At 63.2% G+C, this 56,683-nt stretch carries 55 protein-coding genes, 2 tRNA genes and 1 pseudogene (2 of these 58 cut by a window edge); 40 read left to right on the top strand and 18 right to left on the bottom strand.

The window, feature by feature from the left end:
• The 10 genes and pseudogenes from IG197_RS05560 to IG197_RS36155 all read left to right on the top strand — a co-directional run.
• Positions 1-273, top strand: the 3' portion of a protein-coding gene (locus IG197_RS05560) for a ferritin-like domain-containing protein (protein WP_115732757.1). Its footprint begins 228 nt before the window's first position; the window shows 273 of its 501 coding nt (coding positions 229-501); the start codon falls outside the window, past its left edge; it ends in the stop codon at positions 271-273.
• Between the two features lie 78 nt (positions 274-351).
• Positions 352-525 carry a hypothetical protein gene (locus IG197_RS05565; protein ID WP_192317537.1) on the top strand — a complete coding sequence of 58 codons (174 nt, stop codon included), beginning with the start codon at positions 352-354 and terminating at the stop codon, positions 523-525.
• Positions 526-528: 3 nt separating this feature from the next.
• Positions 529-1,494, top strand: a complete 966-nt coding sequence (locus IG197_RS05570; protein WP_192317539.1) for an SDR family oxidoreductase — start codon at positions 529-531, stop codon at positions 1,492-1,494.
• Positions 1,495-1,548: 54 nt separating this feature from the next.
• Complete coding sequence (locus IG197_RS05575) at positions 1,549-1,854, top strand: hypothetical protein (protein WP_192317540.1); 306 nt, start codon at positions 1,549-1,551, stop codon at positions 1,852-1,854.
• Between the two features lie 101 nt (positions 1,855-1,955).
• A complete protein-coding gene (locus tag IG197_RS05580; RefSeq protein ID WP_192317542.1) occupies positions 1,956-2,456 on the top strand; it encodes a hypothetical protein in 501 nt (166 codons plus the stop codon).
• A 108-nt stretch (positions 2,457-2,564) separates the two neighbouring features.
• Positions 2,565-2,831 carry a hypothetical protein gene (locus tag IG197_RS05585; protein ID WP_192317544.1) on the top strand — a complete coding sequence of 89 codons (267 nt, stop codon included), beginning with the start codon at positions 2,565-2,567 and terminating at the stop codon, positions 2,829-2,831.
• Between the two features lie 278 nt (positions 2,832-3,109).
• Positions 3,110-3,406 (top strand): PRC-barrel domain-containing protein, encoded by a 297-nt coding sequence (locus IG197_RS05590; protein WP_192317546.1) that lies wholly within the window; start codon positions 3,110-3,112, stop codon positions 3,404-3,406.
• Positions 3,407-3,729: 323 nt separating this feature from the next.
• Entirely contained in the window at positions 3,730-4,158 is a 429-nt protein-coding gene (locus tag IG197_RS05595; RefSeq protein WP_192317548.1) for a hypothetical protein, read from the top strand.
• Positions 4,159-4,179: 21 nt separating this feature from the next.
• Positions 4,180-4,335: pseudogene (locus IG197_RS36790) on the top strand (DUF982 domain-containing protein); the annotation flags it as partial.
• 49 nt (positions 4,336-4,384) lie between these two features.
• A complete protein-coding gene (locus tag IG197_RS36155; protein ID WP_246765314.1) occupies positions 4,385-4,561 on the top strand; it encodes a hypothetical protein in 177 nt (58 codons plus the stop codon).
• 255 nt (positions 4,562-4,816) lie between these two features.
• Here IG197_RS36155 and IG197_RS05605 read toward each other — a convergent pair.
• Together IG197_RS05605 and IG197_RS05610 are read right to left on the bottom strand one after the other, a co-directional pair.
• Positions 4,817-4,893: transfer RNA gene (locus tag IG197_RS05605), tRNA-Arg, on the bottom strand.
• Positions 4,894-4,925: 32 nt separating this feature from the next.
• The gene (locus IG197_RS05610) at positions 4,926-5,231 is read right to left on the bottom strand and encodes an ETC complex I subunit (protein ID WP_067963894.1); all 306 of its coding nucleotides are present in this window, start codon (positions 5,229-5,231) and stop codon (positions 4,926-4,928) included.
• A 159-nt stretch (positions 5,232-5,390) separates the two neighbouring features.
• Here IG197_RS05610 and IG197_RS05615 point away from each other — a divergent pair.
• Positions 5,391-5,467 (top strand) — tRNA-Pro (locus IG197_RS05615).
• Between the two features lie 562 nt (positions 5,468-6,029).
• Here IG197_RS05615 and IG197_RS05620 read toward each other — a convergent pair.
• From IG197_RS05620 to IG197_RS05640, 5 genes are all read right to left on the bottom strand, one after another.
• A complete protein-coding gene (locus tag IG197_RS05620; protein ID WP_067963896.1) occupies positions 6,030-6,317 on the bottom strand; it encodes a GIY-YIG nuclease family protein in 288 nt (95 codons plus the stop codon).
• A gap of 327 nt (positions 6,318-6,644) precedes the next feature.
• Positions 6,645-7,370, bottom strand: coding sequence for a helix-turn-helix domain-containing protein (locus IG197_RS05625; RefSeq protein WP_192317552.1), 726 nt, complete (start codon positions 7,368-7,370; stop codon positions 6,645-6,647).
• Positions 7,371-7,966: 596 nt separating this feature from the next.
• Positions 7,967-8,617 carry an ANTAR domain-containing response regulator gene (locus IG197_RS05630; protein ID WP_083948635.1) on the bottom strand — a complete coding sequence of 217 codons (651 nt, stop codon included), beginning with the start codon at positions 8,615-8,617 and terminating at the stop codon, positions 7,967-7,969.
• Between the two features lie 136 nt (positions 8,618-8,753).
• Positions 8,754-9,911 (bottom strand): transporter substrate-binding domain-containing protein, encoded by a 1,158-nt coding sequence (locus IG197_RS05635; protein ID WP_192317554.1) that lies wholly within the window; start codon positions 9,909-9,911, stop codon positions 8,754-8,756.
• A gap of 144 nt (positions 9,912-10,055) precedes the next feature.
• Complete coding sequence (locus tag IG197_RS05640; RefSeq protein WP_192317556.1) at positions 10,056-10,232, bottom strand: hypothetical protein; 177 nt, start codon at positions 10,230-10,232, stop codon at positions 10,056-10,058.
• Between the two features lie 286 nt (positions 10,233-10,518).
• Here IG197_RS05640 and IG197_RS05645 point away from each other — a divergent pair, with 286 nt between their 5' ends.
• From IG197_RS05645 to IG197_RS05660, 4 genes are all read left to right on the top strand, one after another.
• On the top strand, positions 10,519-12,579 hold the full coding sequence (locus IG197_RS05645; RefSeq protein ID WP_192317558.1) for a hydantoinase/oxoprolinase family protein: 2,061 nt from the start codon (positions 10,519-10,521) through the stop codon (positions 12,577-12,579).
• A 47-nt stretch (positions 12,580-12,626) separates the two neighbouring features.
• The gene (locus IG197_RS05650; RefSeq protein ID WP_067963905.1) at positions 12,627-14,636 is read left to right on the top strand and encodes a hydantoinase B/oxoprolinase family protein; all 2,010 of its coding nucleotides are present in this window, start codon (positions 12,627-12,629) and stop codon (positions 14,634-14,636) included.
• A gap of 107 nt (positions 14,637-14,743) precedes the next feature.
• Entirely contained in the window at positions 14,744-16,081 is a 1,338-nt protein-coding gene (locus IG197_RS05655; RefSeq protein ID WP_067963906.1) for a cytosine permease, read from the top strand.
• A 592-nt stretch (positions 16,082-16,673) separates the two neighbouring features.
• Positions 16,674-16,961, top strand: coding sequence for a GIY-YIG nuclease family protein (locus tag IG197_RS05660; RefSeq protein WP_067963896.1), 288 nt, complete (start codon positions 16,674-16,676; stop codon positions 16,959-16,961).
• Between the two features lie 800 nt (positions 16,962-17,761).
• On the opposite strand, the gene IG197_RS05665 is transcribed toward IG197_RS05660, so the two are convergent.
• Positions 17,762-19,528, bottom strand: coding sequence for an ATP-binding protein (locus IG197_RS05665; RefSeq protein ID WP_192317560.1), 1,767 nt, complete (start codon positions 19,526-19,528; stop codon positions 17,762-17,764).
• Between the two features lie 132 nt (positions 19,529-19,660).
• Here IG197_RS05665 and IG197_RS05670 point away from each other — a divergent pair, with 132 nt between their 5' ends.
• The 12 genes from IG197_RS05670 (at position 19,661) to IG197_RS05725 (ending at position 33,906) form a co-directional block, all read left to right on the top strand.
• Positions 19,661-20,320: a response regulator transcription factor gene (locus IG197_RS05670; RefSeq protein WP_192317562.1), complete on the top strand. Its 660-nt coding sequence runs from the start codon at positions 19,661-19,663 to the stop codon at positions 20,318-20,320.
• A gap of 201 nt (positions 20,321-20,521) precedes the next feature.
• The gene (locus IG197_RS05675; protein WP_192317564.1) at positions 20,522-21,214 is read left to right on the top strand and encodes a LysE family translocator; all 693 of its coding nucleotides are present in this window, start codon (positions 20,522-20,524) and stop codon (positions 21,212-21,214) included.
• 1,170 nt (positions 21,215-22,384) lie between these two features.
• The gene (locus IG197_RS05680) at positions 22,385-23,491 is read left to right on the top strand and encodes a transporter substrate-binding protein (protein WP_192317566.1); all 1,107 of its coding nucleotides are present in this window, start codon (positions 22,385-22,387) and stop codon (positions 23,489-23,491) included.
• A 13-nt stretch (positions 23,492-23,504) separates the two neighbouring features.
• Complete coding sequence (locus tag IG197_RS05685; RefSeq protein ID WP_192317568.1) at positions 23,505-24,140, top strand: ANTAR domain-containing response regulator; 636 nt, start codon at positions 23,505-23,507, stop codon at positions 24,138-24,140.
• Complete coding sequence (locus IG197_RS05690; RefSeq protein ID WP_115732783.1) at positions 24,118-25,023, top strand: ABC transporter permease; 906 nt, start codon at positions 24,118-24,120, stop codon at positions 25,021-25,023. Before IG197_RS05685 ends, IG197_RS05690 begins: the two co-directional genes overlap by 23 nt.
• Positions 25,020-25,940: an ABC transporter permease gene (locus IG197_RS05695; protein WP_182575309.1), complete on the top strand. Its 921-nt coding sequence runs from the start codon at positions 25,020-25,022 to the stop codon at positions 25,938-25,940. Before IG197_RS05690 ends, IG197_RS05695 begins: the two co-directional genes overlap by 4 nt.
• A gap of 71 nt (positions 25,941-26,011) precedes the next feature.
• Entirely contained in the window at positions 26,012-27,655 is a 1,644-nt protein-coding gene (locus tag IG197_RS05700) for an ABC transporter substrate-binding protein (RefSeq protein ID WP_192317569.1), read from the top strand.
• Positions 27,645-28,589, top strand: coding sequence for an acetamidase/formamidase family protein (locus IG197_RS05705; protein WP_192317571.1), 945 nt, complete (start codon positions 27,645-27,647; stop codon positions 28,587-28,589). Before IG197_RS05700 ends, IG197_RS05705 begins: the two co-directional genes overlap by 11 nt.
• Positions 28,586-30,403 carry an ABC transporter ATP-binding protein gene (locus IG197_RS05710; protein ID WP_192317573.1) on the top strand — a complete coding sequence of 606 codons (1,818 nt, stop codon included), beginning with the start codon at positions 28,586-28,588 and terminating at the stop codon, positions 30,401-30,403. The genes IG197_RS05705 and IG197_RS05710 overlap by 4 nt, the downstream gene beginning before the upstream one ends.
• Before the next feature lie 324 nt (positions 30,404-30,727).
• Positions 30,728-31,828: a helix-turn-helix transcriptional regulator gene (locus IG197_RS05715; RefSeq protein WP_192317575.1), complete on the top strand. Its 1,101-nt coding sequence runs from the start codon at positions 30,728-30,730 to the stop codon at positions 31,826-31,828.
• Between the two features lie 684 nt (positions 31,829-32,512).
• Positions 32,513-32,797: a hypothetical protein gene (locus IG197_RS05720; protein ID WP_192317577.1), complete on the top strand. Its 285-nt coding sequence runs from the start codon at positions 32,513-32,515 to the stop codon at positions 32,795-32,797.
• Positions 32,798-33,528: 731 nt separating this feature from the next.
• Positions 33,529-33,906 carry a hypothetical protein gene (locus IG197_RS05725; protein ID WP_192317579.1) on the top strand — a complete coding sequence of 126 codons (378 nt, stop codon included), beginning with the start codon at positions 33,529-33,531 and terminating at the stop codon, positions 33,904-33,906.
• 47 nt (positions 33,907-33,953) lie between these two features.
• Here IG197_RS05725 and hdaA read toward each other — a convergent pair whose 3' ends face one another.
• The 3 genes from hdaA to IG197_RS05740 are packed head-to-tail and all read right to left on the bottom strand — an operon-like array spanning position 33,954 to position 36,476.
• The gene (hdaA, locus tag IG197_RS05730; RefSeq protein WP_192317582.1) at positions 33,954-34,661 is read right to left on the bottom strand and encodes a DnaA regulatory inactivator HdaA; all 708 of its coding nucleotides are present in this window, start codon (positions 34,659-34,661) and stop codon (positions 33,954-33,956) included.
• Entirely contained in the window at positions 34,658-35,947 is a 1,290-nt protein-coding gene (locus IG197_RS05735; protein ID WP_246765315.1) for an AI-2E family transporter, read from the bottom strand. The genes hdaA and IG197_RS05735 overlap by 4 nt, the downstream gene beginning before the upstream one ends.
• A complete protein-coding gene (locus IG197_RS05740; protein ID WP_192319589.1) occupies positions 35,919-36,476 on the bottom strand; it encodes a CDP-alcohol phosphatidyltransferase family protein in 558 nt (185 codons plus the stop codon). Before IG197_RS05740 ends, IG197_RS05735 begins: the two co-directional genes overlap by 29 nt.
• Before the next feature lie 228 nt (positions 36,477-36,704).
• Between IG197_RS05740 and purM the strand changes: the two genes are divergently transcribed.
• Genes purM through IG197_RS05755 form a run of 3 tightly spaced genes read left to right on the top strand, consistent with a single transcriptional unit; the run spans position 36,705 to position 39,023 of the window.
• A complete protein-coding gene (purM, locus tag IG197_RS05745; protein ID WP_192317584.1) occupies positions 36,705-37,769 on the top strand; it encodes a phosphoribosylformylglycinamidine cyclo-ligase in 1,065 nt (354 codons plus the stop codon).
• On the top strand, positions 37,766-38,470 hold the full coding sequence (purN, locus tag IG197_RS05750; protein WP_192317587.1) for a phosphoribosylglycinamide formyltransferase: 705 nt from the start codon (positions 37,766-37,768) through the stop codon (positions 38,468-38,470). The genes purM and purN overlap by 4 nt, the downstream gene beginning before the upstream one ends.
• Positions 38,471-38,495: 25 nt before the next feature.
• Positions 38,496-39,023, top strand: a complete 528-nt coding sequence (locus IG197_RS05755; protein ID WP_192317590.1) for a histidine phosphatase family protein — start codon at positions 38,496-38,498, stop codon at positions 39,021-39,023.
• 136 nt (positions 39,024-39,159) lie between these two features.
• Here IG197_RS05755 and IG197_RS05760 read toward each other — a convergent pair whose 3' ends face one another.
• Positions 39,160-40,011 carry a PhzF family phenazine biosynthesis protein gene (locus IG197_RS05760; protein ID WP_192319591.1) on the bottom strand — a complete coding sequence of 284 codons (852 nt, stop codon included), beginning with the start codon at positions 40,009-40,011 and terminating at the stop codon, positions 39,160-39,162.
• A 157-nt stretch (positions 40,012-40,168) separates the two neighbouring features.
• Positions 40,169-40,306: a transposase gene (gene tnpB / locus IG197_RS05765; protein WP_256441236.1), complete on the bottom strand. Its 138-nt coding sequence runs from the start codon at positions 40,304-40,306 to the stop codon at positions 40,169-40,171.
• 147 nt (positions 40,307-40,453) lie between these two features.
• Between tnpB and IG197_RS05770 the strand changes: the two genes are divergently transcribed.
• Together IG197_RS05770 and IG197_RS05775 are read left to right on the top strand one after the other, a co-directional pair.
• Entirely contained in the window at positions 40,454-40,909 is a 456-nt protein-coding gene (locus IG197_RS05770; RefSeq protein WP_246765316.1) for a MarR family winged helix-turn-helix transcriptional regulator, read from the top strand.
• Positions 40,910-40,969: 60 nt separating this feature from the next.
• Positions 40,970-41,374 carry a tautomerase family protein gene (locus tag IG197_RS05775; protein WP_192317594.1) on the top strand — a complete coding sequence of 135 codons (405 nt, stop codon included), beginning with the start codon at positions 40,970-40,972 and terminating at the stop codon, positions 41,372-41,374.
• A 146-nt stretch (positions 41,375-41,520) separates the two neighbouring features.
• Here IG197_RS05775 and IG197_RS36160 read toward each other — a convergent pair whose 3' ends face one another.
• On the bottom strand, positions 41,521-42,150 hold the full coding sequence (locus tag IG197_RS36160) for a hypothetical protein (RefSeq protein WP_246765317.1): 630 nt from the start codon (positions 42,148-42,150) through the stop codon (positions 41,521-41,523).
• Between the two features lie 105 nt (positions 42,151-42,255).
• Entirely contained in the window at positions 42,256-43,149 is an 894-nt protein-coding gene (locus IG197_RS05785) for a cation diffusion facilitator family transporter (protein ID WP_192317596.1), read from the bottom strand.
• A gap of 212 nt (positions 43,150-43,361) precedes the next feature.
• Between IG197_RS05785 and IG197_RS05790 the strand changes: the two genes are divergently transcribed.
• Positions 43,362-44,264 (top strand): serine protease, encoded by a 903-nt coding sequence (locus IG197_RS05790; protein ID WP_192317598.1) that lies wholly within the window; start codon positions 43,362-43,364, stop codon positions 44,262-44,264.
• Between the two features lie 110 nt (positions 44,265-44,374).
• Here IG197_RS05790 and IG197_RS05795 read toward each other — a convergent pair whose 3' ends face one another.
• Positions 44,375-45,391, bottom strand: coding sequence for a hypothetical protein (locus IG197_RS05795; protein WP_192317600.1), 1,017 nt, complete (start codon positions 45,389-45,391; stop codon positions 44,375-44,377).
• A 159-nt stretch (positions 45,392-45,550) separates the two neighbouring features.
• Complete coding sequence (locus tag IG197_RS05800) at positions 45,551-46,441, bottom strand: LysR substrate-binding domain-containing protein (RefSeq protein WP_192317602.1); 891 nt, start codon at positions 46,439-46,441, stop codon at positions 45,551-45,553.
• Positions 46,442-46,538: 97 nt separating this feature from the next.
• Here IG197_RS05800 and IG197_RS05805 point away from each other — a divergent pair, with 97 nt between their 5' ends.
• The 4 genes from IG197_RS05805 to IG197_RS05820 all read left to right on the top strand — a co-directional run bounded on the left by IG197_RS05805 (position 46,539) and on the right by IG197_RS05820 (position 53,689).
• Positions 46,539-47,264: a glutathione S-transferase family protein gene (locus IG197_RS05805; RefSeq protein WP_192317604.1), complete on the top strand. Its 726-nt coding sequence runs from the start codon at positions 46,539-46,541 to the stop codon at positions 47,262-47,264.
• Between the two features lie 260 nt (positions 47,265-47,524).
• A complete protein-coding gene (locus IG197_RS05810) occupies positions 47,525-47,863 on the top strand; it encodes a hypothetical protein (RefSeq protein WP_210346897.1) in 339 nt (112 codons plus the stop codon).
• A 591-nt stretch (positions 47,864-48,454) separates the two neighbouring features.
• Positions 48,455-52,174 (top strand): hypothetical protein, encoded by a 3,720-nt coding sequence (locus IG197_RS05815; protein ID WP_192317606.1) that lies wholly within the window; start codon positions 48,455-48,457, stop codon positions 52,172-52,174.
• 288 nt (positions 52,175-52,462) lie between these two features.
• Entirely contained in the window at positions 52,463-53,689 is a 1,227-nt protein-coding gene (locus IG197_RS05820) for an SH3 domain-containing protein (RefSeq protein ID WP_192317608.1), read from the top strand.
• A gap of 189 nt (positions 53,690-53,878) precedes the next feature.
• Here IG197_RS05820 and IG197_RS05825 read toward each other — a convergent pair whose 3' ends face one another.
• Positions 53,879-54,448: a TetR/AcrR family transcriptional regulator gene (locus IG197_RS05825; protein ID WP_192317610.1), complete on the bottom strand. Its 570-nt coding sequence runs from the start codon at positions 54,446-54,448 to the stop codon at positions 53,879-53,881.
• Positions 54,449-54,522: 74 nt separating this feature from the next.
• Here IG197_RS05825 and IG197_RS05830 point away from each other — a divergent pair, with 74 nt between their 5' ends.
• The 3 genes from IG197_RS05830 to IG197_RS05840 form a co-directional block, all read left to right on the top strand.
• Entirely contained in the window at positions 54,523-55,431 is a 909-nt protein-coding gene (locus IG197_RS05830; RefSeq protein ID WP_192317612.1) for an NAD(P)-dependent oxidoreductase, read from the top strand.
• 396 nt (positions 55,432-55,827) lie between these two features.
• Positions 55,828-56,151 carry a YciI family protein gene (locus IG197_RS05835; protein WP_192317613.1) on the top strand — a complete coding sequence of 108 codons (324 nt, stop codon included), beginning with the start codon at positions 55,828-55,830 and terminating at the stop codon, positions 56,149-56,151.
• Between the two features lie 323 nt (positions 56,152-56,474).
• Positions 56,475-56,683 carry the 5' portion of a LysR family transcriptional regulator gene (locus IG197_RS05840; RefSeq protein ID WP_246765318.1) on the top strand. Its footprint extends 748 nt past the window's final position, so 209 of the gene's 957 nt are visible here — the first part of the coding sequence; the start codon lies at positions 56,475-56,477; its stop codon lies off the right edge, out of view.

Here is a 56,683-nt window from a genome sequence, read left to right on the forward strand (position 1 = left end):
CCCGCTATCGACGGCATCCTCGAAGAGGGCGAGGAAATTCTCGCGGACTTCAAGGGTACGGCAGCAGGCGATGCCGGACTGATCTCGGCTGCCCAGGCCGTCGAGCATTATGAAATCACCCGCTACGGCACGCTGCGTCGCTGGGCTGAAATCATGAAGATGCCGGAAGCAGCGGAACTTTTCGCCGCCACCCTGGCCGAGGAAGAGACCACCGACAAGGATCTGACGGCCTTGGCCGACAGCAAGGCCAACCGTCAGGCCTTGGCCGCATGATCGACAGCCCCGCAGCTCTGCCGAACAAACCGCCAGCGCTGTGGGGCGCCCCCTCAACAGCCATTCGGAGGCGCCCCCATGAAACCGACCACCCCACCCCAGCCCAGCCTGCCCACTGATGACGAGCTCGTCATGCACCTGGTGGAAACCAGCGACCTGTCGCCGCTCCAGGCGGCGGAACTTGTCAGGCGCCATGGCCGCGACCGCCGCAAGCTCGATGAGCTGGCCAGGACATTCAAGGCGGAGAGTTGAGCCATGGGTGCCGCTCAGCCACGCGCCGCAGGCAGGCAACGCGCGATCCAGGCGAAGGTCGACAAGGACGACAGGCAGCAGCGCAAGGTCAAACCGCCCAAGGCGATGCAGGCCGGTGCCAGACGGTATCCGACCCCGCCCTTCCCGAAGCAGCATCTGCCGAAACCCGGCCACGAAACCTCGGTCGAGCCGGCGCCGCTGTATGACGCGCCCTATTATCTCGGCTCGCAGAAACTCGCCGGCAAGGTCGCGCTGATCACCGGCGGCGATTCAGGCATCGGCCGGGCGGTTGCGGTGCTGTTTGCGCGGGAGGGCGCCGACATCGCCATCAACTATCTCAGCGAAGACGTCGATGCGAAGCAGACAAAGCTCGCCGTCGAAGCGGAAGGCCGCAGCTGCATCCTGCTTCGCGGCGACGTCAGTTCGGCTGCCGCATGCCGCAAGGCGGTGGCGAGGACAGTCAAGCAATTCGGCAAGCTCGACATCCTCGTCAACAATGCCGCCTTCCAGGTGCATTCGGCCGATATCGCCGACCTCACCGAGGCGCATTTCGACACCACGCTCAAGGTCAATCTCTACGGCTATTTCCACATGGCCAAGGCAGCGCTCGAGCATATGGGGCCAGGCGCCGTCATCCTGAACACCGGCTCGGTGACCGGCATCAGGGGCAGCAAGGAGCTGGTCGACTATTCGATGACCAAGGGCGGCATCCATGCCTTCACCAGGGCGCTTGCCGCCAACCTTGTCGATCGCGGCATCCGCGTCAACGCGGTCGCACCGGGACCGGTTTGGACGCCGTTGAACCCGTCGGACAAGCAGGCTGAGGACGTCGCGCAGTTCGGCGCAAAGACTGCGATGAAGCGCCCGGCCCAGCCCGAGGAAATCGCCCCCGCCTATGTGTTCCTCGCCTCGTCGCACTGCTCCAGCTACATCACCGGCGAAATCCTGCCGATCATCGGCGGCTACTGAGAAAATGCCGGCCGGCCGAGGCCGGCACGACACGTGCATGCAAAGGTGAGCGCCATGTTGCCGCCCGAAATCGTCGACAACCCGGATCTTTCCACAGATGAGAAGATCGATCGTCTGCGCAACCTCGATGCCAATCTTCGCAGCCTGCATCGCGCGCTCTACCCCGGTGAAACGCCGTGGGACGACCTGGCCGAGATCGAGACCTGTATACGCAGCCTCGAGCAGAGGCTGCCATCCAACCCGGGAACCACGGCGGCTCTCGATCGTTGTCGCCACGGCGGGGACCAGATGCTCCGACAAGATGCCGTCCCAAGGGTGTCGCAGACCGCCGCGCCGCAAAGAGTTGATGCTTTCGGCTGACGGCATGGCCGATCGCCAGGCGCTTGCGGCATGATCCATGCAATGCCGGCCGGCCCGTCCCGACAGAGGGCTCGCCTCGCAACCTCGAGAGGGGGACTGAGATGACCAGGGCTTTGTTGGCAATACCGCTGGCGCTGATGTCGCTTTCGGCGGCCGTTGTTGCGGAGAAGGACTTTCTTCAAACGCTTTCCGGCAGATGGCAGGGCTCCGGCCAGGTCCGGCTGCGGCCTGATACGGCGCCGGTCCCGGTCGTCTGCACGCTGCGATCACGCAGCAAGGGCGCTTCACTCAATCTGGACGGCAATTGCCGGGCAAAGATCGTCTTCTCCAGGCGCATCGGCGTCGATCTGCGCGCCGAAGGGTCGCGTTATTCCGGCACCTATGTCGGTTCACGTCGCGGTGCGGCCAGCCTTGCCGGCAGACGCAGCGGCGATACTGTCACGCTGCAGATCAACTGGCCTGACCGCGGCTCAGGCGCGCGGGTCGCCACCATGCAGGTGGCGAGCAGGATTGCCGGCAAAATGCGCATCGTCACTGTCGAACGACACCCGCAGACCGGAAACCGGGTGGTGACGGCTGATATCGCCTTCAGCCGCAACTAGACGGGCCTCTTTTACAGACGCACATTTTTTGAGCCGGGCGGCGTCCTTCGCTGCGTGGGGAACCCTAGCTGAGCACGGCGGGTTGTTGACAGGAAACGGAGACCCACCATGGCCAAGACAGCAACGCGGCAAAGCCCAGCCGAACCCAGGCCGGCACTGCCCCCGGACAATCCGACGCCCAGGGTGAAACCGACGCCCCAGGACAAACCGACGCGCAACGACAAACCGGCGCCCAGGAACGAACCGACGCACAACCACAAACCGACACGAGACACGCGGGACGACCCGTCAGCCAATCCGGACGCCGACGAAAACCAGCCCGACACCGCGCCCCACAAGGACGTCGAAAAGCTTCAGCGCAATCTGAAGCGCTGATGCACCAAAAAGAAAGGCCTGCCGAGCGGCAGGCCATCAGGTTCTGGAAGATGCAGCCGGGAAAGGGACGAAACCGGCTGCCTGTGCAGTGTCTAAACCCGACAAAAGCGCCGAAGTTCCATCGTTGGATGAGCACCCAGCCGAGCCCTGCCCGGATCGAACCGCGAGCCGGCACCCGCAGCTGCCGCATCACGATCACAATTGCCGCCGCGCGGCGGGTTTGTCGGAACGGATCGCCGACTGGATGGTTTCGCCATTCCCCCCAGAGGAGATCAGTCATGGACCACAGCAATCACGTCCGCCTCACCGAGGCCGAACTCACGCCCGACCTGCTTGCCGACGCCACCATCTATGGCCCCGACGACGAGGACATCGGATCGGTGTCGCATGTCCACGGATCCGGCAGCACGGCCCAGGTGATCATCGATGTCGGCGGCTTCCTCGGCATCGGGGCAAAAGCGGTCGCGGTGCCCGTCAGCCAGCTCGATTTCATGCGCGACGAGGATGGCGAGGTCCACGCGGTGACATCGTGGACGAAGGACCAGTTGAAAGACATGCCGGAGCACCTCGACTGATCTGCATGTCGCGTCAGTGGCGCGGGATGGGCCCGCGCCACGGGGCAGGCGCGCACCTTCACGCGAAATGGCCATGATTGGCCGCCGGTGAAAGATGCGGCGCCCGGACATCTGATTCTGGCGCCCGCCTCTGCCGGCGCCTGCAGGTTGCGAACCGCGTGCGCTGCCTGTGAGCGCGCCGCCAAGCGAACGCTCACTTTTTGATGATGTCCCTACAGTAACGCTTGTTCACGATCCCGTGATGGCGGCCCCACAGATCGAAATAATGTGTTACACTTCGTGAATGCTCAATCTCGCAGCAATCAATGCGGAAGGAGCCCGAAATGAATCAGGCGAACAATGGCCGGAAGTCCTTGGATCAGAGGATTTCAGATTACAGACCAAGCAAGAAGAGTTTGGCTTGGTCAATTGTGATCAGCGCTATATTGACCATGATATTCGGTTTTACTGCTGGAGGCTGGGTTACCGGCGGATCCGCGAGGCTTATGGCGACGGTGGCGGCGCGGGATGCCGTGGCGGAACTGGCCTCTACGGAATGTGTGAACCGCTTTCTCGGTGGCACCGATGCGGCCCAAAGACTGACCGACCTGAAAGCTCTCAGTTCCTGGCAACGAGATGACTTTGTCAAAGACGGCGGCTGGAGCCAGTTCGGGTCGGAGGAAGTCGCAGGCGCTGCCGTGATGTGCGCTGACAAGCTCGCAGCCATGGACGGCGTGCCCGAAACGACGTCCTCGGCGGCGGTCGAAGGATAGCCCCGCGCCGGGAGTTTCAACATGGACAAGGAATTCAACCCACCGGTGGTGATAGCACGCGAGAACCGAGCCGGACGCAGGACGATAGCGTCCGCCTGGGAAGCGCTGGAGTGGTTGCGACTGCGAAGACCGGCTTGCACAGGCCCGCGATACCGTTCGGCCGTTCGCATATGTCGCGATGCTGCGATGACGTGGCCGCGTCTGCTGCAACAGGAAGGAGAGCTAAGTGGCTTTGTCGGTCAGCGCGATTTTTATCCTGCTCGCGGTTGCCCTGTTGCCTGTGCTCACAAACTTCCGAACGTCGTTGCCTGGCGGCGATGTCGCCGCGTTTGTCGTTTACCCGATCACCATCCTCGCATTGGCAGCCTTCGGAATAGCCGGCGCCGTCGCTGCGCTCTTTTAGGCGCAATCGACCCGCCAAGGGCACTTGGCGCCAGAATGACCTATTGTCGGAACATTGACGGTTGCTGATATGCGCCACCATCGACTGCGAGCGATTATCGGCAAGCTTCCGCCCCGAAACATGAGGGAGGATGCTTTGAAAAGCTCCACGGTGTCGGCCTTCGAATTCGACCTACCCTCAGCGCTCTCCATAAGATCGTAACAGGCGATCTGTCCAAGCGGCCGAGCCTGGCGCGACTTACGCCATTGAATTAAGTGGCGATCCCGACAGGATTCGAACCTGTGACCATCGGCTTAGAAGGCCGGTGCTCTATCCAGCTGAGCTACGGGACCGCTGGCCGGCGGGGCCGGCGTGATCGTGGACGTCAGTGCGTCCAGGGCGTCCTGCGGTCATAACGGAAATTGTCGGAGTAGGAAATCTGCCGGCGCTTGGCTTCCTTCGGCTCCTGCACGCGGAAGGCGATGCCTTCCTTCTCGGCGTAGGCGACAGCTTCTTCGCGGGTCTCGAAGGTCAGCCGGATCTGGCTCATCATGTCGCCGGAGCTGGTGTAGCCCATCAGCGGGTCGATCTTCTTCGGCTTCTCGGCGTCGAATTCGAGCACCCAGTGCCCGGTCTTGGCTTTGCCCGACTGCATGGCGGTCTTGGCAGGGCTGAAAATTCGCGCGGACATTAATTCCCTCATTCGTGAGTCCGCAGCGAGCGCGGACATCCAGATGCGCCCGTCATTTACTGCGCAATCGCCATTGCTGCAAGGCGAAAGCCGGTTTCCGCTTTTTTGCCCTTGCCATGTCGAGCGGAAGCCACTAGGCACGGCGTCGAAATGTGATTTCGGAGTGTAGCGCAGTCTGGTAGCGCATCTGGTTTGGGACCAGAGGGTCGGGAGTTCGAATCTCTCCACTCCGACCATTTTCTCCCCGCGACAGCTTTTTCCCAGGACATCGATCCGTCCGCCCATGGCATCTGGCGTGCGATGGCAACGGCCTTGCGCATCACGCCACGGCCATGCGCAGGCGAATCGCGCGTGTTGAAACGGCCAACATCGGCCAGCGCTCAGCCCGTCCCTGCCTTCCGGCATGACGCGACCGAAAGGAAACGCACCGTCAGCTCAAGCAATTGCTCGGGGCCGTGCGGTGCTGCGGGTGCAGAAAGAGCACTGGTTCTCAACCGCTTGAGCCCGGCGGCAAGGTCACGGCATGGATCCCAGGGTCTCCGCGACGGAGCTGCGCTCCTGCTCCGCCCTGGGATGACGAAGGGGTGGGCCTGAGGCCAATTGTCAGTGGCGGCGACAGATCTCCTAGCGATGCTCTGCGGTTGCCACGAGCTCTTGCCAAAAGCCAGCCTTGGAGCCTGCCCAAGCGCCAACCGTGGCGGTTGGCCGAAACCAATGTGCCTTCGTCATCCCAGGGCGAAGCAGGAGCGCAGCTCCGTCGCGGAGACCCTGGGATGACGAAATGGTGGGCTCCCGACATCACCACCCAAGCCCACGAAACAGCTCGTGCCATTCGGGATTGGTCTTCTCGATCAGCTCGACCTTCCACTGGCGTGGCCAGCGCTTGAGCGATTTCTCGCGCTGGATGGCGTCGCGGATGTCGAAGTGCTCCTCGTACCAGACGAGGCGATGCACGCCGTAACGCGCGGTGAAACGAGAGCCCTCGCTTGCCTTGTGTTCCGGCAGACGGCGCGCGAGATCGTTCGTCACGCCTATATAGATCGTGCCGCCCTTCTGGCTGGCGGTCATGTAGACATATCCGGTCATCGCGAGAGATTATTCGCGGCAAGGTTGCGCGCAAGGCCTGCCACATGGGCGCACGCCCCGCAGTTGAACCCCACCTGGCGACGGCCCACCCCTTCGTTATCCCAGGGCGAAGCAGGAGCGCAGCTCCGTCGCGGCGACCCTAGGATGACGAAGCGGAGAGGCCGCTCGCGGCAACCGGCCCTAAGCCCGCGACGACGCCCCCGCCCTTCGTCATCCTAGGGCGGAGCAGGAGCGCAGCTCCGTCGCGGAGACCCTGGGATCCATGCCGTGACCTTGTCGCTGGGCTCAAGCGGTCCAGAAAGCTCTCCTGCTTCAGCCCCAGGTTCCTCATCCTCGCGCCTCAGCCATGCCCAGGCGAATCGTGGGCAATGGAATGCGCCCGGCCCTCGCTCCCGTTCTGGCCGGCCGGCATGACGCGACCGAGACGTATCGGACCGGCAGCTTCAGCAGCTGATCGGGGCCGTGCGGGGCGGCTGCGTCGAAGAACAGGCTGTCATCAGGGGCCATGCGGTAAAGTTCCATGCCGTGGCGCCAGACCATCTCGCCCTCCAGCAGGTAAATGAATGTCGTGCCGGCATGCTGTCTCAAGGCGGGGCGGTCGGCGTCATCGGTCAGGGTGACCAGGCAGGGGTCGACCGAGACACCGGCGGCATCGGGGACGACATAGCCGAGCGGGCGATGACCGGGGCGCGTGCCGCAGCGCTCGGTTGGCAAACCGGCCTTCACGAACCTGGCGTCGCGCAGCTCCTCGGACGGTTTCAGCAAGACGCTCAGCGGCACGGCCAGGGCGCGCGACAGCTGGTGCAGCGTGGTCAGCGACGCCGAGATGATGCCGTTCTCGATCTTCGACATCATGCCGAGCGACAGGCCGGCGGCCCGCGCCAGCTCGATGATGGTCATGCCATGCCTGCGCCTGCAGGCCCTGACCTCGCGGCCGATCGCCATTTCGAGCCGGTTGCCGGCAGCGCCGCGCAGGGCGTGCGGGTCCTGGTTCAACGCCAGAGCCGCGTCGGCCATGTCGCCTCCGCCGAAGTCGAGGCCTGAAATAGTCATGCGCGCCACCTCCTGAAATGACCATGTCGCCGGTCTCGTCGGCCCCCTGTTGCCGGCATCCTTCACCGGCATCATTCGCCGGCATCTGTCGCCGGCGTCTGCCGCCCTATCGCAACGACCGCCGGTCGCGACGGCCCGACCCGAAATCCGCCCCCGTCAATTCCGGCACCCGTTTGCACGCCGGCGCGACGTCAATGGTCTGCGGACCTCGGCTGCGGCGCGAGGCGGCCCGCCTGGTTGCATCCAGAACGCAAAAAGCTCCCGGCGGGGTGACCCGCGGGAGCTTTTTTGCTCTGCCATCGGCCCGCATCGGTGCGGGCGCGATGGGGTGAAGCGTCAGGGATTTAGGCGGTCATGTCAATGGGAATCCGGGGGGCATCCCGGGGTGGATCTCTGGGACTCGGGGCGGACACGTCGAGGGGGCTCCGGCGCGCCGGCACTGCGTCGGGCCACGCGGGCTCGGGCCGAATGGCGAAACGCCTCAAGCGCGGCGCGACGGCGGCGCGCCGGCATTCGATGCGCCACAGGCCCGCACCGCCGGCATGTCAGGCCGACCCGGAGCGACCGCGGAGTGCATCGGCCCCGCTCCCGGATGCCTAGGCAACGGCCTCCTTCACCGGCAGCTTGAGCGCGTCGCTGGCGTTGATGATGGCGAGCGCGATCGCCTCGATGGTGGTGCGCTTGTTCATCGCCTGCTCGCGCAAGGTCTCGTAGGCGACCTGTTCCGACACCTTGTTGGTGGCCATCAGGATCTCCTTGGCCTTGTCGATGTCGCGATGCGCCTTGAGCTTGGCGGAGAGCCGCTCGACACGGATGCGCAGCCGCTCTTCGCGGCGGTGGTTGTTGACGCTCAGAAGGATGTTGGCGAGGATTCCAAAAGTCCTGAGCGGCAGGCCGATCACCGCCTGCGCCCTGAGCCGCAGCACCTTCTCGACGATGATCGGGTTCTCATAGTCGACGATGGCGATCAGCACCGCCGGCGGGTCGTCGGCGTTCCAGTTCCAGCTGATGCCGCCTTCGACGAGCGGGCGGATGAAGGCGAACACCACGTCGATATTGGCGGGAATCTCGGCCGGCGGCGGCCAGTTGGTCTGGACCTGGCAGCCGATGCGGTTGAGGTGCTGCCAAAGCTCCTCGCCCTCGCTGCTCTTGGGCTGCAGCAAAAGCACACGCAGCGAGCGTATGTCCTTGATCTGGATCGGCGCTGATCCGTCATGCGGCGCCACGTGGGGGCTACGTGATACCATTGGTCCTCATTACGGCAATGTCGTCGGCAACAACGCTTGCCCAGGGTGTCGTTTGCCCTGATGTCGGGCGGTTTCTTGTCCCCATGCCCCTCGGCACAGGGTCATATCGCTGAAGTCCAATGCCTCCCAGCACGGGTCATAAGGAATGCATGGCCAGGCGCTCCCCCCATTCCTCGGGATTGTAGCTGGCGAGATAGGGATCGGGGCGGATGGCCGTTGCCGATTTCGACAGGATCTCGAACTGGCCGTCCTCGCGCGCCCGCGCCACCCGCGGCCAGACATGGGTGTGGGCATTGTCGGGGTCGATGCGGATGCGCCCTTGCGGGGCGTCGAATTCCGAGCCGAGAATGGCCGGCCTGAGCGTCTCGACATCGTCGGTGCCTGTCTTGCGCAGCGCATTGGCCACGACATGGACCTGGAAATAGGCCGCCTCCCAGCACATGTTGGTCACCGCATCGCTGCCGAACCTCTTCTTGTAGCGCTCGACGCAGCGTTCGTTCGTCAGCCCGCCGACCGACTGGAAATAGCTGGCCGAGGTGATGTGGCCGGCGCCGACGTCGATGCCCATCGCCTGGATGTCGGACTCGCTGGTGGTGAGACTGGCGATCGGCATCGCCCTGGCATCGAGGCCGGCTTCGGCGAAGGCCTGGTAGAAATGGACGATGCTTTCGCCGACGAAATTGCAGAAGATCACGTCAGGCTGCTTGCGCTTGATATCCGCTACCAGCGGCTTGTAGGCCGCGCGCCTGGCGTCGAGCTTGAGATAGCCGCGGCCGGCCACCTCGCCGCCATGCTTCAGCAGCATCTCGTTCATGATGCGGTCGGACTCGCGCGGCCAGATATAGTCGGAGCCGACCATGTAGAAGCGCTGGCCGACATGGTTGAGCAGATGCTCGCCGAGCTGGACGCTGTTCTGGTTGGGGGCGGCACCGCAATAGATGGCGTTGCGCGAATATTCGAAGCCCTCATATTGCGCGGGATAACAGAGCAGCCCGTTGCGGTGCTCGACCGCCTTCAGCACCGCCTTGCGCGTGCTCGACATGTAGCAGCCGAAGATGATCCGGACGCCGTCCTCGACAAGCAGTTTGTTGGCCAGCCTGTTGTAGGCAACCGCATCGCAGCCCGGATCGTAATGGACGGCAACAAGCTCACGGCCGTCGATGCCGCCTGCTTCATTGACCTCGTGGATGGCAAACAGCGTCGCATTCAGCATGCTGCGTTCCATCACCGAAGTGACGCCGGTCTCAGAGAACAACACGCCGACCTTCATCGGCTCCTCGGTTCTTGTCGCCATCGATTGCCAACTCCGTCAGATTGTTCATCCGCGAACTCGACACAAAAAAAGCGCCCAGCGCGGGTTACCGCAGCAAGCGCCTTTGCTCGACTGATCGGGACATCGCTGTCCTTGCGTAAACTGTGCCTCAAGCGATCTGGCCCGTCAACTCGCTTGCGCCTCGGCAAACGATATCAGGCCACTGCCCTGTTCCGGCAAAGGCTGTCCGACGGTCGCAGGCGAGCCGGCAAACCGCCAGGCACGTTGTTTTGCCTGCTGTTGCGCCGATCGGACGAAATCCCGGTTGACAGAAATCGGGAAGTTGCGGATGATCATCGACATCAGGCCTGCGACGCTGCGGGCTGAGACCAGAGCAAAAAGGCTCCCGCGGTTCATCTCCGCCGGAGCCTTTTTGCGTTTTACCACCAGTGCGCTGCGCGCCCCGTCTCTTCGGCTGCGCAGACAGCAACGACGCTGACGATAGCCATTGCCGCTTCGAGCGACGTCAGTCGCTCGCACCCCGAATTCCCTGGGATTCCGCAAGGATTCCAGACGTGCGGAGCTTTGCCAAAACGGCCCCGCCCGGCGGAAGCACGACAACACAAATCAGCCTGAGGAGGAACTGGACGTGAACAAGGTAGAGACATTTGGCACTGCGGTGCGTGTGGCCTGCGACGTGGGCGGCACATTCACCGATGTGTGCATCCTGAACGAGGCTTCCGGCAAGATCCATGTCGCCAAGACGCCGACGACGCCGGACCCGATCGACGGCGTGCTCAAGGGCATCGAGGCGGGCGGCGTGGCGCTGCGCGACATCATCCTGTTCTCGCATGGCACGACGCTTGCCACCAATGCGCTGATCACCCGCCGCTTCCCGCCCGCCATCATGGTCACGACCAAGGGCTTTCGCGACGTCATCGAAATCCGCCGCGGCACGCGTGACGATCTCTGGGACACCTACAAGGAAATGGCCCCGCCCTATCTGCCGCGCCGCGACCGCCTGGTGGTGTCGGAGCGCATCGACTATTCGGGCAAGGTCATCGAAGGCGTCAATGAAGCCGAGGCGCGCGAGCTCGCCCGCGTCATCAAAAAACGCAACGTCAACAACGTCGCCATCTGCTTCGTCAATTCCTTCGTCAATCCCGCAAACGAGCAGCGCATGCGCGACATCCTGCTCGAGGAACTGCCGGGCGTGTCGATCTCGCTGTCGAGCGACATCATGCCCGAGATCTTCGAGCATGAACGCTTCAACACCACGGTTGCCAACACCGTGCTCGGACCGGTCGCCGGCCAGTATGGCGCCGAGCTCGAAAGCCGCATGCAGGACGGCGGTTATGCCGGCGACGTGCTTTTGCTGCATTCCGGCGGCGGCGTCATGACCGCCAAGGGCGCCACCAAATTTGCCGCACGGCTCGCGGCATCGGGCATCGCTGCGGGTGCCATTGCCAGCCGCTTCATCTCCGAGCTCGCCGGCTACAAGAACTCGATCAGCCTCGACATGGGCGGCACCAGCACCGACATCAGCCTGTGCTCCGACGGCCATCTCCACGTCACCAATGACTGGCATGTCGAATATGGCTATCCGATCCGCTTCCCCAGCATCGAGGTCCTGACCATCGGCGCCGGCGGCGGCTCGCTGGCCTGGCGCGACGCGGCCGGCGCGCTTCGCAACGGACCGCAATCGGCCGGCTCGACGCCGGGACCGGTGTGCTACAATCAGGGCGGCACCGAGCCGACCAACTGCGACGCCAATGTCTATCTCGGCCGCCTCGGCACCAAGCTCGCCGGCGGCAGGGTCGAACTCGACGTCAAGCTGGCCGAAAGCGCCATCAACCGGGTCATCGCCGAGCCGTTCGGCATGGATGCGGAACAGGCGGCACTGTCGATCCTGAAGGTCGCCAACGCCAACATGGCGGATGCGGTGCGGCTGGTGTCGCTGCGCAAGGGCTACGATCCGCGCGACTTCGCGCTGGTCGCCTTCGGCGGCGCCGGTGCCCTGCATGGCGTGGCACTGGCCCGCGACCTCTACATCCCCGTCGTTTTGATCCCGCCAAATCCCGGCGTCACCTCGGCCATGGGCTGCCTGCTCGTCGACATCACCCATGACATCACCCAGATGTACACCGACACTGTCAGCGACATCGACATGGCCGAGCTCAACAGCGCCTTCCGCCTGCTCGAGGAAGACGGCCACGACCGCCTGCTGAGCGAGGATATCTCGCCCGAGCAGATGCTGTTCCAGCGCTACATCGACATGCGGTATCTCGGCCAGTGGCGCTCGATGTCGATCCCGGTCAGCGCCGACATCGAAAACCTCGACGAGGCCGTCAGGCAGTTCCACGAGGAGCATGGCCGCGAGCACAATTATTCGAGGCCCGATGCCCCTGTTGAAGTGTGCCGCATCCAGGTCAAGGCCACCGGCGTCAACCGCAAGGCGGAGCTCGCCCGGCACGAACTGCGCACAGCACCCTTGCCCGCCCCCGTCGGCGAACGCCTGGTCCGCTTCGACGAAGCGCCGGAGCGCATCAAGACCCCGGTCTATGACCGCTCGACCCTGCATGCGGGTGCCGTCGTCGCCGGCCCCGCCATCATCGACCAGCTCGACTCGACCATCGTCGTGCCGCCCGGGATCAAGGCCGAGGTGGACGAGTACCTGATCATCAGGATGCACGTCCCGCAGCAGTCCTGAACGACCGAGCTTTAGCCCTCACGCAAATTCTGAATTGGAGATTGGAAATGGCACCTAGAAAAGATCGCCGCACGCTCGATCCGGTTACCTTCGAGGTCCTGAAGAACGCCTATGTCAACATCGTCGACCAGATGGCGGAGCAGATCCTGCGCACCTGCTACTCCTTCGTCATCTACTCCCGCGACTTCTCCTCGGCGCTGTGCGATCCGACCGGCGACACCATCATGCAAGGCAGCGGCGACATCGCCGCTCACGTCGGCACGCTGCACCTGACCGCCAAGGCGGTGATCAAGAAGTTCGGCCATGACGTGCATCCGGGCGACGTCTTCGTCATCAACGACGTCTACCAGGGCGGCACCCACTTCAACGATACCCGCCTGTTTGCGCCGATGTTCTACAAGGGCGAACTGCTCGGCTTCGCCCAGGCCAACGGCCACTGGGCCGATGTCGGCGGCGCCGTGCCCGGCTCGTTCAACGTCAACGCGCTCGACCACATGGCCGAGGGCCTGCGCATCACCCCGGTCCGGGTCTACAGCAAGGGCGTCTATCTCTCCGACGTCGCCGAGCTGATCGCCCACAACACCCGTGCGCCCAGCGACATCATCGGCGACCTCCAGGCCCAGGCCGAAGCCTGCCGCCTGGCCGAGCGCGAGATCCAGCGCCTGTGCGACAAATATGGCGTCGACACGATCAAGAAATCGTTCAACGAGGTCCAGGACTATGTCGAGGACATGACGCGCCAGCGCATCTCCGAGCTGCCCGACGGCACCTGGGAGACAATCGACTACATCGACGTCGATCCCGACGAGGGCGAAGGGCTGGTGCCGATCAAGGTCAAGATGACCATCGACGGCGACCGCGTCCATTACGACCTGACCGGCTCCCACCCCAAGACGGTCGGCTCGTTCCTCAACTGCTGCTATGGCGGCGCCTTCGCCGCCGTCGTTGCCGGCACCAAGATGCAGTCGCCCGACATTCCGATGAACTCCGGCTTCTACCGGGTGGTGACGGTCGATGCCGGCCCGCTCGGCTCGGTGGTCAATGCCGAATGGCCGACGCCGGTCGCCGGCTTCGCCTCCGGTCCGTTCGAAAAGATCATGAACGCGGTGTTCGAGCTCTGGGCGGAGGTCTTGCCGGAACGCGCCATGGCCTGCACCTTCAACCTCGACTACCTCCTGATCGGCGGCCGCGACACGCGTCACGAAGGCAAGCCCTACTTCATGTGGTACGACTGGATGGTCGGCGGCTGGGGCGCGCGCAACGGCCGTGACGGCTGGGCGGCAACCGGCCCGGTGTTCGGCGTCCAGCTCGGCACCCAGCCCTTCGAAGGCCAGGAGCGGCTGTCGCCTGTTCTCACCACCTGCCACGAGCTGATGGTCGACTCCGGCGGCCCCGGCGAATTCCGCGGCGGCCTCGGCGTCCAGAAGGGCGGCACGCTTTACGCCTGCGAACGCACCGTGGTGTCTTATTGCTGCGACCGCGAGCGCTCGATCACCTGGGGCCTGTGGGGCGGCTTGCCGTCGATCCCGCACGGCGTCTGGGTCAATCCCGGCCAGGACAAGGAGCGGTATCTCGGCTCGCTGTTTTCAGGCGTACCTTTGCAGCAGGGCGACACCGTGCAGCGGCCCTCGGCCGGCGGCGGCGGCCTTGGCGATCCGCTCAAGCGCGATATCCAGAGCGTGCTCAGCGACGTGGTCGAAGGTTATGTCTCGGTCGAGCGGGCGAAGAAGGACTATGGCGTCGTCGTCCATGTCGTCGATCTCGATCTCGACCAATACAGGATCGACGAGAACGCCACGCTGGCCGAACGGGCGCGCATCGCCAGCCACCGCAAGGACTGGCTCAACGAGGACGCCGAGAAGATCGCCGCCCTTTATCGCGACAAGAAGCTCAACATGCTCGACCTGATCCGCCAATACGGCGTCATCGTCGACTGGGGCTCGGGCGAGCTTCTTGCCAAGACCACCGCCGAGTTCCGCGAGATGCTGAAGCGGCGGACGGTTCCCTACTGGACGGCATCGGGCCAGGCCGCCAACGCGACCCTGAAGGTCGCCTGATCAAGGGAAGGCAGCAGGCTCCAGTGGGCTTGCTGCCTTCTTCGCCAACGGGGTTCGCATATCAAGAATCAAGAATCTGCCAAAAAACAAAAATTCGGAGATGAACCATGTCTGGAAGTCTCGATGTCGCAGGGGAACTCGACTATTCGCAACGGCCCGTCCCACCCAAAGGCCGCATGCCCAAGCTCAATCTGACGATGGCCTTCTGGGCGATCTGCAGCGCCATGTTCTTTCTCATCATCTCGGCGACGCTCGCCGAGATCTATGGCACCGCCAATACGATCATCGGCCTGATACTGACTGTTATCTCCTACTCGGCGATCAATGCGGTCATCACCCGCTACGCGATCAGGAGCGGCCTGTCGGTGTCGCTATTTTCAAGGCTCTTGTTCGGCCGCTACGGCTCGGCGATTGCCACCTTCATCTATGCGGTGTCGAGCATCTATTACGCCGTGTTCGAAGGCTCGGTCATCGCCACGGCGGCGACCTATTATTTCGAAGGCCTGACCTTCGCGGTCGCCGCGCTTATCGTCTGCATCTACAGCGTGCCGCTGATCCTCGGCAGCGTCCAGCACTGGCTCGACAAGTTCAACGGCTATCTCCTGCCGCTCTATCTTGTCGGCCTGATGGGCACCGTGATCTACGCCATCTCGCATTACGGCTATTCCAACGCCTGGCTGACCATGACGCCTGATGGCGGCGCCCCGCCCTATGGCTGGATCAACGTCTTCATCGCCTTCATGGGCGTCTGGTGGATGATGATGTGCACCTTCGACTTCGCCCGCTTCGGCAAGAAGGAGGACGAGACCTACCACGCCGTGTTCAATTTCGGCCTGCCCTTCTACACGCTGACCTATTTCGTCAACGGCCTGGTCGGCATCTTCCTGGTGCAGACGATCCCGCTCGAGGGCGCAACCTCGGAGGTGTCGGTCGTCAAGGCGCTGATCGTGATGATGGGCGCGCTCGGCCTGCTGTTCGTCTGGATCAGCCAGACGCGCATCAACACCACCAACTTCTACCTGTCGACAGTCAACATGCAGGCGTTCTTCCGGCTGGTGTTCAAGCTGGAGATGCCGAAATATGTCTGGGCGATCATTGTCGGCGTCATCGTCTATGTCGTGATGCTGGCCGACATCTTCCAGTATCTGCTCGTCGCACTCGCCTATCAGGGCATCTTCGTCGTCGCCTGGGTCGGCGTGGCGCTGGCCTATATCATGTGCGGACAGCATGACGGCAGCGGCGAGGAAAGCGCCCGTCCCGACGACGATTTCCCGGCCTATTATGCGCCCGGCATGGTCGCCTGGTTCGGTGCTGTGGCCATCGGCATCATCCTGCTCGCCATCCCCAACCTCGAACTGCTGTCGGCGCCGGCAACCGTCACCAGCAGCTTCCTGTTGTTCTGGGCGCTGTCGTCGCGCATCAGAACGGTCGCCATAGCCTCCTGAGGCCAACCGGGCGCCGTTGCGGTCTCGACCATCGAGACCCGACGGCGCCCGGATTGTTTTTGACCGTGCCTTGTCCGCCGCAGGACAGCGTGGACGCCGCTGGCTTGGGTGGTCTTGGCCTGCCGAGCGGCCTCTCCAATTCGTCATCCTAGGGCTTGACCCTAGGATCCATGCCGTGAGGTCCAGGAATGTGGGACGGGTGCAGGAGAGGCTTCTGGACCGCTTGAGCCCGGCCGCGAGGTCACGGCATGGATCCTAGGGTCGCCGCGACGGAGCTTCGCTCCTGCTCCGCCCTAGGATGACGAAGGACGGGGGCGGCCTTTCCATTTCGTCATCCTCGGGCTTGACCCGAGGATCCATGCCGTGAGGGTGAGGGATGTGGGGTGGGCGGAGGAAAGTGCAGGCGTTCTGAACCGCTTCGGCGCTGCCGCAATGTCACGGCATGGATCCCAGGGTCGCCGCGACGGAGCTGCGCTCCTGCTTCGCCCTAGGATGACGAAGGGGTGGGCCGTCGCCAGGTGGGGTTCGACTGCGGGGCGTGCGCCCATGTGGCAGGCCTTGCGCGCAACCTTGCCGCGAATAATCTCTCGCGATGACCGGATATGTCTACATGACCGCCAGCCAGAAGGGCGGCACGATCTATATCGGCGTGACGAACGATCTCGCGCGCCGTCTGCCGGAACACAAGGCAAGCGAGGGCTCTCGTTTCACCGCGCGTTACGGCGTACATCGCCTCGTCTGGTACGAGGAGCACTTCGACATCCGCGACGCCATCCAGCGCGAGAAATCGCTCAAACGCTGGCCACGCCAGTGGAAGGTCGAACTGATCGAGAAGACCAATCCCGAATGGCACGAGCTGTTTCGTGGGCTTGGGTGGTGATGTCGGGAGCCCACCATTTCGTCATCCCAGGGCGAAGCAGGAGCGCAGCTCCGTCGCGGAGACCCTGGGATCCATGCCGTGACCTTGCGGCAGCGCACAGGCGGTTCAGGCCTGCTCTTTCTTCCACCCGCATCACATTCCTCACCCGCACGGCATGGCAACTGTGTTCAAGCGAGCAAACAAGTGCTTTTTCTTCTGCCCTCTCCGCATTCCTCACCCGCACGGCATGGATCCTAGGGTCGCCGCGACGGAGCTTCGCTCCTGCTTTGCCCTAGGATGACGAAGGGCGAGGGCGTCGTCGCGGGCTTAGGTGGTCGTCGCGGGCTTAGGTGGTGAGCCGGTTGCCGCGAGCGGCCTCTCCGCTTCGTCATCCTAGGGCGAAGCAGGAGCGCAGCGACGCGGCGACCCTAGGATCCATGCCGTGACCTTGCGGCAGCGCACAGGCGGTTCAGGCCTGCTCTTTCTTCCACCCGCATCACGCTCCTCACCCGCACGGCATGGCAACTGTGTTCAAGCGAGCAAACAAGTGCTCTTTCTTCTGCCCTCTCCGCATTCCTCACCTTCACGGCATGGCAACTGTGTTCAAGCGAGCGGACAAGTGCTCTTTCTTCTGCCCTCTCCGCATTCCTCACCTTCACGGCATGGATCCCAGGGTCAACGCAGCGCGCTACGCTTCCTGCTCCGGCCTAGGATGACGAATGCGCAGGCGTTGCCGGTAATCTCCAACGCCTGTCTCGAGCCAACAGAAAACGTCGCCCCTGGGATGACGAAGCGGAGAGCCCACGCTCCGCCAGCCAGGCTCATTCCCCCGCCGTCACCGCCCTGCCCTCTGCCCATGCCGCCTCGATCGCCTGCCGGAGTTCGGCCTCCGAGATCGGCTTGTGCAGGATGCGGCTGCCGCCGGCGCTCACCTCCTTCAGCCGTGACGGCGAGGTGTCGCCGGTGATGATGATCGACGGCACGCTGCGGCCGAGATAGGCGCTCAGCATGCGGATCGCTTCCAGCCCGGTGGCGCCATGGGCCAGCCGGTAGTCCGAGATGATCAGGTCGACAGGTGCCGCGCCGCGCAGGGCGGCGGCCGCATGCACCGCCTGGGCCTCCGCCGCCGAGCGTCCGGCATAGACGCTGTGGCCCTCGATGGTCAGCAGCTGCTCCATCGCCTCGAGGATGTCGCTCTCGTCCTCGACGACGATGATGCCGCCGGTCAGGGCTTCAGTCCGCGTCTCGCGCTGCGGCACCGGCGCCTTCGCGGCGCGGACTTCCGGCACGGTGATCGAAAACATCGAACCACGCCCCGGTCTGGATACCAGCCTCAGCGGATGCTTCAGCAAGCCGGCGGTGCGGCGAACGATGGCGAGGCCGAGGCCGAGCCCTTGCGTGCGATCGCGCGCCGGGTTCTGCAATTGCACGAATTCCTCGAAGATCGCTGCCTGCTGGTCGTCTGGAATGCCGGGGCCGCTATCCCAGACCTGGATCTCGACGCACCCGGCGCGCTTGCGGCAGCCGAGCACGACGCCACCCTGCCTGGTGTAGCGGAAGGCGTTGGTGACCAGGTTGGTCAGCACGCGCTTCAGCATCATCGGGTCGCTTTCGACCAGCAGATGGCTGTCGACCACCCGCCATTTCAGGTCACGCTCCTTGGCCTCGGTGGCGAACTCCTCGCGAAAATCGCGCAACAGTTCGCGCAGGCACACGGTTTCGCGGGCAACCGTGACGATGCCGGCATCGAGCCTGGAAATGTCGAGAAGCGCGTTCAGCAGGCCGCTGAGATTGCCGATGATCGACTTGGCCCGGCCGGCGAGGCCGCGCGCCTGCTCGGCCGGCACGTTGCCGCGTTTGGCCAGCACGGCAATCGTCGACACCAGCAGGCTGAGCGCATGGATCGGCTGGCGCAGGTCGTGGCTCGCCGCGGCGAGGAAGCGGGTCTTGGCGCGGTCGGCGGTTTGCGCCCGGTCGCGCTCCTCCTGCAGATGCTCGACGAGCCGTTCATTTTCCAGGCGCAGGCTGATGGTCTCGCGCAACATGCGGTAGGTGATGCGGCAATAGTAGAAATTGATCACCACGAGCGAGACGAGCAGGAACAGAAAACCCGCCGAAATCGCGCTGCCGCTGGTGATGACGCGGGCGGCGACCGGCAGCACCGTCGCCAGGATCGAGCCGATCAGCGCCGGCGGAAAGGCCGAAAGCGACGGCACCGTGCCGCAGACCAGGCCGGTCAGCACCACCACGGTGAAGGACAGAAGAAGCGGCGCTTCCGGCAGGAAGCCGACCCAGCCGAACATGCCCCACAACAATCCCGAGACCCAGGAAAAGGCGGCCGCCAGCCAGGCCCAGCGCATGATCGTCCTGATATCGCGCGGCCGGCTGAAGAAGCGGCGGGAGGCGAAAACGCGCAGCGCCGTCAGCGCATAGAGCGTGCCGAGCCATCCCACCAGCCATGGCGTGGAAATGCCGCTGCGCAAGACGTAGACGGCGGCGAGCGAAATGACGATGTTGGAAATGACCACGCCATATGAATTGCGATAGAGAAGCTCGACCAGAGCCTGGCGTATCTTGTCTTCCTGCATCCGATTCCCCTGAAGTACCGGATGAAGATCGCATAAGCTTTCCTCATCAGGGACTGTTGATCTACCGACAATTTATTTCCCATAAGTTGGCGTTCCGCCGATTCGCATCGCTTCATCATGAATGGTGACCACATGAACCGCCCTCTCACCTTCATCCTCGCCGACGACCACGCGCTGGTGCGCGAAGGGCTGAAGATGCTGATCTCGACGATGGACAACATGTCGGTGGTGGCGGAAGCCGCGGATGGCGAGGCCTTGCTGGAGCAGGTCACAAAGACCCGCGCCGACCTGTTGCTGCTCGACCTCGGCATGCCCGGCGTTGCCGGCATCCAGTTCATCTCCGACATCAGGGAGCTCGTGCCCAGGCTGAAGATCATCGTGCTGACCGCCAATATCGAGCCGCGGACGGTGCGCGCCGCAGTCGAGGCCGGCGCCAGCGGCTATCTGACCAAGGACGGCGACCCCGAGGAACTCGGCGAGGCGATCGAGGCAATCAGGAAAGGCGGCACCTACCTTGCCCGCAGCGTGCGTTTCGCCGTCGGCGAGGCGTCCGGCAGCGGCAGGCAGCACGCCGTGCCCGACATCCTGTCGCCGGTGCCGCTGACCCGGCGCGAGCGCGAAATCCTCGCACTGGTGGCGCAGGGGCTGACGGCGCGCGAAATCGCCGAGCGGCTCGGCATCAGCCCGCTGACGGTGCGCAAGCACCGCGAAAACCTGATGGGCAAGCTCAATCTCCACAGTGCCGCCGAACTGACCGCCTATGCGGTTCGCCTGGGTTTGCCCACAGCCTGAAGGCTGCCGCGCAGCGCCCTGCCGGCGCCCGGCATCACGTCAATATCTCTTTAACCATCAACTATTTAGCCGAGGCGACGGGCAGTCGATATACGCCACATGCCGTATGTTTTCGCCCGACCGGCACGCCTATTCCTCCCTTCCACAGCGTCATGTGGCGATCGCGTCATGTGGCGATCGGATCATTAGGGAGGAGCCGACATGTCGTCGCTGGAACTGTTGTTGCCGTTTGCCCTGGCGACGCTGGCCTTCGCCTGCATGCCGGGGCCGGCAATCCTCTACATGACGGCGCAGACGGTGGCGCTCGGCCGCCGGGCCGGACTGATGGCAGCCTTTGGCGTCCATATCGGCTGCTACGTCCACATCCTTGCCGCGGCCATCGGGCTGGCCTCGCTGATCGAACAGGCGCCGATGCTTTTCGAGGCGATCAAGCTTGCCGGTGCCGCCTATCTCGTCTGGCTCGGGCTGACCATGTTCATGGGCTGGGACAAGTCGCATGGCGACGCCGCCAGCCCCGCCTCGCCCAGCCCCGCGTCACAAAGTCTGGCCTCGCCCAGTCTCGCGTCACAAAGCCTGGCCTCGCCCAGCCTCGCGTCAAAAAGCCTGCGCGACAGCATCATCGTCGAGATCCTCAACCCGAAGACCGCCTTGTTCTTCCTGACCTTCCTGCCGCAATTCGTCGATCCGGCAGCCAGCTTGCCGGTGTGGCTGCAGTTCCTGCTGCTCGGCATGTTCGTCAACCTGGTGTTCTCGGCAGCCGACGTCGCCGCCGTCGGCATCGCCTCGGTCACCCTCGCCCGCGTCGCATCGGGCAATACCGGCTGGATCGTGCCCAAGGCCTGCGGCTCGATCCTGGTCGGGCTCGGCCTGGCGCTGGTCGGCCACCAGATCTGACGGGCTGCCTGATCAAGCGTCACCTAAGGCGGGTGCAGAAAGAGCAGGCGTTCTTGACCGCTTGAGCCCGGCGACAACGTCACGGCATGGCAACTGTGTTCAAGCGAGCAAACAGGTGCTCTTTCTTCTGCCCTCTCCGCATTCCTCACCTTCACGGCATGAATCCCCAGGTCGCCGCGACGGAGCTTCGCTCCTGCTCCGCCCTAAGATGACGAAGGGCGACGGCGTCGTCGCAGGCTTAGGGCCGGTTGCCGCGAGCGGCCTCTCCGCTTCGTCATCCCAGGGCGGAGCAGGAGCGCAGCGACGTCGCGGTCGCAGATTGCTGGAGAACGCCCCTACCCCTCGTCATCCTAGGGCGGAGCAGGAGCGCAGCGACGCGGAGACCCTAGGATCCATGCCGTGACCTGTCGGCAGCGCAAAGACGTTTCAGAACCCTGCACGTCCTTCCACCCTAATCACATTCCTCACCCTCACGGCATGGCAACTGTGTTCAAGCGAGCAAACAAGTGCTTTTTCTTCTGCCCTCTCCGCATTCCTCACCTTCACGGCATGGATTCTAGGGTCCGCCGCGACGGAGCTGCGCTCCTGCTTCGCCCTAGGATGACGAAGGGCGGGGGCGTCGTCGCGGGCTTAGGTGGTTGAGCCGGTTGCAGCGAGCGGCCTCTCCGCTTCGTCATCCTAGGGCGGAGCAGGAGCGCAGCGACGCGGAGACCCTGGGATGACGAATGCGCAGGCGTTGCCGCTCATCTCCAACGCCTGTCTCGAGCCAACAGGAAACGTCGCAGATTGCTGGAGAACGCCCCTACCCCATCGTCATCCCAGGGCGGAGCAGGAGCGCAGCGACGTCGCGGCGACCCTGGGATCCATGCCGTGACCTGTCGGCAGCGCAAAGACGGTCCGGGCCTGCTCTTTCCTCCACCCTCATCACGTTCCAAACCCTTACGGCAGGATGGCGAAGGGGTGGGAGTGTTGCCGCTTGTTTGCTCGCTTGAACACAGTTGCCACGCCTTTGCCCGGATCCATGCATCTGCATCAGGCCCCTTGACTGGCAGGCGCGACAGTCTACGCTGACACGAAATACCGGCCCCGACTGCCGGGTGGCAAACATGCCTCGTATGCCTCGCCTCCCGGCGGCGGCTGCGGGGCATTTTTGTTTTTGGGAGGAATTTCTTGAAGTCGCGCATCGAAATCGGCGTGCTGTATTCGCGCTCGGGCAGCTACCAGCTGGTCGCCAATGCCTGCCATGCGGGTGCCATGCGCGCCATATCGGACGTCAACGCCGACCCGGCAAGCGGCATCGAGCTCGTTGCCATCGAGCGCGACCCCGGCGGCAATATCGACCGCTATGCGCCCTTGTGCGACGAGATCCTGCGCCAGAGCAGCGCGCGTCATGTCGTCGGCGCCGTGACGTCGTGGAGCCGCAAGGAGGTCATCCCGGTGCTGGAGAAGTCGGGGGCGGCACTGTGGTATGCCTGCCCCTATGAAGGCTTCGAGGCCAATGAGCATGTCGTCTACATGCATGCCTGCCCGAACCAGCACCTGGTGCCGCTTCTGGCCCATGTCGTGCCGCGCTTCGGCGCCGATGGCTTCCTGCTCGGCTCCAACTACATCTGGGGCTGGGAAACCAACCGCGTCGCGCGCGACCTGATCGCGGACGCCGGCGGCAAGGTGCTGGGCGAGCGCTATCTGCCGATCGGCGATGCCGACGTTTCCAGGCTGATCGAGGAGATCAAAGCGACACGGCCGTCCTTCATCCTCAACAATCTGATCGGCACCTCGTCCTACGCCTTCTTCGCCAGATATGCCGAGCTGGCGCGCAACGACCCGCATTTCGGACCGGAGCGCTGCCCGATCCTGTCCTGCAACCTGACCGAGGCCGAGTTACCGGCGATCGGCGAGGCCGGAAGCGGCCACCTCTCCGTCGGGCCCTATTTCCGCGACGCCGGCACGGCCACGGCCGAGACGCCTGCATCGTCCTTCGAGGCTTCGGCCTATGCCTCGGTCATGGTGCTGGCCAAGGTGCTCCAGGCAAATCCCGGCGCAGGCTTCGCCGAACTGTCCACCGCCTTTGCCAGGTCAAGTTTTGCCACGCCCTTCGGCACCATCGCCGTCGACCCGCAGACCCAGCATGCGACCCTGCCGGTCGAGATCGGCCGCATCTCGGGGCTCGGCTTCGAACGCGTCAGCCATATCGACCGTGTCGCTCCCGACCCCTATCTCTCGCGTTACGACCGGGCCAGGACCTTCGACCGTGTCAGGCTCAAGGTGGTGTCATGAGCGGGGTCGTGTCATGAGCCGGGCCGCACATATCCCCAATCTCGGCGGCGCGAAGGCATTCGTGCTGCACCGCCCGCATGCCACGGTCGGCGCCATATCACGCCAGCTCCAGGCGATCGGCCTCGAGGTTGTCGACTGCTGGCCGGAACTGCCGGCCGAGGCGCTGGCCGCCGACTTCGTGTTCTTCGACGTCGATCTCGGCTTCGACCAGCAATTTCCCTGGCCAAGGGGCGCCGCCCCGATGCCGACGATTGCGCTGATCGGCTCGGAAGCGCCGGGCCGGATCGAATGGGCGCTGTCGCACAAGGCCGATGCGCAGCTGCTGAAGCCGGTCGGCAATGCCGGCGTCTACAGCGCGCTTTTGATCGCCCGCCAGAGTTTTGCCGCGCGCAGGCAGCTGGCCGACGAGATCACAGCACTGCAGCAGCGCGTCGCCGAGCGCCAGACCATCGTGCGCGCTGTTGCCGCGCTGTCGAGCCAGGGCGTCGACGACGAACGCGCCTATGCGCAATTGCGTTCGCTTGCCATGAACTGGCAGGTCAGCCTCGAGGACGCCGCCCGGCGTGTCGTCGCCCTCACCGACAAGGCCCTGACCGAAAAGGCCCAGACCGACAAGGAGGGCGGCGTTGACCAGTCCCATCGCGCCTGAGATATCAGCCATCGCCGTGCCGGCCAAGGCACGGGCCGGTGTCTGGCGCCGCCTCGTCAGGCGGCCGCTGGCGCTGACCGGCCTGGTGATCATCGCGCTCACGGTCGCCGGCGCCCTGCTCGCCCCCTATCTCACCGGCTACGACCCCAACGAGCAGATGTTCGACGGGCTGACGCTGGAAGGCGCGCCGCTGCCGCCCAGCGCCACCTTCTGGCTTGGCACCGACCTGCTCGGCCGGGACCTTCTGACCCGCATTCTTTATGGCGCGCGGACCTCGCTGATCATCGGCATCGTCGCCAATGGCGCTGCCCTTCTGATCGGCACGCTCGTCGGCATCACCGCGGGGTATTTCCGCGGCTATGTCGGGGCAGCGCTGATGCGCTTCACCGACCTGATGATGGCCTTTCCGGCCCTTCTGCTCGCCATCTGCCTGGCCGCCGTGTTCCAGCCCAGCCTGTGGATCGTCGCCATGGTGATCGCGCTGGTCAACTGGGTGCAGACGGCGCGCATCGTCTTCACCGAAACCAGCTCGCTGGCCGAACGTGAGTTCATCGACGCCGAGCGCACCATCGGCGCCGGTACGGCACGCATCCTGTTCCGCCACATCCTGCCGCATCTTCTGCCGACAATCATCGTCTGGGGCACGCTCGGCATCTCGACGACGGTGCTGCTCGAAGCGACCTTGTCCTATCTCGGCATCGGCGTGCAGCCGCCGACGGCGTCCTGGGGCAACATCATCTTCGAGAACCAGACCTATTTCCAGGCAGCCCCCTGGCTGGTGTTCTTCCCCGGTGCCGCGATCCTGGCCCTGGCGCTCGCCTTCAATCTCGTCGGTGATGCCCTGCGCGACATTCTCGACCCGACGCAGCGAGGCCGGGCATGATCGCCTATCTCACCCGCCGGCTGATCCAGGCAGCTTTGATCCTGCTCGGCGTGTCGCTGATCACCTTCGCCCTGCTCTATCTCCTGCCGGCCGATCCGGTGCGCCAGATCGCCGGCCGCAGCGCCACCCCGCAGACGGTCGAGAGCATCCGCCAGCAGCTCGGGCTCGACCAGCCCTTCGCGGTGCAATACTGGCGCTATCTGACCAACCTTGTCAGCGGCGATCTCGGCCGTTCCTACATCCAGCGTTCGGAGGTCAGCGAGCTGATCGTGGCGCGCCTGCCGGCCAGCCTGCTTCTGATGGTCGGCGCCATCGTCTGCGAGCTGGTCATCGGGCTGAGCATGGGGCTTATCGCTGCGGTCAAGCGCGGCAGCGCCACCGACCAGGCGCTGATGGTCGGCTCCTTCATCGGCGTGTCGGCGCCGCAATTCGTCGTCGGCCTGCTTCTGCTCTACGTCTTTGCCGTCAAGCTCGGCTGGTTCCCGATCGGCGGCTACGGCACCTTCAGCCACATGGTGCTGCCGTCGCTGACGCTCGGCATCCTCGGCGCCGGCTGGTATTCGCGCATGATGCGCTCGTCGATGATCGACGTGCTGCGCCAGGACTATATCCGCACCGCCCGCGCCAAGGGCCTGGCCCAGCGCGCCGTGCTGTTCGGCCACGCTCTGCCCAACGCCATCCTGCCTGTCATAGCCATGATCGGCATCGACATCGGCATGTTCATGGGCGGCATCGTGGTGGTCGAAAGCGTGTTCGGCTGGCCCGGCATCGGCCAGCTCGCCTGGCAGGCGATCCAGCGCGTCGACATCCCGATCATCATGGGCGTCACGCTGGTCTCGGCCTGCGCCATCGTGCTCGGCAACCTGCTCGCCGACATCGTCGCCCCGTTCATCGATCCGCGCATCAAGCTGCGCTGATCCCCGACAAGACCAACAGACTGCCAACAGACAGACGACAAGCAGACAAACAAAAGAGAAGGGAACCTCGGATGAGACAATTGTTGACATCGACCGTCGCCGCGTCAGCGCTTGTGCTGGCGCTGGGCCTGGCCTCGGCCACCGCGCAGGAAACGCTCGACCCCAAGGCCAAGCAGGGCGGCGCGATCACCATCACCTACAAGGACGACGTCGCCACCCTCGATCCGGCGATCGGTTATGACTGGCAGAACTGGTCGATGATCAAGAGCCTGTTCGACGGGCTGATGGATTACGAGCCCGGCACCACCACGCTGCGGCCCGAACTGGCCGAGAGCTACGAGATCTCGCCCGACGGCAAGACCTTCACCTTCAAGCTGCGCAAGGGGGTGAAATTCCACAATGGCCGCGAGATGACGGCAGACGACGTCAAATATTCGCTCGACCGCGTCACCAACCCCAAGACGCAGAGCCCGGGCGCCGGCTTCTTCGCCTCGATCAACGGCTATGACGACGTCGCCGGCGGCAAGTCGGAAAGCCTGGCCGGCGTCACCGTGGTCGATCCCTCGACTGTCAAGATCGAGCTGTCACGGCCCGACGCCACCTTCCTGCATGTCATGGCGATCAATTTCAGCCATGTCGTGCCCAAGGAAGAGGTCGAGAAATACGGCGCCGACTTCGGCAAGCACCCTGTCGGCACCGGCGCCTACAAGATGGCCGAGTGGACGCTCGGCCAGCGCCTGGTGTTCGAGCGCAATCCCGACTACTGGCACAAGGGCCTGCCCTATATCGACAAGATCACCTTCGAGATCGGCCAGGAGCCGATCGTAGCCCTTCTGCGCCTGCAGAATGGCGAGGTCGACGTTCCGGGCGACGGCATTCCGCCGGCCAAGTTCCAGGAGGTGATGGCCGATCCCGAGCAGAAGGCGCGTGTCGTCGAAGGCGGCCAGCTGCAGACCGGCTACGTCACCATGAACACCCAGATGCCGCCCTTCGACAACGTCAAGGTGCGCCAGGCCGTCAACATGGCGATCAACAAGGACCGCATCGTCAAGCTGATCAACAACCGCGCCGTCCCTGCCAACCAGCCGCTGCCGCCGTCGATGCCGGGTTATGACAAGGCTTTCACCGGTTATGCCTTCGACGTGGACAAGGCCAAGGCTCTGCTCGGCGAGGCCGGCCATCCCGATGGCTTCGAGACCGAACTGTTCGTCATGAACACCGATCCCAACCCGCGCATCGCCCAGGCGATCCAGCAGGATCTGGCGGCAATCGGCATCAAGGCCTCGATCCAGTCGCTCGCCCAGGCCAATGTCATTGCCGCCGGCGGCGAAAAGGACGGCGCGCCGATGATCTGGTCCGGCGGCATGGCCTGGATTGCCGACTTCCCCGATCCGTCCAACTTCTACGGCCCGATCCTCGGCTGCGGCGGTGCGGTGCAGGGCGGCTGGAACTGGGCCTGGTACTGCAACAAGGAGCTCGACGAAAAGGCGGCAGCGGCCGATTCGATCGTCGATCCCGCCAAGGCCGAGGAACGCGCCAAATTGTGGGGCGAGATCTACGCCAGGATCATGGCCGACGCACCCTGGGCGCCCGTCTTCAACGAGCAGCGCTTCACCATGAAGTCGCCGCGCATGGGCGGCGACGACAAGCTGTATGTCGACCCGGTCCATATCCCGATCAACTACGACTATGTGTATGTGAACGATGTGCAATAACTGCAACTACACCATCCACGGACGCCATCATCACTTCGGCTGGGACAATTCCTTTGCCCCGGCCGAGCGGGTGACGCCCGGCTCGACGATCGAGTTCGAATGCCTTGATTCCTCGGGCGGCCAGCTCACGGCCGACAGCACCGTCGACGACATCGCCAAACTCGACTTCGACCAGATCAACCCGGTGACCGGGCCGATCTATGTCGAGGGCGCCGAACCGGGCGATGCGCTCAAGGTGACGATCGAGGCGTTCAAGCCGTCCGGCTTCGGCTGGACGGCCAACATCCCGGGCTTCGGCCTGCTCGCCGACGACTTCAAGGAGCCGGCGCTCACCATCTGGAAATATGACGCGACCTCGCTCGAACCGGCGCTTTTTGGCAAAAACGGCCGCGTGCCGCTGAAGCCTTTCGCCGGCACCATCGGCAACGCCCCTGCCGAGATGGGGCACCACTCGGTGGTGCCGCCGCGCCGCGTCGGCGGCAATCTCGACATCCGCGACCTTGCCGCCGGCACCGTGCTCTATCTGCCTGTCGAAGTGGCGGGCGCGCTGTTCTCGGTCGGCGACACGCATGCCGCCCAGGGCGACGGCGAGGTCTGCGGCACGGCGATCGAAAGCCCGATGAACGTCGTGCTGACCCTCGATTTGGTCAAGGATGCCAGGCTGAAGACGCCGCGCTTCACCACGCCGGGGCCGGTGACGCGGCATCTCGACGCCAAGGGTTATGAGGTGACGACAGGCATCGGTCCCGATTTGATGACCGGCGCCAAAGAAGCCGTCGCCCAGATGGTCGACCTGCTGTCACGGCGTTACCAGATGGACCCCGTCGACGCCTACATGCTGGTGTCGGTGTGCGGCGACCTTCGCATCTCGGAGATCGTCGACATGCCGAACTGGGTGGTGTCGTTCTACTTCCCGCGCTGCGTGTTCGAATGAACGCAGCGACCGATCCGAAACAGGCTGCCGGAGCCCCTGCCCCGGCAGCCGACAGGCCGGTGCTCGACGTCGCCGGGCTGACCATTTCCGTGCGCGGCGAAGACGGCGAACGGCCTGTCGTCTCCGACCTCTCCTTCTCCTTGGCGCGCGGCGAGACCTTGTGCATCGCCGGTGAATCCGGCTCCGGCAAGTCGATGACCTCGCTGGCGATCATGGCGCTGCTGCCGCAGCCGGCGGCACGGTTATCAGCCGGTTCGATCAGGCTCGGCGACACCGATCTCGCCTCGCTCGACGAACGCCGGATGCGCCGCATCCGCGGCAACCGCATCGCCATGATCTTCCAGGAGCCGATGACCTCGCTCAACCCGGTGCTGTCGATCGGCCGCCAGCTGGTCGAGGCGATCGAAGCCCATAAAGGTGTTTCCGCGGCCGAGTCGCGCAAACTCGCCATCGAGGCGCTGACCGCCGTGCGCATCCCCGAGGCCGAAAGCCGGCTCCGGCAATATCCGCATGAACTGTCCGGCGGCATGCGCCAGCGCGTCATGATCGCCATGGCACTGGCGCTGAAGCCGGACGTGCTGATCGCCGACGAGCCGACCACGGCCCTCGACGTCACCGTGCAGGGCGAAGTGCTCGAACTGTTGCGCGACCTGCAGCGCCAGCACGGCACCAGCGTCATCCTGATCACCCACGACATGGGTGTCGTCGCCGAAATGGCCGACCGCGTCATCATCATGCGCAACGGCCGCATGGTCGAGCAGGGCAAGGTCGCCGACATCTTCGAACGGCCCGCGGCCGACTACACGCGCGACCTGCTCGCCGCTGTGCCGCGCATGGGCACCGCGCGGCAGGCAGCGCTCCCGGAGATCGCGGCGACGAAACCCCAGCCGGTCGCTGTGGCGCGCGACCTGCATGTCCGCTTCGACCTCACCGGCGGCTTCTTCGGCCGGGTCAACCGCCGGGTGCATGCCGTCGAGGGCATCAGCTTTGCCATCGCCGCCAACGAGACGCTGTCTTTGGTCGGCGAATCCGGCTGCGGCAAGTCGACGACGGCGAAGGCACTTGCCGGCCTGGTGCCCTATCACGGCGAGCTCGAGATCGGCGGACGCAACCTCAAGGGCCTCGGCCGCGAGGCGCGCAAGGCGGTTCGCCGCGACGTGCAGATGATTTTCCAGGACCCTTACGCCTCGCTCGATCCGCGCATGCGTGTCGGCGACCTCGTCGCCGAGCCGCTTGTGATTCACGACATCGGCACATCCAAAGAGCGCAGCGAACGGGTCGCCGCTTTGTTCGAGCGCGTCGGCCTCTCTGCCGACCAGATGGAACGCTATCCGCACGAGTTTTCCGGCGGCCAGCGCCAGCGCATCTGCATCGCCCGCGCCCTGGCACTGCGGCCCAAGCTGATCATCGCCGACGAAAGCGTATCCGCGCTCGACGTCTCGGTGCAGGCGCGCGTGCTGCAACTGCTGAAGGAGCTGCAGCGCGAATTCGGCGTCGCCTATCTGTTCATCTCGCACGACATGGCGGTGGTGGAGAACATCTCCGACCGTGTCGCCGTCATGTATCTCGGCCAGATCGTCGAGATGGGCACGCGCGACCAGATCTTTTCCAATCCGCGCCATGCCTACACCAGGCGGCTGATCGAGGCGGTGCCGGTTCCCGATCCGCTCCGGCGCAGGACACGTTTCGCCCGCATGGAGCGCGAGATCCCGAGCCCGGTGCGCAGGCTTGGCGACGCGCCTCAGAAACTGGTGCTCACCGACGTCGGCGGCGGCCATCTCGTCGCGGAATCGCCGGAGCGGCAAGCCCGCTGAGCTTGCCGCTGCCTGTCCGGCGCGCCAGTCGCGCCGGGCGTGGGCCGCGCCGGGGGTCGGCTCGCCATCCATCAGACGTCACAGCCCTCGGCAGAGATTGTGGAAAGATCATACTGGAATATGCCATTTCGACATTTGTGCATGGCAGCCGGCATTTGATGAATCAAAGTGTAGTGCTATCGTTCCGGCAAGCATGGTTAGCAAAAGCTGAAATTCGGCTGCCTGTTGCACCATGCCTGGCCTGGCGGATCCGCTCGCCGGCCTGTCGCCACGGGCGAATGACTTTGCATAACCGGTCGCGGGCCAGGGTGGGAGTGGCAACGATTGGCCGAGCTGTCCGAACAATTCATCGACCAGATCTATGAGGCGTCCTTCGTCCCGGAGAAGTGGCCAGTCCTGCTCGACGGCCTCGCCAGGGCCGTCGACGGCATGGGCGGTTATCTCTTCACCATCAGCCGCGGCGCTTCCGCCTATGTCGCCTCCGAGGCGGTGGCGCCGCATGTCGAGGCCTTCATGGATGAGGGCTGGATGGCGGTGAACGGCCGCGCCGCGCGCGCCGAAGCGCTTGCCTATCCCGGCTTCATCACCGATCTCGATGCCTTCAGCGAAGAGGAGCTGGAGCAAGAGCCGATCTACCGCGACTTCCTCCGGCCACGCGGCATGGGCTGGGCCGCCGGCACCCATATCCCGCTGCCCACCGGCGACGTGCTGTCGTTCAACCTCGAGCGCGCAACAGTGCGCGGCCCGTTCGAGCGGCCCCTTGTCGAGGCACTCGACCGCTTGCGTCCGCATATCGCCCGCGCCGCCATGGTCGGCGCGCGGCTCGGCCTGGAAAAGGCGCGCGCAGGCGCCGATGCGCTGGAGGCGCTTGGCCTGCCGGCGGCGGTGCTGGGCGGACGCGGCCAGTTGCTCGCCTGCAACGCGCTGATGGACAGGCTGATCCCCGACATGGTGCAGGACGGCACGGCCCGCGCCCAGATCAGCGACAGGAAGGCCGATGCCTTGCTCGAGGCGGCACTTGCGGCACTGGCCGGCGGCACCCGGCGCGGCATCGTCCAGTCCTTCCCGATCAAGGGCCAGGACGGCAAGCCGTCAGGCGTCGCCCATCTGTTGCCGGTGCGCGGCTCGGCCAACGACCTGTTCAGCCGCATGAACAGCATCCTGGTCATCATGCCGCTGCCCGGCCCGGGCGCACCGCCGGTCAAGGTGCTGCAGGCGCTGTTCGACCTGACGCCGAGCGAAGCGCGCATTGCCGCGGCGCTCGCCGACGGCCGCAGCATCGACGCCATCAGCCAGGATTTCGGCATCGCCCGCGAAACCGTGCGCTCGCATCTGCGCTCGATCTTCGCCAAATCGGGCGTCTCCAAACAGTCGTCGCTGGTCCGGCTGCTGCTCGGCGTGACGCTGCCCCGACCGGGCAGCTAGGGTGTGGTCGCTGGAAGCGGAGACGATCCAGTCCGTGACCTCAACATGCGAAGCGAGCAGCACAGCTGAACTCCGCCGTTATCGCGTGGAGACCCTTACAAGCGTGTCCACTCGTCCCATCTGGCCAACAGGGCCAGGCGTCGCTGGGAGACGGTGCCTTTGCCACCTTGAAGGTCCGGGAAAGTGTGCGTTCCCCAATTCGTACGCTCGATAATGATCGTGCAAGCTTCCTGCACGGTCATTCCAACAGCAGTCTCTAGCTTGCGGATTTCCTCGTGCTCGGTAGCAGTGATGAGTGCGTCGATTCTCGGCCTGTTTTTTCCCCACCGTCTGTTTTCCAGGAAACGTCGCTGGGTGTGCCGTGACCGGCTACCGTCCCAGCCGCAAAGCTTGCAGCAGCCTTCCTCAAACGCATGCTGGCAGTTGTCGTAGCCGTAGATCAGGTGCGAACACTCAGGGCACATTTCCAACATCTGCGAAGTGCCAACAAAATACGGGCTTAGGCATTCAACGCATTGTTGAATCTGTCTGTCGACTGTTCCGGACTTTCTCATCTTGCTTGGATATCTGCCGCGCAAAGGTCCCGCAATCATTGTTCATTCGGCTAGAAGTCCACGATCTAGACGATAGGCTTACTCGACAGTTGGCCTGCGACCTGCACATCTGGAATGGGGAGGAACGACAATGCCTTTTCTCGACATCTATCTGGCCCAGCTGACCGACCCGTTCCGGATCGGCCTGCTGGTCGCGCTGGTGGTCACCGCCGCCAACACCGCGCCGACCCTGAACCGTTGGATCCCGATCGCGCTGGGCATCGTCTTCGTCGCCGTGCTCATCCCCTACAGCTTCGGCACCTCCGACGACGTCGCCAAGGCGTTCGCCATCGGCGTCGGCCTGGTCTCCAACATCACGCTGCTGGCCGTGCTGCTGGGTGCCAAGGCGCTCTATTCCAGGTTGGCCAGGGGCTAAGATCGGTTCCGCTTCTCTTCGAATAGCGGAGGCGCTTTTTGTGGCTGCGCAATTCCTGATGGAAAACCGCTGCACTTCCTGGAATTGCCCTGGCTGGTTTTCCGGCAACGGCATGGCAACTGTGTTCAAGCGAGCAAGTGCTCTTTCTTCCGCCCTCTCCGCATTCCTCACCTTCACGGCATGGATCCTAGGGTCTCCGCGACGGAGCTGCGCTCCTGCTCCGCCCTAGGATGACGAAGGGCGGGGGCGTCGTCGCGGGCTTAGGTGGTGAGCTGGTTGCCGCGAGCGGCCTCTCCAATTCGTCATCCTAGGGCGGAGCAGGAGCGAAGCGACGCGGAGACCCTGGGATCCATGCCGTGACCTTTCGGCAGCGCCGAAGCGGTGCAGAACGTAGGCTCTTCCCCCACCCGAAGCGGTGCAGAACGTAGGCTCTTCCTCCACCCGCTCCACATTCCTCACCCTTGCGGCAGCGCCGAAGCGGTGCAGGACGTGTGCTCTTTCTTCCACCCGCCTCACATTCCTCACCTTCACGGCATGGAATGTCGGGTCGAGCCTCTGGGATGGCGAAGAGGAAGGGCCGTGCTCGGCAGCAACAAATCCTGAAGCAATGGGATGCGCCGATAAAACGGCTTCGGCCCGACTGGAGCCGTTTGACGTATCCGGCTGGTCATTCCACTGTAAAAGCTCCTCAATCTTGTTCTGCGCGACCTCTATGGAAAGATGGTTCTGCCATGACGAAATGGACCGCCCTTCAACAGATGCAGAGCCTGATCCGGCTGTTTAGCCTGCATTGCGCGGATACCGATACGCTGAGACAGCTCGACCAGATGATTGGAGATCGCGGCTCCTGGCCCAGGTCTCGCAAGCTGTTTGAAGCCATTCGTTTGAAGACTCTGAAGGCAGAAAACCTCAGTGATCGCAGGTCGGAAGCGCAATATTGCTTCGAGGAGGCATGCGCCAAGACGCTCTACAATCTGGCCATGCAGCCTGCACCTTATGATCCAGATACAGCCTACTGGATCGTTCCCAACGCGCTCAGTCTCGCACGAGAACTTGGCTTGAGCCCGATGGACGTGGTCGCGATCGTCGATCCGCCACGGCCCTCCTGACCCCGGCCTGCCCCGCTGGTGCCATCTCTCGTTTATGGCTTTGCGCCCTAGAGCTCGAACTCGCCCTGGCCGGCGTCGAGCGCGCCGATGGTCTCGGCGGCGAGTGCGCGGGTGATGCGGCTCTTCTGTTCGAGGGCGGCGCGGTCGAGGCGCTCGACGACGCGGATGGCGGTCGACAAGGAGCGTTCGATGCGGCGGACCAGGAACTGCACGACATGCGGCTCGACCTCGACCTGGCGGTCGGCGAACAGCTTGGTGATGACGCCGGCGAGCAGCAGGTCGTCGGGCTCGTCGATCTCGACGGTCGCCGCAGCCTTGAGCCGCGAGGCGAGGTCGGGCAGCGTCACGCCCCAGGCGACGGGAAAGCTGCGCGCGGTGAGCAGCAGCTGCGCGCCCGAGCCGCGCACCGTGTTGATGAGGTGAAACAGCCCGTTCTGGTCGAGCCGACCCTGGTCGGCATCGTCGATCAGCACCGAGGCTGTGCCGACCTCACCGAGATGGGCTGATATGTCTGAAACGTCGAGCTGAAGTGCGTCGGCATGGTCGCGCCAGATCGCGGCGAGATGCGACTTGCCCGAGCCGGCGGGACCGGCGAGCAGCACCACAGGTGCCGGCCATTCGGGCCAGCGGTCGATCAGCGACACGGCTTGCGTGTTGGCGCCTGATACAACGAGGTCGTCGCGCGAGAACCCCGTGCTATGACCAAGGTCGAGCGGCAGCTGGCGCGGTTTGATCGGCTCGCGCGACACTGTCATTTTTCCGGTTTCACGCCGCCCGGCCTGCGGGCTTCGACCTTTGCGGCGCTTGGCTTGCCGGCTTCGGCTTTTGCGCCGCTCGGCTTGCCGGCCTCGATCCTTGCACTGCCCGGCACTCGAGCGCCTTGGGCTTTTGCGCCGCTCGGCAAGCGAGCGGCTTGGGCAGGCTCGACGGCATGGCCGTGATAGAGCGGGGAATCGAGGTAGCGGCCGATGGCGAAACGCACCAGCACCGCAACGGCCGCCGCCGACGGCACCGCCACCAAAAGGCCGACGAAGCCGAACATCGCGCCGAAGGCGACCAGCGCGAACATCAGCCAGACCGGATGCAGGCCGACACTCTTGCCGACCAGGCGCGGCTGCAAGATGTTGCCCTCGATGAACTGGCCGACGAAGAACACCGCAGCAACCGCTGCGACCATCGTCCAGTCCGGCCAGAACTGGACGAAGGCGACGCCGATCGACAGCACCAGGCCGAGCAGCGAGCCGACATAAGGAATGAAGCTGACCAGGCCGGCAAACAGGCCGATCAGCACGCCGAAATTGAGCCCGGTCAAGGTCAGGCCGACGGCATAGAGGATGCCGAGGATCAGGCACAACGTGCCCTGGCCGCGGACGAAGCCGGCAATCGCGGTGTTGATGTCGCGGGCGATCTGGCGGACTGTCACGACGTGGTCGCGCGGGATCCAGCTGTCGACGACTGAAACCATGCGGTCCCAGTCGAGCAGCATGTAGAAAGCGACGACAGGGGTGACCACGAACAGGCTGGCGATCGAAAACAGCGCCACGCCCGAACTCCAGATCGACTGGAAGATGGTGGTGACGAAACCGAAGCCCGACTTGAGCAGCGAGCTCAGGCCCTCGCGCAAGCCTTGCGCATCGACGCCGAAACGCTGCTCCAGCCATTGCGGATTGAAGTTGGTGATCAGCTGTTGCAGGCTTTCGAGATACCCCGGAACCTTGGCGGCGAAGTCGGCCATCTGCGAGGCCAGCACCGGAATGATGATGACCAGGCCAAGCACCAGAAGCACCAGGAAGCAGATCAGGATGACCACGGTCGCCATCAGCCTGGACAGGCCGAGCTTCTGCAGCCGGTCGGCGACCGGGTCGAGGAAATAGGCCAGCGCCATGCCGGCGACGAAGGGCAGCAGGATGTCGCTGAACAGATAGAGGAAGGCGGCGAACAGGACGGCCGAAATCAGCCAGAAACGGATCTGCTTGCGGAATGCCGCCGCCGCGGCTTCTTCGGCCGCCTCGTTATCGGTTGGGAGTGTCGCCTTCGCCATAACCGCTCATGTGCCTCAGCCAAGCCACGAGATAGGCTGCCGCCGAAGCGACGGTCAAGAGGCCGGAAATGGTTATCAACGCCGGCCGGACCGGGCCGAGCGCAAAGCTGAAGGCAAGTTCGGCCAGCACGATCGCCGCCAGGACGATCTGGATCGCCGTGTTGACCTTCGAGACCATCAGCGGACGCACCTTCACCGGATGGCCCATGATCGTCGACAGAAGCACCGCCCCGATGATCAGCGCGTCGCGCGACACCGCCAGCACCACCAGCCACAAAGGCAGGTGCCCCATGATGCCGAGCACGACAAAGACGCTGACCAGGAGCAGCTTGTCGGCCATCGGGTCGAGATAGGCGCCGAGTTCCGAACGCTGGTTGAAGTGGCGGGCGATGAAGCCGTCGACGCCGTCGGAGACGCCGGCAATGACAAAACCGGCGAAGGCCCAGTCCCACTCGCCCGCCAGCATGGCGTAGATCACGCACGGCACGAGGATCAGCCTCATGATCGTGATCATGTTCGGAATAGTCACAATCAGCATCCCGTCTCGGCTTTTTGCCATTATGCTTTGTCTTTTGAGATATTCTGTCTTTGGTCGATAAATGGGCGAGACTTCACGGCATCGCAAGAGAGCGGGCCGTGTCAGCCGCCTGTCCACCGCTTTGGCGGACGTTTCCAAGGCAATCCGGCTCTCTCGCTTGCGGGAACCGGCCGTTCATGCGAATAGCGCCCCAAAAGCGCACGACTTCAGGAATTGGCGATGAGCGAAGGCAAGAACGGTCTCACCTATGCGCAGGCGGGCGTCGACATCGACGCCGGAAACCTGATGGTCGAGAAGATCAAGCCGCTGGTGCGCTCGACGCGCCGGCCGGGCGCGGATGGCGAGATCGGCGGCTTCGGCGGCCTGTTCGACCTCAAGGCCGCCGGTTTCAACGACCCGATCCTGGTCGCGGCCAATGACGGTGTCGGCACCAAGCTCAAGATCGCCATCGATGCCGGCAAGCATGACACGATCGGCGTCGACCTCGTCGCCATGTGCGTCAACGACATCGTCGTCCAGGGCGCCGAGCCGCTTTTGTTCCTCGACTATTTCGCCACCGGCAAGCTCGACCCCGACCAGGGCGCCGACATCGTCTCCGGCATCGCCGAGGGCTGCCGCCAGGCCGGCTGCGCGCTGATCGGCGGCGAAACCGCCGAAATGCCCGGCATGTATCATGGCAACGACTACGATCTCGCCGGCTTTGCCGTCGGCGCCGCCGAGCGTGGCCGGCTTTTGCCGACCGACGACGTCGTCGAGGGCGACGTGCTGCTCGGCCTGGCCTCCTCGGGCGTTCATTCCAACGGCTATTCGCTGGTCCGCCGCATCGTCGAGGTGTCGGGCCTGAAGTGGAGCGACCGCGCCCCCTTCGCCGACGGCCCGACCCTGGCCGAAGCGCTGCTCGAGCCGACGCGCATCTACGTCAAGTCGCTGCTCAAGGCGATCCGCGAGACCAACGGCATCAAGGCGCTGGCCCACATCACCGGCGGCGGTTTCCCCGAAAACATCCCCAGGGTGCTGCCCAAGGAATTCTCGGCCGAGCTCGATTTGTCGGCGATCGAGGCACCACGCGTGTTCTCGTGGCTGGCCGCCACAGGCGGTGTGTCGCCTGAAGAAATGATGCGCACCTTCAACTGCGGCATCGGCATGATCGCGGTGGTTGCCGCCGGCCAGGCAGCGCAGGTCGCCGCCGTGCTGCAGGAAGCAGGCGAGACGGTCACGCCGATCGGCCGCATCGTGCCGCGCCGCGACACCGGCGTCATCTATCGCGGGTCGCTCGCCCTATGATGCAGCGCAAACGCACAGTCATCCTGATCTCGGGCCGCGGCTCCAACATGGCCGCGCTGATCGACGCCGCCGCCGACCCGGCATTCCCCGCCGAGATCGTCGGCGTCATCTCCGACAAGGCCAATGCGCCCGGCCTCGGCATCGCCGCCAGCCGTGGCATAGCCACCAAGGTGGTGACACGCGCCGACCATGCCAGCAAGGAAGCGCATGACGAGGCGATCGGCTCGGCGCTCGACACCTTCGGCGCCGAGATCGTGGCGCTAGCCGGCTACATGCGTCTGTTGACCACCGGCTTCGTCGAGACATGGCAAGGCCGGATGATCAACATCCATCCGGCACTGTTGCCGTCCTTCAAGGGGCTCGACACCCACCAGCGCGCGCTCGACGCCGGCATCCGCGTGCATGGCTGCACCGTGCATTTCGTCACGCCCGAAATGGATGACGGCCCCATCATCGCCCAGGCCGCCGTGCCGGTGCTGATCGACGACGACGAGCCGACGCTGTCGGCCCGCGTGCTCAAGGCCGAGCACCGGCTCTATCCCCTCGCCCTCAAGCTCTTTGCCGAAGGCAAGGTGCGCATGGACGGCAGCCGCACGGCCTATTCCGGCTTCGCAGACAGCATCGGCACCGACGAGATCGCCGCGCCGAACCCGGCGCGCGACGAGATCGATCTCGAGCAGCTCGCCCGCATCACGCCCTGAGCCGACCAGCATGGCGACGACGAGCATGCTGAAGACTAGGCACCTTGTTCTGCTGCGCCATGCCAAGTCGAGCTGGGACGACGAAGCGCTTGCCGATTTCGACCGGCCGCTGGCGCCGCGCGGCCTGAAGGCCGCACCGCGCATGGGCGCGGAAATCCTGAGACGTGGCTGGCTGCCCGAGCTCGTCTATGTCTCGCCGGCGATGCGCACGCGCCAGACCTTCGAGCTGGCGTCAGCCGAATGGCCGGCGCCGCTGCCGCCGGCACATTTCCACGACAGCATCTATGGCGCGCTGGCGAGCGACCTGTTCGCGCTCGCCGCTGCCGCGCCCGACGGCATCGCCAGCCTGCTGATCGTCGGCCACAATCCGGGGCTCGAACTGTTCGCCGCCCGGCTTGCCGGTCCCGGTTCGAACGCCGAGGCGCTGCGGTCGCTCGAACAGAAATTCCCGAGCGGCGCCCTGGCCCGTTTCGCCTTCGAAGGCGACTGGAGCGGGCTGCGTGCCGGCTCGGCCCGCCTGACCGATTGCCTCAGGCCCAGGGAACTGGACTGAGGCCCAGCCGCCAGGCCGGCACCAATCGCTTCCTCGGCCAAGGCCCTTCGACTGGCCCCAGACGAAATCATCGCAGCCGTCAAACGTGGGCACCACGTGTTGGATTCTCTTTCGACTTCGCTGGCGGGCGTTCAAATCAAAGGGCTGCAACGCCCTCGATACATGTCGTAACGTCGCCACCGATCCAAATCTGATCTTCGACCCGCTCCACATGAACACGTCCTTCCCGTCCAAGGACGGTACCCTGGCTGGCAATGTATGACGGAGGCGCGCTGCCGTTGCCAATTAGCCATTGAGCGACGCCAGCGTTTAGGCTGCCGGTTACCGGATCTTCAAAACCGGCCGCGGAAAAGGCACGCACCTCGAAATCCGCATCCCGCCCATCCTTCGTAGGATCCCAGGGAGCAACGACACCGACCCGCAATCCGGACAGAACGGTGAAATCCGGGCGCAGCGCCAGGACGTCAGCCCTGGAGCGTAGCAGAACAGCGAGCCAGCCGGGGCCATTGTCCACCCAATTGGCGTCGATGATGTCTTCAGAGGTCAATCGCAGACCTTTGGTGACGCGCGTCAGTATGTCGAGTTCCACCGGACCCGAGCGGCGCAGTTCGGGGGCTTCGAAGGAAAGTCGTTCATTGTCGCGCCGAATGTGGATGAGTCCTGCCTCGCACTCCTGGACAATGTCGCCACTCCTCGGACTTCCACCGGAAGACAGCCATACATGGCAACTCCCCAAAGTGGGGTGGCCCGCGAAGGGCAACTCAGCAACAGGCGTAAAGATGCGAACGCGGTAGTCGGCATCCGCCGACCTCGGCTGCAGAAGGAAGGTCGTTTCGCTGAGGTTCGTCCAGCGCGCGAAAGCAGCCATCTCAAATGCGGTCAAGGAATCTGCTCCGATGACAACCGCCAGCGGGTTACCCAACAAAGCTTTGGAGGAGAAAACGTCAACCTGCTGGAATGAAAACTTCTTGTTTCCGTGTCTCACCATGATGTCCTGACGTTCTGAATTGACGCGGCTTTGCCGCATCTTATTGCCACCCGTCTCCGCTGTCAGCCAACGCGGAGTATTGGCAGAAGGCTTCAGAGGAAGCTCCCGGCGAAGCAGCGCATCAATGGCTCCCCTCTACTATCTGACGGAATGCAAATTATACCCAGGCATTGTCCGCCTCGATCAAGCGCGTGAACAGGTAGGCACCCTGGCCGTCGTGCCGGATCACCTTGATCAGGCCGCCGCTCCGCACCCGGAAGACAAACAGATGGCCGCTCATCGGAACGTGCTTCAAGGCATCGGGTCGAAAGCGGCGTTCCTACCAAAGGTCAGACTTTCACCACTGGTGTCACCCTGCCGCGCCCTGCCCCGCCATGCACTGGTCCAGCCATCTTCGGCACCCCGCCGAGCCCGGCTGCAATTTTTCCGACCAGCCCGAAAAATGATTGCATATGCAACTACTATGCGCTATCTCTGTCTCATGTTCGACCGCTGCATCTACTTCAACACCACCGCCCTGGCGCGCCAGCTCGACCGCGTCTGGACGGCGGCCTTTCAGCCCTTCGGCCTGACGCCGCCGCAAGGCTTCATGCTCAGGGCGGTGCTGGCGCGGCCGGGCCTTTTGCAGAGCGAACTGGCTGACGAATTGAAGATCGCCCGGGCGACGGCGACACGCGGCCTCGACGGGCTGCAAGCCAGGGGCCTTGTCGTCAGGAGCAAGTCGAGCGGGGACAGGCGCGAATCCCTGATCACGCCGACAGCAGAGGCGGTTGCGATGAAGGACGCGCTGAACGCCGCCAGCGGCGCGGTCACCCAACGCCTGCAAGGACTTTTCGGCGAACAGGTTTTTGCCGGTTTCGTCGAGCAGGCCAAGGCGATCGCCGCCAGGCTGGAATGAGCCTGCTATCACACACAAGCCATTCTCAATAGTTGCATAGCTAACCACTGGAGACAGACAATGCCTATCCTCACCGTCAAGATATCAGCCCGGCGCAGTGACACGCTGACCGACAAGGTGGCGGCGATGCTCGCCGAACACACCAGCACCATTCTCGGCAAGAAGCCCGAGGTGACCGCCATCGCCATCAGCTACATCGACCCGCGCGACTGGATCATCGCCGGCAAGTCGTTGCAGAGCCATGGCAAGTCGAGCTTTGCGCTGGAGATCAAGGTCACCGACGAGACCAACACCAAGGACGAGAAGAAGCGCTACATCGAAGCGGTTTTTTCAGGTTTTGCCGACATCCTCGGCGACATCCACGAAGAGAGCTACATCCACGTCCATGACGTGCGCGCGGCCTCTTATGGGTATGGCGGCAAGACCCAGGAGTTCCGCTACCAGCACCCTGACAGCCGCATCTGACATGGCGCCATAACGCGCGGCGCCATGTGAGGTCCTGGGGCGCGCGCCTGTCTTGGGATGTGCGTCTTGGGGCGCCTGTCTTGCGGGCGCGTCCTGGGGGGTGCGCACGTCCTGGGGTGCGCACGTCCTGGGGGCGCGCCGGCCGCCTAGCGGAACTTGCGCGTGAGCAGGGACACCAGCCTGGGCGCCGCCATGATCAACACCGCGCCGACCAGCCAGACCACGACCACAAGCGGCTTGAGCACGGCACCGAGGAGCGCGAAAAATCCGCCGAGCAGGCCCGACGTCTCGGCGCTGCCGACCACACCGACGACCTCCGAGCCGATGCCGGTCGCAGCCGCGGCATCCCGACCGGTCTGCACCAGGGCGCCGGCATTGCTCGACGTCCAGGCGAGCACGCCGTCGACGAGGCTGTAGCCGCCCCAGGCCAGCAGCGTCCACACCACCAGCACGACCAGCGCTGCCGTGCTGCCGAAGCCGGGCAAACGCGAGCGGGGCGCAGCTTTGCCCGGATGCGCGCGCCCGTCGCGCCCGAAGGCCGCCGATGCAGTGTCGCCTGACGGCGAACGCTGATCGGCGCCCCAGTTGCCGCCGCCGCCCCGACCGATGCCATGGCTGCTGCCGCCCCAACTGCTGCCATCATGACTGCCGTTTGCGGCCTTGTCGCCAAGCCGCTTGCCGATTTCGCCAAGCACCGTGCCGAGCAGGCCATCCCTGCCCCTGTCGCGGCCCCTGTCGCGGTCCTTGCCGCTGTTCCTGAAATCATGCCCGCCCATCGACGCTCTCCTAAGGTTCCGCGCCGAACACGCATCGGCCGGGCCATAGATAGGCATTCCAGATGTTAGAGATAATGGGACAGAGTGCTGACAGGTTGACGCAGGTCAGTGGATGCGCTCCAGCGGCGCGCAGCTCACCCGCTCCATCTGCAATGTGGTGTGGTGCAGGTCGAACTTTTCCTGCAGCCGCACCTCCACCGCCCGGCGCACCACCTCGGCATCGGCGCCCTCCTCCAGCACCACATGCGCGGTCAGCGACGCCTTGCTCTGGGTGATCGCCCACAGATGCAGATCGTGCACCGAGGTCACGCCAGGCACTGTTGATATCGCCAGCTCGACCTCTGCCAGCTCCATGCCAGGCGGCACGCCTTCGAGCAGGATGTTGATGCACTCCTTGAGCAGCACCCAGGTGCGCGGGAAGACCATGAAGCCGATGCCGACGGCGACGACGGAATCGATCCATGACCAGCCGGTCAGCCAGATCAGGGCAGCACCGGCGATCACGCCGATCGAACCGAGCATGTCGGCCCAGACCTCGAGATAGGCGCCCTTGACGTTGAGGCTGCCGTCCTTGTGGCCGGCGAGCAGCCGCATCGACGTCAGATTGACCAGAAGCCCGATGACGGCGATGCCGAGCATGCCGAGCGAGGCGATGTCCTGCGGCTGGAACAGCCTGACATAGGCCTCGTAGAGAATGTAGAAGGCGACGGCGAGCAGAAGCAGCGCATTGAAGGCGGCCGCCAGGATCTCGAAGCGGGCATAACCATAAGTGCGCAACAGGTCGGCCGGGCGGCGGCCGACCTTGATCGCCACCAGCGCGATCGCCAGCGCCATGGCGTCGGTCAGCATGTGCGTGGCGTCGGATATCAGCGCCAGGCTGCCGGTGACGAACCCGCCGATCACCTCGGCCACCATGAAGGCGCTGGTCAGGCCCAAGGCCATCCACAGCCGCGACACCGGCGTGTTCGTCATGTCGCCGTGATCATGGTCGCCGCTCATCAAGGCCTCCCCCTCGCCGATTTCGGTCGGCACAAGCTAGAGCACATCAGGGAAAAGTGTGAAGCGGCTTCGAGGCAAAAGCCTTGTGGCAAGATACCGGTATCAACGAAAACGTGCGGTATCTCCTGACAGGAGCACGCCGCTTGTGACCGCTGCACAAACAGTCTTAGATCGAACCCTGCTCTGGGGAGAGCTTTTTGGGGAGGGGGACGATGTCGAGGATCAAATACCTGGCTGCTGCGCTTTGCAGTATTCTGCAAATCGGCGATGCTCTTTCTCAGTCGATCGAAACCGAAAGACCATTCCAGGATATCCCTTTTGACGAGCGAGCGGCCGGTGCATTTGCTGCCGCTCCCGAAGCAATAACGTGGTACCGGTTCGGAAACTCCGTTCAGAAAACACCGCTTTCAGCTGCGGACGACCGCCTGCCAACAGACAGCAGACGGCCGAACGGTGAGCCGCCTGGCACGCGGAATCCTGTAACTCCTCCGGACACCAGCATTGGAAAGGTGTATTTCACCGACGCATCGGGGAACCCGAAACAGTGCACCGGAACTCTGGTGATCGGCGATCTCGTGATTACTGCCGGCCACTGCGTTCACCCCGGCAATGGCGGCAACTTCTACACCAACATCGAGTTCTTGCCCGGATATGCTGACGGCAGCTTTGTTGGTCGGTTTACGGCCGAAGAGGTGACCGTTTTTGCCGGATGGTACCAATCAGGCGACTTCGCTCATGACATTGCCTTTATACGGGTGACACCTGTCCCGCGCAGCGTTCATCGCATTGGCCTGGGTTTGTTCAAGCCGTCGTGTCGGATTGGAGACTATTTCCCGTTCATCCGCCACGGCTACACCCCACTGCTCAACAATGGCGAGCGCCAGTGGGAGAGCGGCGAGGCCGTGAGCGGCTGTTACCAGGGCTTGGTGTACGGATCAAAACGCACTCACCCCGGCTCCAGCGGCTCGCCGTCGATGGCTCGGATTTCGGGGTACGTCTTCGCCGTGCATTCTGCAGAAGATGTCCAGTTTCCATTCGGCAGCTACGACGCTCTCCTGACGAAGGCAAAACTCTGCTTCGCATTGCGCCTTTACGACGCCAGTTGCTCCATTTGACTATTGACCGCTGCAGAAGGTGACCACCCCGGCCTGGTGCCGGGGTCTTCGGTTCAATCCCAGCCAATCCTCGATGTCGATCTGCGGCGCCGTCAGCCGACCTCAGGTGATCATGCCGTTCTGGACAGGATAAACGCTGCCCGTTCCCGAACCACCCGACTGGGATCGTTTGCCAGGGGCAACGCCAGATTCCGGCCTGCCTGGCTGCCCAGCTCATGCCTGATGATGGAATCGAGCGCGACTTTTCGCACGAGTGCCGAACCGTCCCTGGTTGCGGCACCGATCATGTCCAGCCTCGATATGGCTGTCGTGAGCGGGCGGCGCTCAAATCTCGGCACCGACCGGCCCTCGCCCATGGACTTGTCGATCCACTGGATCTCGGACCCTGTCCGCCATGAGGCCTGCATGGCGCCCACTGTCTGGACGGCCACCGCACGCACCGCCGGCTGCCACGCCTGCAGGGCCAGCGTCTCGAGATGCGGATCCACCGCCGGCCACCGCAACAATTCGCGAAGGATGCGCGACCCCGGGCCGGTCCGCGCTTCGCGAAGGTTTTCGACCAGCTTGGCCACCACGTCAGGTCGAGAAAACACGTTCCTGACCGCTTCCCGCTCCGTGCCCCATCGTCCCCAGCTGTCCTGCCGCAACAACACGAAGTTTGCAGCAGCTGCGATTGTTTCAGGCGACGTCAGCGGGAAACATCGCTGCGCGCAGTCGAGCGCTGCCGATCGCACAGGCTCCGCCCAATCGTTCAATCGAAGAACGACGGCCGCAAACATGAAGGAGCTCGGCAACGGCCCCGATATCAGTTGAAGGGCCTTGCTGCGCAGGCGGCCATCATAGTGGAACAGACACAGATACGCGAATTCAGGAAATCTCTGCAGCTGCTGCTCATCGGAAAGGCGCGGCCAGAACAGCGATCGGGCTGGCTTCGGACGAACCCGGAAGAGGCTGGCTATTTCGGGGATTTCCCGGGCGGCTTGGCCGACGGCATCTGCTGGAATTTCAGACATGCCCGAGATTGCTGAAAGGAGTTGTCCATCGACACGCACCCCACGCTCCAGCTTCTGGCCAATTGTCGCCAATGCCTGAGCTAAATCAGCCGAAAGTACACTCTTCTTTGCCATCTCGACAGAAGCACATACACAGCGACATTGTTCAACGTCGACTTTTGGTTTGTCCCATCTTCTGTTGCTTCTGTTGCCTCTCTTCCCTATTCTTCCCTTTGCCCTTTACCAGCCTCATCATGCGCGTGATTGCGTCCCGAACGCCAAGCACAGCGAGACCTAGCCGGCCGTCTCCTTCTCGAGCAGGAAGTCGATCACCGCGCGCACCGCCGGCAATTGCCCACGCTTGTGCGGCGTCAGGATCGTCGTGGTCACCTGGCCTGCCGTCCAGTCGGGCAGCAGCCGCACCAGCCTGCCTTGCGCCACTGAACTGGCCGAGATCAGCTCGGGCAGGCAGACGATGCCGAGGCCGGATTCGGCGGCCATCAGCAAAGGCACTGACTCATCGGCATGGAAGCGCGGCCTTGGTGCCACCTCGACGAGGCCGCCCTTGCTGTCGCGCAGCCGCCAGCTCTTTGCCGTCATGCTGCTCATCAAGCCGTCATGGCCGGCCAGCGCCTCCGGCGTCTCGGGGTGGCCATGACAGGTGAGATAGGACGGCGCCGCCACCAGCGTGATCGCATCCTCGCTCATCCGCCTTTGCACCAGGTCGGAATCGGGCAGCGGCGCGAAATGGCTGCGCAGGGCGATGTCGAAGCCGTCCTGCACCAGGTCGACGAAACGGTCGGTGACATGCAGCTGGACCAGAAGCCTGGGATAACGACGCGCCAGCACCGGCAAACGATGCGCCAGCCGGAACTGCGCATTGGGAACCGAGGTGGTGATGCGCACGATGCCGCTCGGCTCCGCCAGCCGCCGCTGCACCACCGCCTCCACCGCCTCGGCCTCGATGACCGCAGCACGGGCATGGTCATAGACGTCGCGGCCGACGTCGGTCAGCGTGAAGCTGCGCGAGCTGCGGTGGATCAGCTGGGCGCCGAGCGACACTTCCAGCGCTGCGACCCGCTTGCTGACCGTCGATTTGGGGCAGCCGAGACGCCGCGCGGCGGCGGCAAAACCGCCATGGTCGACCGCTGCGGCGAAGAGATGGAGATCGTTGAGGTTCAGCATCAAAGTCTACATTTGTGGACATTTGGTTTCAAATTGCCCGACTACAGGATCAAAGTCCACATCAATACATCGGGGTCATCAACAATGGAGACCTCAAATGACAACCACCCCGATCTTCACCTCCGGCTTCCCGCTCGGTTCCTCGGCCGGCCTCGTCGCCGCCTTCGAATGGCTCGGCCAGCCCTACCGGCTGACCCGCGTCGACATGCTGGGCGAGATGCGCACCGAGGCCTACAAGCGCCTCAACGGCCGGGTCGAGACGCCGGTGCTGATCACATCAGACGGCCGCGTCCTGACCGAGACCATGGCGATCGCCTTGTGGCTCGAAGCGCGCGACCCCGAGCGCCGCATCAGCTTCGTGCCTGATACGCCGGAGGCCGACAGGATGCACCAGATGATCGCCTTCCTGAACACTGCCTTCACCGGCGCCTTCGGCCCGCTCTGGGTGGCGCTCGAAGCCGATCACGCCACCGAAGCGGAGCGCGAGACGCTGCGCAAGTTCGGCCGCGACTTCGTCGCCACCCGCCACGCCCAGCTCGAGGCGATGATCGGCGACAGCGCCTATCTGCTCGGTGACAAGCCGACGCTGGCGGATGCGGTGTTTTCAGGCGTGGCGCGCTGGACCGACTTCCACAAGGCGGTGAACCCGGCCGACTATCCGCGCATTCTCGCCCTGCGCAACCGCATCGAAGCCGACCCGGCCTTCCGCTTCGCGGTTGCGATCGAAGACGGCGACGTCACGGCCAGGGGCAGCGGCGCGATGAAGGGACTGGTGCCGCTCGCCCAGGTGCTGCGCGACACGGCTGCCGCGCAGGCCGCCTGAGCGGTCAGGGAGAAAGGGCTGCGCGTTGTCCGGCGCGCAGCCCTTTTCGGTGCGGCTGGAAAGACGACGTTCGATATGGTCATGTCCACGGCATGAGCCGATCTCGAACACCAGGCAAAGAGCCACTGTTTCGTCGCGTCAACACGCGCACGCACAATGTGCGCCACGACTTCGGTGGCGACTATCGATGGTCGCGCCAACGCCATGAGCGCTTGGGCAGTGAAAGCTAGGGCGACGAAAGCCTGGAAGGCCGAGGCTCCATGCATGCGGGAAAACGGCGTGGGCGGGACTACACGCCGCTGTTCCGTTTCCTGCTCTCACGCGTCGGCAAGGACTGGACGCAGGTGCACAGCGAGGCTGTGTCACGGCTCGATGACGAGGCGCCGATCTTCTGGCTTGTCGCCCGCAGCGAGGCGGAGAAGCAATCCTCGGTGCGGGTGGACGAAAACTCACATTACAGCGGCTTGTATGTCGACGACGACAATCGCCTTGCGATCGTCGATCCCACGCTGTCGGTCGAGCAGATGGAACCCTCATGTTCCTGCTGCACCCACACATTCAACGGCATCCCCTTCACGCGACCATTCCGCGGCCGTTAGGCAGAGGCAGCAGACTTGAGCGCAGCCCGGAACACTTGCAGCGTTTGGAAGCGATGCTTCGAAGATGGGTGAAACAATTCTCGAACTTGAGACGCTGCTCGACCGCTTCGTGGAGTGAGAGACAAGGGCCAAGCTGGATTTGGCGCAGCGGCAGGTGACCTAAGACAGCCGCCGTGTACGGTCGACACAGGAATCCTTACCCTCCTGAGCATTCCGCAAATCGCCGGCACTGAGTTCCTTAGCTCCCAGCAACCCTCAGAGGCAGGAGTACATTCCAAATAATGCAGCCTGCAATCGAAGGTAACATTCTGAATTTGCTGTCTTATGGACCATTTGGACGTGTTCTGGCGATCATTGAGCCGCCCCAGCAATTGGTTCGCCTGCCAAGCAGGCACAAACCCGGTTTTGTGGTCACTGGATTAGGACCAGCCAATCCGCAAACGCCCCCTTTTATCTTGCTCGTCGAGCAGACGCAGCCACATGCAAGGGGTGACCGCTAGCGTCTTGAGGGCACTGTTCTCTAATAGCTGATCCCTGTTGTCAGTAAGCAATGTTATTGTTGATGTAGCGCCGCGCAGCTAGACTCGCAGTATGCACGAGATTCCCGACAACATATTTGATACTCAGCAGATGCTGGCCGAACTGGTCAAGCCGCAGGCGGAGAGTTTTGGGACGATTTTCCGTCCCTACGATATCAGGACAAGTGTCGCTGCCGCAGGCGGACTTCTTACACTTCCAGAGCTTCAGGCGAATGCCGTCAGGCTTGAGGCCACTGCGCATCTGATTGTCGCTAGCGCTGCGGGAAAGAAAAAACCGAGCAAGCAGGATGCTGCCCGTTGGTTCAGGCAGGTGGGGCAAGCGTTCGCGCACATGGAGGATGCGGCTGAAGATGTGTTCGTCGGCCGCGTACATATTGATGGACGCAATTACCGAGTGCTTGAGGGATTGGCAGAAGCTAACTGCCATTACTTGCAGCAAATGCTGACGGCCGTCGAGAGCATGCCCGACCGCGGCGTCTATGCCGCGCTCAAACAGTCTTGCCACGCGATGCTTGCTCTGTCCGATCTTGTCTGTGCTCGCTCAGGACTGGAGGCCTTTTGCCGCGGTGGTGAATATGGTCTCGATGCGTTGCCAGTTAGTGACCTTCCGACAATTGAGACGCTGGCTGCGCGCGTGACGTTTTCAGACGGTGACCTAGCCCAGGCTGGCGTCAGCCGCCGGGCGCTTGGCCGGTTTTGCTTACCGCCGTCGCAGCGCGATGTAGGTTTTGGTGGTTATGGCGATAGCTGGCTAGAGAGGCAGCCGCTGATCGATTTTCAGGATGTGCTCTTGGTGGCGCTGCCATCGTCCATCGGAACGGCTATACGACGGGCGGTGATTGAAACCTGCCGCGGCGCCGGTGCAGAGTTCGCCCTGTGGACTGCCCTGCTAATCGCCCAGACCGAAGAACTTTCATTGAATCCCGCTATTTCGGCTCTCGGCATCCCTCCCACCAAAATGAAACGGGATTCCTACGTTGTCCCCTCCGAGCCCGTCGAGTTTCAGCCGGGCTTGTGGTTCCATCTTGTCCTGCTGACTGATGATTTCGCCGGGTTCAATGAGACAGGCTTCAGTCGGCCCGGACCATCCAGCGAAAAGACACAGGCTGAGTTACAGCAGGCAATAGACGCCGCGGCGGCTGACACCAAAGCCCGCCCTGGTTTCAAGCTCGGATTTTCCCTGATCGTCTTTTGCGGCTTCGGCAGGGGACAATTGATCGAGTTTGCCCGTCCGGCTCATTGGCTGGCTGAAGGTATCAGCAGCTATGACCTCGACGTGCTGGGCTGGCGGCACGACTTCAATATCGCCGAGTTACTCAAGTTCCTCATTGCAGAAGGCACTGCGGGGCATATGGGCTTTCCATTGATGGCGATTAACGGGCTTCTGGCGCGCATCGGCTTTGCCTACGAGAACAATGGCCATGTAGTGCCCCATGAGGCCATGCCGGATGGCGCCGAGAGCGCCACGCTCATAGTGCCCACCAACGCACATCTGCGGCTCAGGGCCGAGCACCACGCCCGCTTCGACAAGCACGCGGTACGCGATGTTGCTGGCAACGTGCTTGTTGTTCGCCGAAAGGATGGTGGCAAACGTTCACCAGAGAATACGCAGCGGGTCTATGTCTCGCATCTTGATGCCCGAGTACCGCGCTATCGCGGGGTGTGGAGGTCAGGCAGCCGAACTTGGTGGCTCGAAACCGTACCGTTGGATGAACGCTCGTACCTCTACCCTATCTTTGAAATGCAGATGGTCTGGATGGAGGGCCTTGCCCCCATATTAGCGGAACACGTACCCGGCCTTCCGGATGTTCTGACATGGAAGCTTGTCACTCCTGCTTATCCCGCCATAAGGTCGAAAGAGATCAATCCACCACCACTGGAAGAGCTGAAGGGGACTATCCGGGTATCCTACGATCCGGACGGATGCGTTGTTTCCACTGAGATTGGCTTGCCGTTCTTTCAAGGACTTTCCCATCCCAGCAACGTCTCGGAAGTCGCCTTGATAGAAGGCTTTCTTGAGCAGGTTGTCACGCTCGCAAGTGGTGCAGACGTCGATCGTGCCGCACTTTTGCGTGAAATCATTCCCTCGCCTGAAGCGCGGCAACTTCATGCATTCGCGCCGCAGGACTTTCGCGACTACGTGCACGAATCGGTCCCAGGGAAAGTTGTAAAGATAAGCAGCTTCGACGATGCCGCCCTTCGCCTAGGGCTGGGTTGGCACGGACTCCCCCGTCCGGGTGGTACGGTCAAGGGGCGTGACGAATGCACAAGAGTGCTCAATGCAATCACCGTCGCCGCAGAGGAAATGTTCTGTGAGCATCTCCGGCAGTTCGAGAGACACGCCCTAATTCGCCGCGTGGTGGAGAATCACGAAGCATCCATTGCAGACAAGTCTAGATGGGAACGGACCTCAGGTGCCGTTCTTGACCTTTCCGCAAACCCTCAAGAATCCCGCGATGAAGTCTCCAAGAGCATTCAAAAAGCCAATGCGACCGGCTTAGCCAGCCGCATTATTTTGGAAGCGGCTCTGTGCGAATCCCCGATAGGCGTTGGTTTCGAGGTTGCAGATTTCGACCTGTCCAACCTCATGGCGCTGGCGATGATGATCCATCATCTCGGTGGTTACTCCGACGCAATCCGTTATGAAGGCATGCGCCCTGAAATGCGCATCTCCCCAGCGGGCGAGGTGCAGATTGATGTCTCGTTCTTCGACGCCATCGTGAGACCAGTCGGCGAGTCATTCGTTAGTGTGCAGATCGACCGGAGCCGCCGCGACTATTCGGAGTTGCTGCAAGAACCCGAACTACTCACCGAAGAACAGGCGACCAGTAGAACGAACACCCGCTTCGCCGCCGCTTGGGAAGCAGAAATGGGTATTTCGCTCAGGGAATTTCGTGCTGCGCTTGAGGTGCTGGAAAATCGATTGGTCGAAACGGGGCAGGCGTGGGAAGTATTACCCAGACCGGCATTGATTCAGTACCTCTCCGAGCATATCGATTGCGCTGAGCAGTTTGTTGGCTCACTCGAACTGCTCCCGCGTCACGGCTGGAAGAACATCCCCCAGCCATATGCCGACCAGGACCGGCAGCCGTGGCGGTTCAGGCGACGATTATCTGTCGCAAGGCGTCCTATTCTTAGGCTGGAACCCTCCACCGAGTCGGACGTCGTTATCGCGCCCGGCATGATCCGTGACGCGTTCAGCATGCTGCTCCATAATTTTTACTACGGACATTATGATCTCAACTCTATTGCATCGAAAGAGATGCGAAGCTGGAGAGAACACATCGTTGCGGAGGAAGCGGCCGAGTTTGAAGAACGGGTCGTTACGCGCTTACAGGAACTCGGATGGCAGGCAAAACGAGGCGCGAAGTTTTCCCATATTCTTGGCCGTAAGCTACCCGAAGATCCCGGCGATATTGATGTGCTGGCATGGCACACTGACGGACGTGTCATGCTCCTCGAATGTAAGGATCTCCAGTTCGCCAAGACTTCCAGCGAGATCGCTAAGCAGCTCCATAAATTTCGTGGCAAGACCGATGAGAAGGGACGTCCGGACCTCCTGGGCAAGCACCTCAGGCGAATGGTGCTTGCACGGGAGAACGCTGCCGCGTTTCAGTCCCATCTCAAGCTGGCTGATATACGAATTGATGGAGCTCTGGTTTTCGCACACACAGTTCCGATGAGCTTTGCAGCCGAACGGATAGGTCACGCCGTAGCGCTATTGACCTATGATCAGTTGGAATCGGTTTTTGGAGGTCTCGACGGAGCCTAATGCCTTAGCCGCGCTAACGCACTCGCCTCATTGCAGATGCCGATTGCTATGAAGATTGGTCGACACGTTTCAACGAAACCAACGACATAGGCAGATAGCCCACCGGCAGCTTTGGCTCAGACTAGCGAAAAGGATCGTCAATCGGATTCCCACGATCACAAATACCTTTGCATCATTCTGAATGAAAGCTCCTCTCTGTCACAATAATCTTTGTCACATTTGATTTTTCTGTGGAATTTACTTCTGGTGCATAAATTGTGTACGTAGCTCAAAAGCTGGACTGCATCGATGGTCAAGAGCATCTCCGCGTTCGACCCACTTCGGACAACACTCTCTACGGATGCGCTTGATAGCGCCCTAACACCCTGGTCTAGGCTCGAGCAGTTGATGAACTTCTCCTCGACGGCATCACGCGCAATGGAAGAAGCGCTAAGCCCGCTTCGTGGAATGGATGAAGTCATGAGGCGCGCGACCGATCCATTCTCCGAAATATCTGAGATGAGTAGCAAGGCCATGATGGACCCATTTTCGGGCGTATCAGATGCCATGCGGCGCGCAACCGACCCTTTCGCAGGTATGTCAGAGACTTTGCGGCGAGCCACCGATCCTTGGGCAAGAATATCGGAGGCTACGCGTAAAGCGATTGCGGACCCCTTGGCCGGGGTGTCAGAGTCAATGCGTCGAGCGACCGATCCCCTCATGGGAATGTCGGAGGCCCTTCGAAGATCGATGATAGGTCTTGATGCTGAAAAGCTCGGGGCCGACAGGGCATTGGCCAACCTCCGAATACAGAATGAAATGCTAGCCACGGCAATGGCTGGACCCACGCTAAAGGCGCTCTCTCTTCATAACATAAGAGAAACTTGGTTGGATCCGTTCGGAGCTAACTTTCAAGCGATGGCTTTGGCATATCGCACGCTCGCCGATGCTATGAACAGGCGTGAGGAACTCCGTCTGAGTAACTCGGTTGCAGGTGGGGAAACGCGCTCTCTGCTGCTTGAGAGCTTGGCGGTCATTGAGGAGGAGACCGCCGCCGGGCTCGCGCCAGATACCGCAAAGCAGATGTTTCTACGGCTGTTCACGCTGTTCATAGCGCGCGTAGAACGAGCTACTTCGATCTTTGAGCAGCAGCGGCTCATGGGCGTGATCGCCATTCTTTCGCTCTTCTTGACCTTTTACTTTGAGGTTCAAGGCGACGCGCAACACCAAGAACTCATGGATGAGCTTGCCCTCATACCCGCGCAAACTCAAACTATTGAGCAGCTGCGTGAGGATTGGGCGGAATACGCGAATGTGCGAGAGCGAGCGCTCGCTGTCATCATGAGGCGTGCCAATCTTCGTCCCAGTCCCGACACGATGGGGAAACGCCTAGCGCTGCTGCATGAGGGCGAGGTAGTCGAGTTCCTTGAGCTAAGCAACGGTTGGGTGAAGGTTCGCTATTTCGACGCGGTGACCGACGTGATCCTAGAGGGATGGATATACGCCCGGCTCATTCGAATAGTGCCGCGAGACTGACCATGTCGACAATTATTCCTGATGCTCGAAGCATGACGCGATCTGCAGGATGCTTTCTGACAGATCGATAGTGGTCATAACGAGAGCGGCGAGCTGACAGGCTCGCCTTTCGCGCAGATCGAACGCCACGGCTTCGCCGCCGCCGATGCCACCTTCCCGTTCGATCGAGATTCGCCGCCGGCCCGCCGGTCAGGCGGCGCGCAGGCTGCCGACGATCAGCTTCGAAAACACCGTCCTGGCTTCGGTGTCGGTGACCTTGCCTGCCTGCAGTTCGCGCGCGATGGCCTCTGCCGCGCCCAACAGGCCGGTGCACAGGAGACGAAGGCTCTCGCCGGAAACGGCAGAGAACGGTTGCAGCGCCTGGGCGACGATGGCCACATATTGCCCCAGCATGCGTGACTGCTGGAGCGCTATGTCAGGGCTCCCCTGAAGTGCCGCAAAGATGGCAGGCCCTTCCTGGCCCATGTTGGACAGGCAGCTGAAATAGGCTGCGGCAATGGCGTCGGCCACGGCGGCAAGCTCGCCCGGCATCGCGCTCAGCTCCTGGCGAAGCTGTTTGACATAATTGTCCTCCAGCCGCTGATACAGGGCGAGCAGCAGGCCGGCGCGCGTTGAAAAATGGTCGTAGACGACGGGCCGGCTGACATCGGCTCGTTGGGCGAGCGTGCCCAAGGTGAGTTCATCGGCGCCCTGCTCCCGAACGATCTGGAGGGCCGTATCAAGGAGTTGGCTGCGACGGCCATCTCTCGGCAGCTTCACGATTTTCTCCTCCGCTTGACACCTACAATTTGTAAGTTACATTTTGTAGGTTCGCGGTCAAGCAGGAGATGGACATGGGTGACGTCACGGTAATCGGCCTGGGTGCGATGGGCACCGCATTGGCGCGCGCGTTCCTTTCCGCCGGCAAGACGACCGTGGTCTGGAACCGGACCTCGGCAAAGGCCGATGATCTCAGAGACAGAGGGGCCAAGGTCGCGCTGACCGCCGCGGAAGCGGTCGCCGCCAGCCCGGTTGTCGTCATGTGCCTGTCGGACTATGCGGCAACGCGCAGCATCCTCGAAGACAAAGCCTTGGCCGAGATCGTCGCTGGCCGGCTCGTCGTGCAACTGGCCTCCGGCACGTCGAGGGAAGCCCGAGCCATGGCGGCATGGGCAGCACAGCGCGGTGCGGACTATCTCGACGGCGCCATTTCCGCATGGCCGAGCCAGATCGGCGGAGCTGACGCCGCCATCCTGCTTGCCGGTCCTGAGACGACGTTTGCCTCGGCCAGCGCCCTTCTTCAGGCGTTGGCCGGCAGCCTTGTGCATGTGGGCCCCGATGTCGGCCATGCCAAGGCGCTGTTTGGCGCTGCCCTGGCCTATTACGCAGCCCATTGGATCGGCTTCAGCCACGGCGCAGTCATCTGTGAAGCCGAAGGGCTCGATCCGGCTCAGTTCGGAGAGATGATGGCAGGCTCGGCACCGTTCTTCGCAGACGACATGCGTCGCATGGGCCGGGTTATCGCCACAAACAGCTTCAGCGCGCCTGAAAGCACCATCGCTTCCGTGCGCGCCGATATCGCGCGTCTCGTCGACGTATCCGACAACCTCGAGATTGGCGCCGATTTTCCGACCTTTGCGACCGGGGTTTTCCAGCGCGCGGTGGACGCGGGTTATGGCGCCGAAGAACACTGCGCGATCACAAAAGTGTTGCGCAGCCCCTCGCCGCATCAGCGGCGACCTGTTCAAGGTCGCTCTGTCTAGACACGCCACAGCTGGAGGCTCGTTGGCAAGCCTGCATCGCTCCGCTTGCAATATGCAATCGGAAAGCGTAAACCCGATCCAGTTGCAAAGTGCAACTGGATCGGCACGCCACTGTGGACCATCGCTCTGTCGATCATGCTGGCAACGCAAATGCCAGGCATCGCTCCGACATGACCGTCTTGCGCGACGTGATGTTTGGGGACCGACGTCCTCTCAGCGGCGTGGGTAAAAAGGCGGGCCGGCTTTGCAGGAGGCCTTCATGGCCGGGTTCGGCAACGACATTTCGGCGTTTCGACCCCTGATCACGGCCCGTCAGTGTCGGCACGGTTGCAGGCGGCCGATGACGGCGACAACAGACCGCGCGACATCACCCAGGACCTGAAAGGAGGTTGCAGAGTGCCGAAATTCCTCACCATCGGATATGGCGACCAGGCCGGATATGACCGGACCTCACAACCCGTCCGCGACGCCGCCCACGCGCAGGATGCAAGGCTGCGCGCCGAGGGCGCATTGATCGGAATCGCTGGTGCGCCCGTGCAGGTGCGCAATCCCGAAGCGGCGGGTCCGGAGACGCGGGATGGCCCATTCATGTCGTCGGCCTTGCCGGTTGCCGGCTTCGCCATCATCGAGGCTGCGGATATGGCGGAAGCGGTCAAGAAGATCTCAGGCGTTCCCTGTGCCGTTGCCCATGGCGTCGTCGAAGTGTGGCCGCTGGAGTAGGCAAACCGGCTCCAAGAGCCGACGCAGAGCAAATGCGCGCCCGCCTCGACAGCCTGCGCAGCTATCTCGCGCTGCCGAGATAGTGAAGATGACAGGTATGGAGTGGTTTTCTGCCCGGCTGCTTTTGGCAAGCAAATGATGTAAGCGGACGCTGGATTCAGCCCGGCACGGAAATCGGCAATCATGCCTGGCGGTGAGGACCTGCGGTAACCCTGCTTCTTAATTATCGTGATCGTAGCGCACATTTTTCGTATGTATGTATAAGTCGCCGGAGCTGAAATTCGTGATGTTGTGAGATGCCTCCGAGCCCACACGCGTTCTCCTTGAATCAAATCGATCTGAATCTGCTTCGTACGTTCGACGCATTGATGCAGGAGCGCAGCGTCACAAAGGCGGCGGAACTGCTTGGTCGGACGCAGTCGGCCACAAGCCATTCACTTTCCAGGTTGCGGCATATCTTCAAGGACGAATTGTTTTCTCGCGATTCAGGGGTGATGGAGCCGACGCCTCGGGCGAAAGAACTGGCTGCGGT

This window comes from Aminobacter sp. SR38 (genome assembly GCF_014843375.1).
Classification (GTDB): Bacteria; Pseudomonadota; Alphaproteobacteria; order Rhizobiales; family Rhizobiaceae; genus Aminobacter; species Aminobacter ciceronei.

Excerpts from the sequence above, each read along its gene's own strand:
- IG197_RS05565 (WP_192317537.1), top strand. The coding sequence starts at position 352 with ATGAAACCGACCACCCCACCCCAGCCCAGCCTGCCCACTGATGACGAG.
- IG197_RS05570 (WP_192317539.1), top strand. The coding sequence starts at position 529 with ATGGGTGCCGCTCAGCCACGCGCCGCAGGCAGGCAACGCGCGATCCAG.
- IG197_RS05575 (WP_192317540.1), top strand. The coding sequence starts at position 1,549 with ATGTTGCCGCCCGAAATCGTCGACAACCCGGATCTTTCCACAGATGAG.
- IG197_RS05580 (WP_192317542.1), top strand. The coding sequence starts at position 1,956 with ATGACCAGGGCTTTGTTGGCAATACCGCTGGCGCTGATGTCGCTTTCG.
- IG197_RS05585 (WP_192317544.1), top strand. The coding sequence starts at position 2,565 with ATGGCCAAGACAGCAACGCGGCAAAGCCCAGCCGAACCCAGGCCGGCA.
- IG197_RS05590 (WP_192317546.1), top strand. The coding sequence starts at position 3,110 with ATGGACCACAGCAATCACGTCCGCCTCACCGAGGCCGAACTCACGCCC.
- IG197_RS05595 (WP_192317548.1), top strand. The coding sequence starts at position 3,730 with ATGAATCAGGCGAACAATGGCCGGAAGTCCTTGGATCAGAGGATTTCA.
- IG197_RS05610 (WP_067963894.1), bottom strand. The coding sequence starts at position 5,231 with ATGTCCGCGCGAATTTTCAGCCCTGCCAAGACCGCCATGCAGTCGGGC.
- IG197_RS05620 (WP_067963896.1), bottom strand. The coding sequence starts at position 6,317 with ATGACCGGATATGTCTACATGACCGCCAGCCAGAAGGGCGGCACGATC.
- IG197_RS05625 (WP_192317552.1), bottom strand. The coding sequence starts at position 7,370 with ATGACTATTTCAGGCCTCGACTTCGGCGGAGGCGACATGGCCGACGCG.
- IG197_RS05630 (WP_083948635.1), bottom strand. The coding sequence starts at position 8,617 with ATGGTATCACGTAGCCCCCACGTGGCGCCGCATGACGGATCAGCGCCG.
- IG197_RS05635 (WP_192317554.1), bottom strand. The coding sequence starts at position 9,911 with ATGGCGACAAGAACCGAGGAGCCGATGAAGGTCGGCGTGTTGTTCTCT.
- IG197_RS05640 (WP_192317556.1), bottom strand. The coding sequence starts at position 10,232 with ATGTCGATGATCATCCGCAACTTCCCGATTTCTGTCAACCGGGATTTC.
- IG197_RS05650 (WP_067963905.1), top strand. The coding sequence starts at position 12,627 with ATGGCACCTAGAAAAGATCGCCGCACGCTCGATCCGGTTACCTTCGAG.
- IG197_RS05655 (WP_067963906.1), top strand. The coding sequence starts at position 14,744 with ATGTCTGGAAGTCTCGATGTCGCAGGGGAACTCGACTATTCGCAACGG.
- IG197_RS05660 (WP_067963896.1), top strand. The coding sequence starts at position 16,674 with ATGACCGGATATGTCTACATGACCGCCAGCCAGAAGGGCGGCACGATC.
- IG197_RS05665 (WP_192317560.1), bottom strand. The coding sequence starts at position 19,528 with ATGCAGGAAGACAAGATACGCCAGGCTCTGGTCGAGCTTCTCTATCGC.
- IG197_RS05670 (WP_192317562.1), top strand. The coding sequence starts at position 19,661 with ATGAACCGCCCTCTCACCTTCATCCTCGCCGACGACCACGCGCTGGTG.
- IG197_RS05675 (WP_192317564.1), top strand. The coding sequence starts at position 20,522 with ATGTCGTCGCTGGAACTGTTGTTGCCGTTTGCCCTGGCGACGCTGGCC.
- IG197_RS05685 (WP_192317568.1), top strand. The coding sequence starts at position 23,505 with ATGAGCCGGGCCGCACATATCCCCAATCTCGGCGGCGCGAAGGCATTC.
- IG197_RS05695 (WP_182575309.1), top strand. The coding sequence starts at position 25,020 with ATGATCGCCTATCTCACCCGCCGGCTGATCCAGGCAGCTTTGATCCTG.
- IG197_RS05700 (WP_192317569.1), top strand. The coding sequence starts at position 26,012 with ATGAGACAATTGTTGACATCGACCGTCGCCGCGTCAGCGCTTGTGCTG.
- IG197_RS05705 (WP_192317571.1), top strand. The coding sequence starts at position 27,645 with ATGTGCAATAACTGCAACTACACCATCCACGGACGCCATCATCACTTC.
- IG197_RS05710 (WP_192317573.1), top strand. The coding sequence starts at position 28,586 with ATGAACGCAGCGACCGATCCGAAACAGGCTGCCGGAGCCCCTGCCCCG.
- IG197_RS05720 (WP_192317577.1), top strand. The coding sequence starts at position 32,513 with ATGCCTTTTCTCGACATCTATCTGGCCCAGCTGACCGACCCGTTCCGG.
- IG197_RS05725 (WP_192317579.1), top strand. The coding sequence starts at position 33,529 with ATGACGAAATGGACCGCCCTTCAACAGATGCAGAGCCTGATCCGGCTG.
- hdaA (WP_192317582.1), bottom strand. The coding sequence starts at position 34,661 with ATGACAGTGTCGCGCGAGCCGATCAAACCGCGCCAGCTGCCGCTCGAC.
- IG197_RS05735 (WP_246765315.1), bottom strand. The coding sequence starts at position 35,947 with ATGGCGAAGGCGACACTCCCAACCGATAACGAGGCGGCCGAAGAAGCC.
- purM (WP_192317584.1), top strand. The coding sequence starts at position 36,705 with ATGAGCGAAGGCAAGAACGGTCTCACCTATGCGCAGGCGGGCGTCGAC.
- purN (WP_192317587.1), top strand. The coding sequence starts at position 37,766 with ATGATGCAGCGCAAACGCACAGTCATCCTGATCTCGGGCCGCGGCTCC.
- IG197_RS05755 (WP_192317590.1), top strand. The coding sequence starts at position 38,496 with ATGCTGAAGACTAGGCACCTTGTTCTGCTGCGCCATGCCAAGTCGAGC.
- IG197_RS05760 (WP_192319591.1), bottom strand. The coding sequence starts at position 40,011 with ATGGTGAGACACGGAAACAAGAAGTTTTCATTCCAGCAGGTTGACGTT.
- IG197_RS05770 (WP_246765316.1), top strand. The coding sequence starts at position 40,454 with ATGATTGCATATGCAACTACTATGCGCTATCTCTGTCTCATGTTCGAC.
- IG197_RS05775 (WP_192317594.1), top strand. The coding sequence starts at position 40,970 with ATGCCTATCCTCACCGTCAAGATATCAGCCCGGCGCAGTGACACGCTG.
- IG197_RS36160 (WP_246765317.1), bottom strand. The coding sequence starts at position 42,150 with ATGGGCGGGCATGATTTCAGGAACAGCGGCAAGGACCGCGACAGGGGC.
- IG197_RS05785 (WP_192317596.1), bottom strand. The coding sequence starts at position 43,149 with ATGAGCGGCGACCATGATCACGGCGACATGACGAACACGCCGGTGTCG.
- IG197_RS05790 (WP_192317598.1), top strand. The coding sequence starts at position 43,362 with ATGTCGAGGATCAAATACCTGGCTGCTGCGCTTTGCAGTATTCTGCAA.
- IG197_RS05795 (WP_192317600.1), bottom strand. The coding sequence starts at position 45,391 with ATGGCAAAGAAGAGTGTACTTTCGGCTGATTTAGCTCAGGCATTGGCG.
- IG197_RS05800 (WP_192317602.1), bottom strand. The coding sequence starts at position 46,441 with ATGCTGAACCTCAACGATCTCCATCTCTTCGCCGCAGCGGTCGACCAT.
- IG197_RS05805 (WP_192317604.1), top strand. The coding sequence starts at position 46,539 with ATGACAACCACCCCGATCTTCACCTCCGGCTTCCCGCTCGGTTCCTCG.
- IG197_RS05810 (WP_210346897.1), top strand. The coding sequence starts at position 47,525 with ATGCATGCGGGAAAACGGCGTGGGCGGGACTACACGCCGCTGTTCCGT.
- IG197_RS05815 (WP_192317606.1), top strand. The coding sequence starts at position 48,455 with ATGCACGAGATTCCCGACAACATATTTGATACTCAGCAGATGCTGGCC.
- IG197_RS05820 (WP_192317608.1), top strand. The coding sequence starts at position 52,463 with ATGGTCAAGAGCATCTCCGCGTTCGACCCACTTCGGACAACACTCTCT.
- IG197_RS05830 (WP_192317612.1), top strand. The coding sequence starts at position 54,523 with ATGGGTGACGTCACGGTAATCGGCCTGGGTGCGATGGGCACCGCATTG.